This is a genomic window from Vibrio sp. 10N.247.311.49, from assembly GCF_041467655.1.
Lineage (GTDB): Bacteria > Pseudomonadota > Gammaproteobacteria > Enterobacterales > Vibrionaceae > Vibrio > Vibrio crassostreae_C.
In genome coordinates this window covers 57,672-115,342 of the sequence record NZ_JBFSVA010000015.1, presented here as the reverse complement: position 1 = coordinate 115,342, position 57,671 = coordinate 57,672, and the positions used below count along the sequence as shown (strand labels likewise).

Here is a 57,671-nt window from a genome sequence, read left to right as displayed (position 1 = left end):
CCTTCAGGGTCAGAAACAGATTGCTGGTACATGGCTAGGTAAGTGTCATTATCCGCGTGTGTGGTTGATTTAATATTTTCTTTTACCGGATAAACGTGGGCTTCACTCATTGCATCTCTCCTTGTGCCTACATTCCTAATGAACTGGCAACTTCCTTTGTGTTCAGTTTCTAGGTCTATTACAGAACCGTCTTTGTGTTATCACTCTCGGCTAGGACGGCGATTTCCACAATTAGACTTTAGGATGAGACGCTGCTTTTCACTTACAAAATAGCGAGTTAAGTTCAATTTTGAGATGTTGCTCTCTATGTGAAGCGCCAGTGGTTGAATTAAGAATAAGAAGAGTTGAAACGGGGAAGGTCACCATGTTTCAGGCGCACAAAGATCAGCGCAGCGGAGATAGCGTCTTGTAATGCATCATGTTTATTGACCGGGATAGGTAAATCGAGTTGGCGACAGATGGCGTCCATACTGAGATCAAAATAGGCATTGGGCAGCTGTCTTTCGAGTTTGTCTTGATAGAGTTGGCTCACTTCGACTAATCGGTTAGGCAGTGGAAATCCAAGCTGTTTTAAACAGGCGCGGTCGAGAATTTTTTTATCATAGCGGATGTGATAGCCGACTAAAGGACGATTTCCAATGAAGTTCAGTAGCTCGATTAAAGCCTGTTTTTCTTCGATGCCGTGCTTTAGATCTTGATGACGGATACGGTGGATTTTTATTGAATTGCAATCGAGCGATTGGGGGGCGCGCAACCGGACTTCAAAAGGTTGGCTGGTAATGATTCGGTTACCGATGATCTTGGTCGCGGCAATGGTAACTAATTCTGCCTGATTGGGATCTAGGCTGGTGGTTTCACAATCGAGCGATACATATTCATGATCAATAGGCGCAGTAAACAGAGGCTGATAGAGGGAGCCTTTGAGCTTGTGATGCCAGTAATAGCGAACCAACCTATTCATCGTTCAATGCCTAATCCCGTATCTGATAGTGGTAGCCGAGCCATTGCTTGAATTTCTTCACCACGTGCAGGCTATGACGAAGCAGATCCCTGTCTGCTCGTTCCATCAGTTTGACGTTAATCTTGTTGCTGCTGTGCTGCTGAGAAAGCCTTTGGGCTAAGCGCCACTTAAAGAATTGCTTGAGTGCTTCACTGAGATTATCGGCAGTACTTTGCTCTAATACTTTCTTGCTGACCAGCTGCTCAATGCGTTCGAAGGTGTTGTTGACCGTGACACCATGTTCTAGGCAAAGCGCTCTCACACCATGCACGATAGGGAAAATACCGCCTTGTTTGATATCGAGTCCGGACTTAGATTGCTTCACATTACCAAACAGGGTCAGGGGAACTGAGAAGTTCAGCGCCGGGCGGCAGAACTCCGTCAGAATCAATTCTTGTCCGAGCATTAAATCACTGAGGTGCTGCTTTACAGGTTTTAATAACTCTCTATTCCCCGCTACTGCGTGTGCATCTGCCATGATCGCGATATCCATCACGGTGTCTGGCGTGGCTTTTTTTACCCAATGGGTGAGGGTTTGTTTCCACTCTTGTTCTGAATGCACCCATTTCGGATTGTTGACCATTACGTTGCCCGGGCACAGTGGGTAACCCAATTGTTGAAGGGTATGGGTGAGGTCGTTCATGGCACTTTGGCATTGATGCCATTCCAAACCATCTTGAATAATCAGAGCGTTGTCTTGATCGGTTTTGAGAATTTGCTCTCCACGCCCCTCAGAACCCAACACGATTAGGCAGCAATGATTATGCAGTGCAGGTGGGATCACCAACTCAAAAGCCTTCTCTATGATCTGTTCGTTGACCGCAGAAATCAGCTCCATGATAAAGCGTGTGCGAATCCCATTACTGAGCAAGCTCTCGACCAGTTGACGTTGTTTGTTGGATGCCATTGCCAATTCTTCAACGCTGGTGGCGCGCGCAATACGCAAAGTAAGAACGTGGGAGTGTGTGGAGAATGCACTGAGAATCTGTGTCATATCCACCATGCCGACCGCATTTTTACCATCACAAACCATCAACCTTTTTACTCGATTTCTGGTCATGGTAATCATGGCGTTAAATAAGAAATCGCCTTGGTTCACGTGCATCACCGGAAACGTTGCGATCTCACCGACAGGCGCATCCAGTGTGAAATTATCGAGCATCACAGCATGCAATAAATTGGTTCGAGTGACGATTCCATACGGCAAGGAACATGATGATCCAAAAGCTTTTGGATCATTATGTTCCAAATGGACTAGGGCCGAGTCTAACCCTTGTTCTTTAAGGGTTTGAGTGACTTGGTTGATCGGTTGGTTTGGTTCAAGTATCAGTGGTGGGTGATAGATAGAGTCATCCACTTTGGTTAATATAAACTCGGCAAGATTCTGTTGCTGCTGGGCGGCTTCTATCAAAGCTTTTCGTGTTGATAGGTTGCTATCAAAGTAGGCAGCGAATTGGCCATTGGCGTGGTAAAGCTCAAGAAAAATATCGGTGGGCAGCAGATAACTTAATGTATCTTCGAGTGCGATATATTGGTGTTTGGTGTGGGGTTCAAACTGGCTGCGGACATCAAAAATATCGTCATTGGCATAGTGTGCGTAAATCTCACCATCACTGCTCGCGCGCTCTTCAACAGCTCCTTTGATCAAAATATGCAGGTGTCGGCTCGGCCTTTCAGCTTCCAGTATCACTTCTTGAGAGCGGTAATACACCACGTCTAATGAAGAGCGAAGCTTCAACTGTTCGGCGTCGGACAGGCTATCGAAGGGCGGGTGCTGCATATTAAATTTGTCAGGCATAAGCATCACAAGAAGAAATGGGAGTCTTTAATCAGTCTGACAAAATACCAGCGAAGCTCCAGACGACTTTAGTCTAAATGCGAGTATGAGTATTGATGAGCGTGAAATCTCTTGTTGAAATGCGATATCCAGACCCATTGAATATGGGAATACTATCCCAGTAATAATTCCCTTTTTCATCGTATGCGAGATAGGCATAATTGGTGCTGCCTTTTTCCGCACACTTTATAGGTCATTTATGTTTAGCCCTTCACCCTATGGCTGGATCTCTCAGTATTTTCTTGGTTTCTTTTTTGCGTATGGCGTGTATTTGCCATTTTGGGCGTTGTGGTTTGAAGACCAAGGCGTGTCTGCTGGTGATATTGGCGTATTGATTGGTATCGGCTTTGCGACTCGTTGTGTGGCCAACTTAGTGATTACGCCGCGTATCCATAAAGTGGAACACTTGATGCCAGCGCTACGCTGTTTGAGTTTCGCTGCGCTGCTGTTTGTCGGTTTCCACTTCTTCACCGGTGGCAGCTTTATACTGATGTTGTTGGCAACGGTACTGTTTAACCTCTGTTGTGGGCCGATCATTCCTCTTTCTGATGCGATGGCTAACCATTACAGTCGTTTGAAAATGCTCGACTACGGCCGAACTCGTCTTTGGGGATCAATTGCCTTTATCGCAGGTTCAACGGTTGTTGGCTATTTGGTGGCACAATTCGGCACTGACATGATTTTGTATACTGCGCTTGCCGGTGTGTTGCTGTCATTGATTCTTGCGATGAGAAACCCCAATGTGATGCCAGTAACACAATCTGAGCAACAAGCGGCGCGACCAAAACTAGGTGAACTGCTGCGTGAGTCGTCAGTGGTAAAGTTTTTAGCCTTGATGGCGCTGCTGCAAGGTAGTCATGCGGCTTACTACAGTTTTAGTGCGATTTATTGGAAAGAAGCGGGTCACTCAGAAGCTATCATCGGTTATTTGTGGAGTTTAGGTGTTGTTGCTGAAGTGGCCGTATTTGCTCTGAGTAAGCGATTATTCTCAGGCTGGTCACTGCGTACTTTGTTTGTCGTCGCGGCTATTGGGGTGATGGCGCGTTGGGGTATAACCGCATCAACCACGGCGATTTTTGCACTGGTGATGGTGCAGTTGCTGCACGGTGTGACATTTGCCATGGCACACATCGCCGCGATTCAATACATCCAATCTGAAGAACAAAACAAGATGGTTGCGCTACAAGCCCTGTATAACGCGATTCCATTAGGTGCCTTTATTGCACTGATGACCACCTTAAGTGGTTGGGGTTATGAGCTTTGGGGCGCAAATATCTTCTGGGGCATGGCTGCAATGGGTGCACTTGCTCTGTTCATTAAGTTGGATGAAAGAAGTTCAGTGGTTGAGATTAATCAATCAGATTCGGAACAGTCAGAATCTCACAGCAAATGCTGATAATTAGAGTCTAAAGCACAGAATTTAAGCGATGCGATTGAGTTAATCACCCATCCTTAGTTAAATGAAACCTCTCCCTTATGGAGAGGTTTTTTTATGGATGAAAAAGGGTTTTCAATGCAAGGATGGATAGTAATTCCAGTCTCTTTAGCCTACTTGGGCGTGTTATTTCTGATCGCTTGGTATGGAGACAGGCAGGTTCGTTGGCTATCGCGTTGGCGTCCGTGGATCTATAGCCTTTCGATTGCCGTGTATTGTACCTCTTGGACCTTCTATGGAACTGTCGGGCAGGCGAGCAATAACCCTTGGTCTTTTTTACCCATTTATCTCGCCCCGATTCTGGTCTTTACACTAGGCTGGCGGATCTTGGCGCGGCTGATCCTGATTGCGAAGCGGGAGCACATCACCTCCATTGCCGACTTTATCGCGGCTCGTTACGGGAAATCTCAGGGCTTAGCTGTGGCGGTGACGGTTATCGCCGTGGTCGGTATCCTTCCTTATATCGCTCTGCAACTGCGTGGTATTACCATGGGGTTGGATATTGTTGCGCCCAACCTAGCGGCTGACTTCGGTTATCAGGACTATCATGTGTCTTGGTTTGTGGTCGGTGCTTTGGCTATTTTTACCATGCTGTTTGGTACAAGACACATTGATAACACAGAGCATCACCGTGGCATGATGATGGCGGTGGCGTTTGAATCCATCGTTAAGCTCGCGGCATTCCTGATCGTTGGCCTATTCATCATGTATCTGGCGATGAGCAGCGACAAGATCGACTTGCTTGATGTGGCGGCTTCCACCTACGAATCACCCAATATTCCGACCTTAATTATTCATACCGTTTTAACCATGTTGGCGATTGTCTGTCTGCCACGCCAGTTCCATACCATGGTGGTAGAGAACGAACGTCCTCAAGACCTGCATACCGCTCGTTGGTTGTTTCCGCTTTACCTGATTTTGATGGGACTGTTCGTGCTGCCAATTGCTTGGGCAGGACAAGGACTACTTACTGGTATGCCAGCGGATACCTATGTGATCAGTGTGCCAATGTCAGAAGGCGCTAATCACATTGCCTTGCTGGCTTTCCTTGGTGGTACGTCTGCGGCAAGTGGCATGGTGATAGTGTCGACCATCGCCTTGGCGATCATGGTGTCGAATGATTTAGTGATGCCATTGTTACTGCGCCGTATGCGCCTAACTCAAAGAACCCATCGACACTTTTCTGGCCTGCTATTGGTGATTCGCCGCGGGCTAATTTTACTGCTGTTACTGGGTGCTTGGCTGTTTTATCAGGCGCTCGATACCATCCATTCACTGTCAGCGATTGGCTTTCTTTCCTTTGCTGCGATTGCTCAATTCGCGCCAGCACTTATTGGTGGTTTGTACTGGCGCCCGGGTAACCGCAAGGGCGTGTATGTCGGCTTAATGGTGGGCTCGTTGATTTGGCTGATTACCTTGATGAGCCAAACCAGCATGTTGGCTGGCGACAGTGAAAGTAACCTTTTACTGTGGATTATCACGCCGCCAGAACTGCTCAGTAGCTGGAATATCAGCAGTTCAAACTGGGGCATTGTGCTGAGTATTGTACTTAATACCTTGTGCTATGCCGTGGTTTCGATGACGACTCGCCCAAGCCTAAGTGAGCGCTTACAATCAGCAGCATTTGTTGGCACGCCGCTGCCTGAAAACGAGAATATCAGCCTTTACCAGAACCGAGTGACGGTCGCTGAATTAGAGATGCTGGCGTCGCGTTTTGTGGGCCGTAAGCGTGCGAAAAGTGCTTTACACAGCTATTGGCAACAACACGGGCAGCCGCTGCTTCCTAATCAACAAGCGCCTGCGAGTCTGATTCGACACGCAGAGCGCGTGCTCGCCGGTGTATTCGGTGCTTCATCTGCTAAGTTAGTACTTACTTCTGCTTTGCAGGGAAGAAACATGCAGCTTGAAGAAGTCGCGACCATCGTTGATGAAGCCTCGGAGCTGTACGACTTCAGTCGCGGTTTACTGCAAGGCGCGATTGAACATATTGGCCAAGGCATCGCAGTAATCGACAAACAAATGAGGCTGGTTGCATGGAATCAGCGTTACCTAGAATTGTTTGAATTCCCTGCGGGTTTGATTCAGGTTGGGCGACCCATTTCAGACGTGATTCGTCATAATGCCGAGCAAGGGTTGTGTGGCCCAGGTGACCCGGAAGATCACGTTCGCCGCCGTGTTTATCACCTTGAGCAAGGCACTCGACACACCTCTTCTCGTATTCGTCCTGATGGCCGAGTGATTGAGGTGCAAGGTAACCCAATGCCAAGTGGTGGTTTTGTGATGAGCTTTACCGACATCACGGTATTCCGACAAGCAGAGCAAGCGCTAAAAGATGCCAATGAAAGCTTGGAATCGAGAGTGCATGAGCGAACTCAAGAGCTCGAAAAACTGAATCATCGCTTGGTAAAAGCCACGCAGATTTCGGATCAAGAATCACAATCTAAGAGTCGTTTTCTAGCCGCGGTAAGCCACGATTTGATGCAGCCGCTCAATGCCGCACGTCTATTTGCTTCGTCACTGTCTGAGGTGGCAAAAGAGCAAGAGGTGAAGCAATTGTCATCTCACATCGAGAGTGCACTTGGCGCCGCAGAAGATTTGATTGGTGACTTGCTAGATATCTCTCGATTGGAGTCCGGAAAGTTAGAAACCAACATTCACGCGATTGCCGTGCATGACGTATTAACCAATTTGAACGCGGAATTTAGCGCTCTAGCGAGACAACAGAAAATTGAGTTTAAGATGATTCCGTCGTCATTGTTCATTCATTCAGACCCTAAGCTGTTGAGGCGTGTGATTCAGAACTTTTTGACCAATGCGTTCCGCTACAACCCGGAAGGGAAAGTGGTACTGGGTGCGAGAAGAGTCAATGGACAGGTTCGAATTGATGTGTGGGATAATGGAACCGGTATCGATGAAGACAAGCAACAAGAAATCTTTGAAGAGTTTACTCGTGGCAGCCAAGTACGAGCCGATCAAGGATTGGGGTTAGGGTTAGCAATCTCGAAAGGTATTGCTCATGTGCTTGGCCATCAAATTTCGATGCGCTCATGGCCGGGGCAAGGCAGTGTCTTTTCCATCACTTTAGCTAGAGCGGAAAAAGTGGCTCCAGTTGTGCAAGCTTCGACGCCAATGGCGACCAGCGACATCGAACATCTCAAGATATTGTGTGTCGATAATGAACGAGAAATCTTAGTCGGTATGGAAAACCTGATCGGACGTTGGGGCTGTGAGGTTAAGACGGCGGTTGATTTGGTCGAAAGCTTGCAGTGCCTAGATGAGGGTTGGCTACCTGATGTGATTTTCTCTGATTACCGTTTAGATAATGGCAGAACGGGTCTCGAAGTCCTGCAGCAGTGTCGCTTGCGCCTCGGAGACTCTTTTGAAGGGGTCATCATTAGTGCCGATAGAACCGATGACATGTTGGCAGCGATAAAGGCCAACAGCTTTCGCTTTATTGCCAAGCCAGTGAAGCCACTTAAGTTAAGAGCGGTCTTGAATCGAGTGAGCTAGTTTGGGTTAACAGGCTCGGATTAGTACGTTCGTGAGCGGATAGTGAAAAGGCCTCAGATGAGGCCTTTTTTGTCTCTGTTTTTTTTGCGAACGCCGATTCGCTTGTTAATTCAATAACTAACCAGCAATGCCACCTTGTGTCAGTGTGGTTGGATCAAGCAGTTTACTGAGCTCTTCTCGGCTAAGATCGGTTTCTCTTTCTGCGACATCCAGAATTGGTAAGCCTTCTTTGTAAGCTTTCTTGGCAATATCAGCCGCCTTCAAGTAGCCAATCACAGGGTTAAGTGCGGTCACTAGGATTGGGTTCTTTGACAGTGCCAAATCGAGATTGTCTTGGCGTACCGTGAAGGTCGCGATGGCTTTGTCCGCTAAAGCGACTGAGCTGTTTGCCAATAACTCAATACTTTCCAACACGTTATGAGCAATCACTGGCAGCATCACATTAAGTTGGAAGTTACCTGATTGTCCGGCTACGGTAATGGTGGTGTCGTTGCCAATGACTTGCGCCGCCGCCATAGCTGCAGCTTCTGGAATCACAGGATTTACCTTGCCAGGCATGATCGATGAGCCTGGTTGTAGAGCCTGTAATTCAATTTCCCCTAAGCCAGCCAACGGCCCAGAGTTCATCCAGCGAAGATCGTTTGAGATCTTCATGATCGCAACTGCTGCCGTTTTGAGCTGACCTGACAGCGCAACGATCGCGTCTTGACTGCTGAGGCTAAAAAAGAAGTTTTCACTCGAGCTAAAACTGATCTTTGTCGATTGAGACAGGTTACTCGCAAACTTATCGGCAAAGCGTGGGTCAGCATTGATCCCTGTTCCAACCGCAGTACCACCTTGTGCTAAAGCCTTGATAGCGGGCAGGGTGTTCTCTATTGCTTGCTTAGCGTGTTCTATCTGAAATTTCCAACCACCTAGCTCTTGAGCAAAGGTCATTGGCATCGCATCCATTAGATGAGTGCGGCCGGTCTTCACGACCTCCGCAAGTTCCTGTTGTTTGATGGTGAGTGCTTCAGAAAGGTGAGTTAATGCAGGTAATAGCTTATTTTCAGCCATCAAAGCAACGCTCACTTGAATTGCGGTTGGCACCACATCGTTACTGCTTTGGCCCATGTTGACGTGATCATTGGGGTTCACGTCGCCTTGCAAGCTTCTTGAGGCAAGCGTAGCAATCACTTCATTGGCATTCATGTTGGAACTGGTACCTGAACCGGTTTGGTAGACATCGATAGGGAATTGATCGAGGTGTTTACCCTCAATGATCTCTTGGCTGGCTTCGGCTATCGCGTTGGCAATATCACCTTCCAGTAGACCTAACTGAGCATTGGTATCTGCCGCTGCCTGTTTAATTAACGCCAGTGCTTGAATAAAACTGGTCGGCATCTTGTGAGAGCTAAACGCGAAGTTATCCGCTGCACGCTGAGTTTGTGCTTGGTATAGCGCATCGGCAGGGACTTTCACTTCGCCCATGCTGTCTTTTTCAATCCGAAATTGTAGGGTCATGTTCTATCCTTGTTAGCCAAGTGGGGCTTGGACTTGTTGTAGTGTTTGGCTGAGATTCAAAAAACGCGCTTGGCCTTGAGGTTGCTGGCAGTAGTGGCGCTTCAAATAAAATAGTGGTGAGTGAATAGAGTCTAGGCAGATATGACGAAAGGCGAAACTGCGCTGAGGAGACTCAATCGCTTCAATCAAATGAAAGAAAACTTGGCGTAGATACAGCTCGCACAACAAGATGTTTTCTTGAGCGGCATGCTTTTCATAGTAAGCCGAAAGCGTCAGTGCACACTCGATATACTCTCGAATTACAAACGGCTCATGGCCTTGAACTTGTTCTAATGAAGCAAAGCGATCCTGTGCTTTGTAAAATCTCGAATAGAGAACCTGCTGCTCTTTCATCATCATCTGCATCTCTTTATTGGATGTTAATGATAATTATTATCAAATAAAATTTTAAAAACAACCCTTTGTTTATCTTTTTATAAAGTGAGCAGAAAAAGAAAAAGCCGATACACGAAGTATCGGCTTTCTGGAGTCAGTACCTAATCCCTACAATGTAAGTACTGATTCATTTTTTGCTAAACATCTTTGTTTAATGGTCGTGCTTAGTGGTCGTGAGCTTCACCTGCACCTTTCGGGTAACGGATGTTCTCAACCATATCTTGTACATCTTGTGGTACTTCAGCAGTTACTTTGTTTACAGCAATCGATACTACGAAGTTTAGACACATACCTAGCGTACCGATGCCTTCTGGGCTGATACCAAACCACCAGTTTTCAGGTGTGCTTGCTGCTGGGTTAATGAACTTGAAGTAGATGATGTAGCTTGCTGTGAAGGCAATACCTGACAACATACCTGCAATTGCGCCTTCCTTGTTCATCTTCTTGTAGAAGATACCTAGGATAATCGCTGGGAAGAAGGATGCTGCGGCTAAGCCGAAGGCAAACGCTACTACCTGTGCTACAAAGCCTGGTGGGTTAATACCTAAGTAACCGGCACCGACAATCGCGACCATGGCTGCCAGACGAGCGGCTAACAGCTCCTGCTTGTCGGTCATGTTTGGTCTGAAGCCTTTCTTCAACAAGTCATGTGAAATCGACGTTGAGATGACCAATAGTAGACCCGCGGCTGTTGATAGTGCGGCTGCTAGGCCACCGGCTGCAAGCAGTGCTACAACCCAGTTTGGTAGTTTCGCTAGCTCTGGAGAAGCCAGTACGATGATGTCACGGTTAATCTTCATCTCGTTGCGCTCATCGCCCGAGTAGAACATTTTGCCATCGCCGTTCTTATCTTCCCAACCTACTAGGCCAGTGCTTTCCCAGTTTTTGTACCAGCTTGGTGCGTCCGCTGCAGCGACACCTTGCATGTCAGGGCCGTTGATTGTTTCGATCATGTTTACACGAGCGAATGCTGCAACGCCTGGTGCTGTTGTGTATAGCAATGAGATGAACAGTAGTGCCCAACCCGCTGAGATACGAGCATCACGTACTTTTGGTACCGTGAAGAAACGAATGATTACGTGTGGAAGACCCGCAGTACCGACCATTAGAGCCGCACAGATGAAGAATACATCTACCATGCTCTTGTTACCTTCGGTATAGGCGGTAAATCCGAGTTCTTCGGTCAGTCCATCCAGTTTATCAAGAAGGTAAACATCTGTGCCTGATAGCGTAGAGCCCATACCAACTTGTGGAAGTGGGTTACCTGTCATCATGATTGAGGTAAAGATTGCTGGAACAAGGAAGGCGAAAATGAGGACACAGAATTGAGCTACCTGCGTATAAGTGATGCCTTTCATGCCACCTAGTACTGCGTAGAAGAACACAATACCCATACCAATGATGATGCCTAGGTTAATATCAACTTCTAGGAAACGAGAGAATACAACGCCCACACCACGCATCTGGCCTGCAACGTACGTAAACGATACGAAGATTGCACAGAATACCGCTACCATACGTGCCGTTTTCGAGTAGTAACGCTCACCGATGAAATCAGGAACCGTAAACTGACCGAACTTACGTAGGTAAGGTGCTAAACATAGCGCAAGTAGTACATAACCACCTGTCCAACCCATTAGGTAAACCGCACCGTCGTAACCAACGAATGAGATGATACCTGCCATTGAGATGAATGATGCTGCCGACATCCAGTCAGCGGCGGTCGCCATGCCGTTTGCTACTGGGTGTACACCACCGCCAGCAACGTAGAACTCACTAGTAGACCCTGCACGAGCCCAGATTGCGATGCCGATATATACCGCGAAAGTAATACCGACGAGAATAAACGTCCAAGTTTGAATATCCATGTTCTAGCCTCTAGTCTTCCTGTACGTTGTATTTTTTGTCGAGCGCATTCATGCGGACAACGTAAATAAATATCAGCGCCACGAAGGTGTATATCGAACCTTGCTGAGCGAACCAAAATCCTAGCTTGAACCCGCCAAACTGAACGGTATTGAGGGCATCCACAAATAAGATGCCAGCGCCGTAAGACACCGCAAACCAGACCGCGAGCAGTGTTCCCATAATTCCCAAGTTTTCCTTCCAGTAGGCTTGAGCATGTTCCGTAGATTCGAACGCCATTGCCTTCTCCTTTATTCCGTTTTCGTAGAAACTGTTTTTGTGAAACCGTTTTGTAAAATAGCGTGTTAACGTAATGTTACGATTTAGAATGTAGCAAGGATAAGTCAAGGGATCTGTGCAACTTTAGTCGGGATGGTATTAGCGCTAATGTACTGAAATATGGGAGCTAGGAGACATAATCATAGAAAAATGTGATGTTAAAATGTTGTTAAATTAGCCAAAGGTCTAACAAAAAGGGATGAATTAGACTGCGAGTCATAAAATTTAACAACTAAATGACCGAGAAACGGTATTTAGCCCTGCTTATGACACGAAGCGAAACATAAGTTTGTTATAGTAACAACGGCACTTTCACCGACCGTGCCTTGCTAAACGGCAGAAGATCAACAAGCTAGTGGCAAAAGATCAACAGGCTTAAAGCTCGGATTTTATTCTTTGGGGGAACGAATTGGACGCAATAACCATTAACCACTTATTCTTGACTGGTGCCGTACTCATCGCCATCAGCGTGCTTTTCTCACAAGTGTCCTCTCGATTGGGCGTTCCGATTCTTTTGATCTTTTTATTCGTTGGTATGTTAGCGGGTGAAGATGGACCCGGTAATATTCATTTCGATGATTACTCACTGACCTACTTGGTGAGTAACCTTGCGCTTGCCGTGATTCTGTTGGATGGCGGTATGCGAACCAAGGTGGCGAGCTTCAAGGTCGCTTTCTGGCCTTCGCTCTCGCTGGCGACGATAGGTGTCGCATGTACAGCAACCTTAACCGGATTAATGGCGGCTTGGCTGTTTGACTTGTCATTAATGCAGGGCATCTTGGTCGGGGCGATTGTTGGTTCAACCGATGCGGCAGCGGTATTCTCTTTGCTGAAAGGACAGAGTCTCAATGAGCGTGTTGGCTCAACCCTAGAGATCGAATCGGGCACTAACGACCCAATGGCGGTCTTCCTGACGGTGACCTTAATTGCGCTGTTAGGTAACCCTGACGCTGAGATGGAAATGAACTTCCTACTGCAAAGTTTTGCGATGCAGTTTGGTATCGGTACTCTTGTTGGTATTGGCGGCGGCTGGGTTCTATGGAGCTTAATCAATCGAGTACAATTGGCTGATGGCCTTTATTCCATTCTGGTACTCAGTGGGGGCGTGGCTCTGTTTGCGTTCTCTAACATGCTTGGCGGCAGCGGCATCTTATCGATTTACCTAGTGGGCTTGTTCATTGGTAATCGTCCGACGCGCTCGCGACACTCGATTCTTAATGTTCTTGATGGCATGACGTGGCTAAGCCAGATCGTGATGTTCTTGGTATTGGGTTTATTGGTGACGCCATCAACGTTGATGGACATTGCTCTGCCTGCGCTGGCACTGGCCTTCGGTATGATTTTGTTTGCTCGTCCGCTGTCGGTTTGGTTGGGTTTGCTGCCGTTCAGAAGCTTTACCACCAAGGAACGTTGGTTTGTTTCTTGGGTCGGTCTACGCGGCGCGGTACCGATCATTCTGGCGGTGTTCCCGATGATGGCTGGCCTGCCTAATGCTCAGCTTTACTTCAACATCGCGTTCTTCGTGGTTATGGTGTCGCTGATTGTTCAAGGCGGCAGCTTGATGAAAGTCGCGAGATTGGCTCAAGTGACGCTACCTCCAACGCCGACACCGATTTCTCGTACTGGCATTGAAATTTACCCTGCTAGTGAGTGGGAGATGTTTGTCTACAAGCTGAAAGAAGAGAAGTGGTGTGTGGGCGAACCACTAAAGCGTTTGTCTATGCCGGAAGGAACGCGAATTACTGCACTGTTTAGAAAGGATGCCTTGCTTCACCCATCAGGCAGCACCGTGTTAGAGGCGAACGATATCTTATGTGTGCTTGGTCAAGATAAAGATCTAGATAGCCTAAGTGAGCTCTTCAGTGAGGCACCTTTGGCAGAAGAAGCCGCTCGATTCTTTGGTGACTTCTTCTTAGATGTTGGGTTGTCGGTCGCTGCGGTAAGCGATTGTTATGGTATTGAACTTGGCTCGGAAGAAGAGCGAGAAATGACCCTAAAACAATTGGTTGATCAGGAGCTTGGTGCACACCCGGTATTAGGCGACAGCTTCGAGTGGCATGACATCACTTGGGTGGTTGCAGATATAGATGATCATAAAGTCGTCAAGCTGGGTTTATGTTTGCCTAAGACGACTTTAGAAGAGGATGTAAACGAAGCTTAATTGTGGATTTCTTGTAGCAAGATAACTGCTTGAGTTCGGTTTTTCACATCCAGTTTACGGAAGATGGCTGTCATATGCGCCTTGATGGTCGCTTCCGAAACATTTAATTCATACGCGATTTGCTTGTTAAGCAAGCCGTCAGAAAGCATCCCTAATACCTTGTATTGCTGAGGCGTCAGTGTGGAAATCTTTTCTGCAAGGTCGCTACACGCTGCATTATTGGTGATAAGCCCTTCAGGGAAGAACGGGTCGCCATTCAGCACTTGATTCAGTGCACTCACCAACTCACGCATATCACTCGACTTAGGAATAAAGCCAAACGCACCGTGGCTCTTCACCTGAGTGACCACGCTGGCATCTTCACTGGCAGAAACCACCACAATCGGTAGATCTGGGTATTCAGCGCGCAGTTGAATTAAGCCTGACATGCCATTGGCGCCCGGCATTTTCAGGTCGAGCAGTAATAGATCCGGCTCGCCTTCTTTCTTTAGCAGAGTCAGTAAGGCATCGAGAGAATCGGCCTCAAGCAGGTTCGCACCACTGATCGCCATATGAACTGACTGAAACAGGGCGTTGCGAAAGAGAGGGTGGTCATCAGCAATGATGATGGTATAGGTCGAGTCCATGACGTTCATACTTTTAACAATTTAGTTAATATTTATTATCATCCTGATTGAGTATGTGGACAATATCTATGCATTAAAAGTCTGAACCATATCGACTTTTATCCCCGGAATAAGAAAGCGTTACTCTGAATAGCAAAAAAGCCGCACTGCCATCTCGTTACGGAGGGGCGGTGCGGCTTTCGATTCGGCTTATATTTTAGTGAATATTGCCGTTATAGCTGGTGGTTTTGCATGTGTTTTAAGAATACATCGGCAGGCATAAAACCGGTTACACGAGCATTTGGAACATGGTTACCCTCACCATCCCAGAACTCAATCGTAGGTAAGCCAAGTACCTGTAATTGTTTAAGCAGTTCAATGTCTTGAGGCATGTTTCTCGTTACATCGGCTTGTAGCAGTACGAAGTCAGAAAGCTTGTTTTCCACATCAGCTTGATGGAAGGTGTACTTCTCGAATTCTTTACATGCCACACACCAATCGGCGTAGAAGTCGAGCATCACAGGCTTACCGAGTTTCTTCGCTTCGATGAGCTGGATTTCTAGTTCTTCAACCGTGTTGATGCGTGCAAATTGGATGTGTTGTTCTACCGTCACGCTCTTTTCTGCAAACCAGTAATTGAGCGCAGGTTGAGCTGATGCGAACAGGCCAAGCATCGCAATGATGCCCACAGCGCTTTGCTTCCAGCCACCAAATGGCAGTGCATTCTTACTGTGGTAAAGCCAACCAAAGGCGATGAAGCCAAGGCCAGACCAAAGCACGGTTGCCCACAATTCAGGAATGATGCGCTCTAGCAGGAAGATAGGCGCGGCAAGCAAGATAAAGCCGAATACGATCTTCACCTTGTTCATCCAGCTGCCCGCTTTAGGCAATAGCTTATTACCAAACACTGCCACTAAAATCAGTGGGATACCCATACCCATAGCCAACGCGTACAGAGCAATTGCACCGGTAAATAGGTCACCACTCTGAGCCACATACAGCAGTGCGCCTGACAATGGCGCCGTGGTACAAGGTGAACACACCAAGCCAGAGATAGCGCCCATTGCGAATACGCCCAAGGTATTGCCACCTTGCTGCTTGTTGCTTTGGTTGTTGAGCCAAGTTTGGATGCTGCTTGGCAGTTGCAGGTTATAAACGCCAAACATCGACATTGCTAACGCCACGAACAGAACACTCAGCGCGATCAGCACGTAAGGGTGCTGCATAGCGGCTTGGAATTGCATGCCTGCTGAAGCAACCACTAAACCTAATAAGGTGTAGGTTAACGCCATGCCTTGCACGTAAATAAAGGACAGCATCAGCGCGCGACCTTGGCTGAGTTTGCCACCACCTAAAACGATACCCGTTAGAATCGGATACATAGGCAGCACACACGGCGTAAAGGCTAAACCAACACCGAGTGCTAAGAATAATAGAGGGGTCCACCAACTGTCACCGAGCTTATCGGCTAAGCCTGCTTCTTTTGAAACAGGGGCATTTGGCTGTTGAGTCGTGTTACTTACAACGTCTGCTTTCGGAGATGTTGGTTGCGTAGAAACATCGGTTTCGTTGCCAGCAGAAGATGAAGCTTGTGAGTCACTACCTTGCGAATTAGCAGAACCTGTTGCTGTGAAAGGTTCAATGTCGATGATACGAGTCTCTGGTGGGTAGCAGAACCCTGCGTCCGCACAGCCTTGATACTTAACGATCAGCTGTGAGCCATCTTGGTAACTCTGCAGAGGAACTTGCACGAATAACGGCTGAGTATAAATGCTCACCTCACCGAAGAATTCATCTTGGTGCGGCTTACCATCTTCTAATTCAACATTACCGATAGCGAGATTTTGCCCGGTGAACGAGAGGCTATGTTGATAGAGGTAGTAGCCCTCTTTTACTTGCCAGTCGAGAAGGACTTTGTCGTCTTGCTGGTAGTAATTGAAAGGGAAAGCTTGGTCTACAGGGACAAAACCATTGTTATTGCCTCCGAAGCTTGGCTCGGCGTTGTCGTTCCCAAATAGCGCCCACGCAGGCTGGGTGAATAGGGAAACACAAACAAAAAGTAATGTGGCAAGTCGTCGCATACTATTTAGTCATCAAAATGGAGTTGAAGGTATCTTAACTCAATCAGACCGTAATAGTTTGCTATTAGTTTCATCGGCAAACAAATATCCCCTAAGGCGGGATAGCGATTTTATTGGGTAATCGAGTGGGGAGCTGCAATTCAACTTGAGTGACTTGCCTTTGTAAAAGAGACATTTAAGCTACACCCAAGCGTGCTTTTACTACTTGTTCGCAAGCATCAATATTCATCGTATCTTTTGGAATAATAAGCACGGTATCATTACCGCCAACGGTGCCGATAATCTCAGTATGTGGGTCGATATCGACTAATCTTGCGACTAATTGAGCACAACCTGGATGAGTTTTTACGATGACCATCGCTTGGTTATGAGTGATGAATTCGATTTGCGATGAGATGGATGCATCGACACGAACCGGTGCACTTTCAACCGTGATGCAGTAAACCTTTTTACCGCAAGCATTCTGAATTTTGACAACACCAAGCTGTGACAAAATACGAGATACGGTCGATTGGCTGATACCGGTATAGCCAATATCGACGAGTTTCTCTCGCAGTTGATTTTGGGTCGAGAAGCTTTGTTGTTGTAGTAAGCGTTTGCACGCTGCAGTCAGTGTTTTATCTTCAGCTGAATACAAGCAACCGTGCTCAGTGATTGGGTTCATGAACAACTCCTTAAGGTCAACATGTGGTTATCGCTTGTCCATAGCGCCGAGCGTACTCCCAAAGCCGTAGAGTACGATTGTTAAATAGGGCTTACCGATGAATCCCGAAATAAAGAGGGAAGGTATGCGTGATGTATGATCGTCTACCCATTGAGTCTACCACTAAAGGATAGTTATCTTTTTGAAGGGGATCACCAAATAAAATTCTAGTTAATTGCTTTTATTTTGGAGTTTTATTCTTTTGTTAAATGGATATTTATTCCAAGTTTGGCATAAATATCCATCGGTATTAGGGTGCTTTGGAGACCGTGATAATGGCGCTAAGGGTTAGCGAATTTCACTCATGATCTCGCGAGAGAATACTTTTTCACAGTAGTGACATTTTAGCTGCACGTTTTCCTGTTTTAGCTGCACTTTAAAGCTGCTTTCGACAGGTTCACCGTGCGAAATACAGTTGCTATTCGGGCAAGAGTAGACACTGTGGATTTGCTCTGGCAGCACAAGGGTTAGCTTATTAACCACTTTATACTCTTCAATCTGATTGACCGTTGCCTGCGGAGCATAAAGAGCCAATTGGTTGGCTTGTTCCTTGGTCAGGAAGATGTTCTCAATCTTGATTAGATCTTTATGGCCAAGTGCCGATGATGGCAGGTTTAAGCCCATAGTGATGCGCTGTTCTGTCTTGTGTAGCTTAAACAGTTTAAGGATTTTGATACCAAGGTGAGCAGGGATGTGGTCAATCACGCTGCCGTTACGGATCGCTTCTACTTGTAGCTGAGTTTGTTTAACCATGACTGTTTCTCCTGCTTATAAAGTGTCGTTAAGAACTAGGGCCAATAGGGCTTCGCGAGCGTATACACCGTTTTCAGCTTGTTCGAAGTAGTAAGCGTGTGGCGTTTTATCAACGTCGGTGGTGATTTCGTCGACGCGTGGCAGCGGGTGAAGTACCTTCATGTTTTGACGAGCGTCTTTCAATGTATCGGCGGTGAGGATGTAAGCCGATTTCATGTGTGCGTATTCCGACGCATCAAAGCGCTCTTTCTGCACGCGAGTCATGTACAGAACATCCAGTTCCGGCACGACTTCTTCAATGCTGCTGTGAGTGCTGTATTGGATGCCCATCTCTTCCAATTCTTCACAGATGTAATCTGGCATCTCTAAGACTTCTGGCGCGATAAAGAAGAAACGCACGTTATTGAATTTCGATAGTGCTTGGGTCAATGAGTGCACGGTACGGCCATATTTTAGGTCGCCGACGAACGCCACATTGAGGTTATCGAGCGTGCCTTGTGTTTCGTAAATCGAGAACAGGTCCAGCAAGGTTTGCGTCGGGTGCTGGTTAGCACCGTCGCCGCCGTTTACTACCGGCACACCGTTAGAAAATTCAGACGCTAAACGTGCTGCCCCTTCTTGTGGGTGACGCATTACAAAGGCATCGACGTAGGATGAAATAACCTGCACTGAATCGGCAAGTGTTTCGCCTTTCTTCGCCAGTGAGGTGTTACCGCCATTATCAAAGCCAATGACCGTGCCACCAAGGCGCTGGACGGCGGTCTCAAATGAAAGGCGAGTTCGAGTTGAAGGCTCAAAGAAGCAGCTCGCAACGACTTTATTTTTCAGCAACTCTGGGTTTGGCTCGGCCTTGAGTCTTGCTGCTGTGTCGACGATAAGCTCCAGTTCATTACGAGTGAGCTCAGGTATGGAGATGATGTGCTTGTTAAATAACGAATGCGCCATAACGGGTCTTCCTTCTATGCATACAGTCAAATTGCGGACAAAAAAAAAGCCCCCTAAAAATAGGAGGCTTCGAAACGATCAATAGAGCAAAATAAAAATGACACCACCGCCACTCTTTGGCGTGTAGTTTGACAATCATGTGCGACAGAATTGCAGTTCATTTTTTGCTCTCTTAAGACAAATTGCGGAGGATTATACTCAGATAAAAACGGCATGCAATACTTTCTGTAAAGTATTCATTTAATGGATTTTTATGCGAAATAACCTCTACATTTTGCTTTGATTTAAGCCCTTGTTGAAACAGAAAATTTCAGGGTTTTTGGGGGCGATAATGCCCTCAAGTACATGAAAAAAAATGCGGGCTTTATCCAAGGGCTAAATCCCAAGTTCGCCGCCCGCATTTCCCTGTCATTACACTTAACTTGTCAATGTCTCGCGAACAAGTGAGTGCTTAACTTCTTAGTTGTTTCGATTCTTAGCTGTTTAGGTAATTAACTGCCTAGTGTTGCAACCATTACTGCTTTGATGGTGTGCATGCGGTTTTCAGCTTCATCGAACACGATAGAGTATTCAGACTCAACTACCTCATCAGTCACTTCCACACCGTCTTTTAGCTGTGGATATTCAGCCGCAAGTTGTTTGCCTACCGTGGTATCTTCGCCATGGAAAGCCGGTAGGCAGTGCATGAATTTCACATGTGGGTTGCCTGTTGCTTTGAGCATTTTCATGTTCACTTGGTAAGGCATCATTAGGTTAATACGCTCAGCCCATGCTTCTTTTGCTTCGCCCATTGATACCCAAACGTCGGTGTATAGGAAGTCACAACCTTGCACGCCTTCTTGAACATCTTCTGTTAGCGTGATTTTGCCGCCAGTGTGTTCTGCGATTTCACGACATTGAGCCAGTAGCTCTTCTTGTGGCCAGAATTGTTTTGGAGCAACAAGGCGAATGTCCATACCCATTTTCGCAGCGCCAACCATTAGAGAGTTACCCATGTTGTTGCGAGCATCACCTAGGTAAGCAAAGCTGATTTCATGCAGTTGTTTACCACGGCCGTATTCCGTCATGGTTAGGAAGTCAGCAAGAATTTGTGTAGGGTGGAATTCGTCAGTCAGACCATTCCATACTGGAACTCCAGCGTAAGCGCCTAGCTCTTCAACAATCTCTTGACCGAAGCCGCGGTATTCAATGCCATCGTACATACGGCCAAGAACGCGAGCGGTATCTTTCATTGATTCTTTGTGGCCAATTTGAGAGCCAGATGGGCCTAAGTAAGACACGCGAGCGCCTTGGTCGAATGCCGCTACTTCGAATGCACAGCGAGTACGAGTTGAGGTTTTCTCAAAGATAAGCGCAATGTTTTTGCCAGTTAGTGTTGGCTGTTCGTAACCGTTGTACTTCGCTTTTTTTAGCTCCATAGAAAGATCTAATAAGTGTTGAATTTCGCGTGGAGTGAAATCTAGTAGTTTTAGGAAGTTACGATTGCGTAGGTTAAAAGCCATGATGTATTCCTTCTTAGATTTAGGCGCTTTCTTGTTACAGGGAAAGAAAATTCAAGAAAGCGCGATTCAATTTTTGTGTATTAATTTCAGTTCAAACGGTGATTCAGTTTTCTCGCAAGGTTTGAAAAGCTCGCGAGTAGATTAATCTTTGGTGATGTTGGTGCCCGCCAAGCCTTGCAGGATTTGCAAACCATCTTCGAGTGCACCAATACCGACGACTTTGCCGCCTTGCTGAATGAATTCGCACGATGCTTCAATTTTTGGTCCCATAGAGCCTGCATCAAATTCGAATTTCGCCAGTTCACTTGGTGTGGTGCTGCGCAGTGCGTGTTGAGTCGGTTTGCCCCAATCAAGGTAAACAGCGTCCGCGTCGGTCAAAATAAGCAGTGCATCCGCATCCAGTTGTTTCGCTAAGAAAGCCGCTGACATGTCTTTGTCGATAACCGCTTCAACACCCACTAATTTGCCGTTCTCTTTTTTCACTGGGATGCCACCGCCGCCAGTACAAATCACTAGGTGGCCTGCATCGATAAGTTGGGTGATCGCTTCGTGCTCAACAATGCCAGTAGGGCGTGGGCTTGGCACAACGCGACGGAAGTGTTGGCCGTCTGGTTTGACGATCCAGTGGAATTTCTCCGCCAATTCACGCGCTTCCGCTTCTTCGTAGATCGGGCCAATCGGCTTCGTTGGATCGGCGAATGCAGGATCGTTTGGATCAACGGTCATTTGCGTCAACATGCACGAGATGTTGCGGTTAGGTAGATAGTTCTTGAACTCTTGCATCAGCATGTAGCCGATCATGCCTTGAGTCTCACTGCCCAATACATCTAGCGGATACGGGTTTACTTTTTTGTATTCCAAACCTTGCAGAGCCAGTAAACCAACTTGTGGGCCATTACCATGTACTAGAACCACGTTGTACACTTTCGCGATTTCAGAGATGGTTTTAACCGCTGTTTCAATATTACGGCGTTGAACATCGGCTTCTAACGGCTCACCGCGACGAAGTAAGGCATTACCGCCGAGTGCAACAACAACAGTTTGCTTAGTCATAATTGTGTTCTCTCATTTTGGCCAAGCTGAGATTATTTAAGATCATTCAACTTGGCCGTTTTCGTCTTAGTGATTAGATACCATCACGCTCAATTGGGCAGCTCATGCAGCGTGCGCCACCGCGACCGCGGCCAAGTTCATCTCCAGGGATAGGAAGAACTGTGATGCCTGCTTTATCGTATTTTTCATTGGTGTAGGTGTTGCCTTCGTAGCCAATCACAACGCCAGGTTTAACCGTTAGAACGTTGTTTGCATCGTTCCACTGCTCACGTTCTGCATGGAAGTTGTCACCACCGGTCGTGATTAGGTTTAGCTTGTCTACGCCAAGTGCTTTTTCGATAGCTGTTACGAAGTAGCCTTCTTCTTTCACTTTCACTGCGCCAGACTCATCACCAGTTAGGTTCCAGCACTGTACGTCTTTACTCACCACTTCAGGGTAAACAGAGAACGTATCTTCGTTCATGTGCGTCATAACGGTGTCTAAGTGCATGCAAGAGCGGTGTTTTGGTAGCTGCATTGCGATAACTTGTTTCGCTTGACCGTGTTTGAATAGGCTAGATGCTAAGTGCTCAACACCTTGTGCTGTTGTACGCTCAGACATACCGATAAGAACCGTACCGCGACCGATTACAAGAACGTCACCGCCTTCAATGGTTGAGTTGTCGTAGCTGATGTTTTCTTCATCGCCGAAGTACTTAATGAAGTCTTGGCCAGCAAATGTTGGGTGCCAGCGGTAAATAGCGCGAACGTGGTTGGTTTCACGTTGACGAGCAGGTTTCGCCATCGGGTTGATGGATACGCCACCGTATACCCAGCAAGATGTGTCACGAGTAAATAGGTGGTTTGGTAGCGGTTCGATAATGAAGTCGGTTGGTGCGTGCATGCCTTGCATCATTGAAGATGATTTCATTGGCATCTCAGCGTAAGACAGACCACCCGTTAGGATTTTTGCTAGTTCTAGGTTTGGTAAGTCGCCCAAGTAGCAGCGCACATCGTTAGCAAAGGTTTTGCCTAAGCGGTAATCAGAAACTTGATGATTCAAAAGCCAATCTTTCGCTTCTGGCACTGCTAGCGTGTCTGCTAGTAGGTCAGTAAGAAGAAGAACTTCAACACCTTGATCACGCAGCGTTTGAGTAAATGCGTCATGCTCTTTACCAGCACGTTCAACAGCCAGTACGTCATCAAATAGTAAATCGTGACAGTTAGAGGGTGTTAGGTGAGTCAGTGCGCGTCTTGGACGGTGAACTAGAACGCGGCGTAATTGACCTATTTCAGAACCTACATAGAACTTACTCATGATCGTCTCTCTCTTATATATTTGAATTACTTTTATCGCTAAGAGTAATTATTTATTTTCAGTTGAGAAGAATGAATTATTTATTCATATCTCTTGTCTGGAATTAATATTACGCCTGCTAGTCAGGTATTCTTAGAGATCTATCACAAATCGTTTTTTATCCCGCAGCCCTTTAAAATTAAGGGTTTTAACAAACTTTATGCACTTTCAGTTATGAATAATACATTCTAAATAGTTAGCAGTTAGGGAACTTTATGCACGCTTTTTTGACGAAACTTACTAGAATCTAATTTACGAGGGATTATATGCAGAATAGTTTTATTGATAAGAGTGTACTTAGCTTGGAAGTATGCAGTGTTTTTATTTAGATATTTAATTTTGGATGTGGAATTAATTGTTTATTAACAAAGTAAATGCGAATAAAGCTGTTGCGATCACATTTTAAAATCGGCTGTTTAAGTGTGTTTTTTGATAGAAAAGGGCATTAATCCTCGTCTGTTTATTAGGCTATTAATTACTTTAAATATAATTAACGCTAATAAGTGACTAACTATTTGTTTAAACATCATGGTTGAAAATAGAGTGTTATTTCATCAAGAAAATTAGATGTTTAAAAGTAGGATTGATTCTTCTATTGCGAGTGCTTTGAGTTTAGTTGAGCTTGGCTACGAACAGAAGAACCTTGAATATCGCGTGTATGGCTTTGAGGATCTGTTTCAGTGGCAGAGGGTTACATTGAGAGGGAACAATAAAAAAGCCGCTGTGAGAAGCGGCTTTGGATGAGAAAGGAGTGAAGTGCTGTTAGTTAGATCAGCGCACCAATACTCAGTACAACAATGCAGAACACCATCAATATACCGACTAGTGGCATCACCCATTTAACCCAGCGCACGTAAGGGACACGAGCAATCGCCAAACCACCCATCACCACCGCGGAGGTTGGGGTGATTAGGTTCACCAAGCCAGATGCAGATTGGTACGCAGTGATAACCAAGTCACGACCTACGCCAGCAAAGTCGGCCAGTGGTGCCATGATTGGCATGGTCAGTACCGCTAAGCCAGAGGTCGATGGCACTAAGAACGACAGTAGAATCTCTAAGAAGAACATCACGTTAATGAAGATAACCGAAGAAAGCCCCGTTACCATCTGTTCTGCTGAGAAGAGAATGGTATCGGTGATCATACCGCGGTCCATCACCACTACGATACCACGTGCAATACCTATGATGAGCGCAACGCCAAGTAGGTCGCGGGCACCATCAATGAAGCTGGTGGTAAACTCTTCTTCGCTCATGCGAGCCACAATACCAACGATGATGGTTGCTGCTAAGAACATCGCTGAGATCTCAGCCATCCACCATCCAGCAACGGATACACCATAAATCATTACAGCGAACGAGCCACCAAAAATGGTCAGAATCAGTTTGCGAGTCGCGGTGAATTCAAGTTTTTCGCCGCTCGCATTACCTAAGAAGTGCGCTTTGTTCTCTTCGTATTTGTCGTAGACAATTGATGTTGTTGGATCGGCTTGAACCATTCTTGCGTAACGCATTACGTAGGCAACACAAATACCCCAACCAATAATCAACATCGCAATGCGCAACACGATACCGTCTGTAAATGGAATACCAGAGGCGTTGGCAGCGATCACGGTTGCGAATGGGTTAATCGTTGAACCCAGCACCCCAATACCTGCACCAAGCAGTACGGTCGCAGCGGCAACAAGAGGGTCAAAGCGAGCTGCCATCATTACCGGCACTAGCAATGTATAGAAGGGCAGTGATTCTTCCGCCATGCCGTAGACGGTACCACCTGCGGCAAATAGCGCCATCAGTATTGGTATCATCAACTCTTCTCGCCCTTCTAAGCGGGCGGTGACGCGCTCGATACCGGCATCAATGGCACCCGTTTTGGTTACTAGCCCTAAGAAGCCACCAATGATTAAGATGAACAGCGAAACGTCGATAGCCGCCGCTTCATAGCTATTGTGGTCATAGAAGCCGTCAATAGGCGCGAGCAGTACATCAATCACGCCTTGAGGGTTACCTTCTACCGCTTGATAGGTTCCGGTTACGGGTACTTCTCGGCCTAGCTCTTCATTCATTGCACGGTCGTATTGGCCTGCTGGAACAATCCAGGTAAGCAGTGCGACGAACGCAATCAGAATAAATAGAATGGTGTAGGCAGAAGGGAATTTAAAGTTGGCAAAGAAGCCGCCCTTTTTTTTCTCGCTTGGTATCGTTTGAGTTGTCATGGCTATCTCCTTACATCATCTTAAATAGAAGTGATGTGAATTAGCGACTAATGATTTATAGATTGTAAATACACGGACACTTATAAAGCACTCAACGATATAAAGTTGCTGACTTTAAATATAAGTATCTTTATATTTATATATCCAAATGAATTTAGATTTAATTTAACTGCGGTTATTTTATTCCTTACGTTGGAATTTAAGTTTGGTATTGTTCACAAAAATAGTGACCAATGAATAGGCTGGAAAACGTTAGAAAAAGAGCAAGGTTTTTTGGTTGGTTAGCTTGGATTAATATTCGATGTTAATTAGAAAGAAACAAGGGGTGGTTGTGTTGGCAGGCATTGTTAATGAATGACGTGAATATTCCTGGAATTTTATTCAAATTTTATTTTTGGGCGGATTTTAAAGTTTATAATAGTTATTTGATGTGTATCAAATAACACATTGAGTAGAAAACAAAAAAGGAAGCCGAAGCTTCCTTTTAAAGTTTTAATCATCAGCGAATGTTAGATAAACAGACCGCCGAATGCGAAGCCGAGTGCTACCGCAGTACTGATTGTTGCCACACCAGGAATGAAGAATGGGTGGTTAAATACATACTTACCAATACGCGTTGAACCTGTGTCATCCATCTCAACCGCTGCTAGTAGCGTAGGGTAAGTTGGAAGTACGAACAGCGCACTTACCGCAGCAAAAGAAGCAACGGCTGTTAGTGGTGCTACGCCAATCGCTAGTGCTGCAGGCATCAGTGCAACTGTTGTTGCGCCTTGAGAGTAAAGCAGCATAGAAGCGAAGAACAGAACAAGAGCCAGCATCCATGGGTAGTCAGCCAGTAGAGCGCCTGCTACGTCTTTGATTTCAGCAACGTGTGCGTTTACAAACGTTGAACCTAACCAAGCCACACCAAGTACACATACACATGCCGTCATACCAGAACGGAACGTTGGTGCTGAAGAAATCTTCGCTGCATCAATCTTAGTGAACATCACGATAGCCGCTGCTGCTGCCAGCATTACAGACATGATCGCTTCGTTACGACCTAGCGCCGGGTTTTCAATTAGGCCAACAGAGCTAGAGATAGCCGCTGCGTAACAAACCACGAAACCAATTGCAGCTAGAAAGATGTAAGTCGCTCTCTTTGCCGTTGGTAGAATTTCGCGTTTCTCTTCAGTTGCTAGCTTGATTAGACCTTTCTCAAGACGCTCTTGGTAAACTGGATCGTCTTTCAGTTCGCTACCCATGTAGTTAGCAACAACCGCACCAACCATACAAGCGATGAAGGTTGTTGGGATACAAACCATGAGTAGCGTTAGGTAATCAACACCAAATGGTGCAAGCATCGCAGCGAAAGCCACAACTGCTGCCGAAATTGGCGAAGCTGTGATAGCAATTTGAGATGCCACAACTGCAATAGAAAGAGGACGAGAAGGACGAACACCTTGGCCCTTCGCTACTTCAGCGATAACAGGCAGTGTAGAGAATGCTGTGTGACCTGTACCTGCCATTAATGTCATTACAAAAGTAACGATAGGCGCATAGAAGGTAATGCGTTCAGGATGTTTACGTAAAAAGTTTTCTGCAATTTGTACTAACCAATCCATACCACCGGCAACTTGCATCGCAGCAATTGCAGTGATTACCGACATGATGATCAAGATGACATCGATCGGAATGAAAGATTGGCTTGTTGGAACACCAAGAATAAGTGAAAGGGCAATAACACCAGCACCACCGGCAAAACCGATACCGATACCGCCAATTCTAGCCCCCAAAAAGATAAAGAGTAGGACGACAAATAGTTCTACTGCAATCATAAGTAACACCTCATTTTAGATTTTATTATGTGAACATTCACCGATGGAATGTTCACATAATAGTTCTATTGTTTAGATTCTATTGAGCAAAAGTGCAACCAACATAAGCCCACAAAATAAACGTGGTTAACCGTATTGGAGCCTAAAAAAGGGCTCCGTTTGGAGCCCTATTTGCTAGATTTACTCGTAGCGTTTTGCTTTATACTGAGGATGCATCAAATTTTCAACAGAGAAAATGTCATCAAGTTCTTCTTCGGTTAATAAACCACGCTCTAGAACCACGTCACGAACGCTCTTACCTGTCTCAGCACAGATCTTACCAACGATGTCACCTTCGTGGTGGCCAATGTATGGGTTTAGGTAAGTCACGATACCGATAGAGTTAAATACGTGAGATTCACACACTTCTTTGTTGACCGTAATGCCGTCTACACACTTGTCGCGTAGGTTCACACATGCATTAGTTAGAATGTCTAGAGACTCAAACATGCTTTGTGCAATAACGGGTTCCATTACGTTCAGTTGAAGTTGACCGCCTTCTGCAGCGAAAGAAACCGTGTTGTCGTTACCTAGAACTTTAAAGCAAACTTGGTTCACTACTTCAGGTACAACTGGGTTTACTTTAGCAGGCATGATTGAAGAACCCGCTTGCAGTTCAGGTAGGTTTAGCTCGTTCAAACCAGTACGTGGGCCTGAAGAAAGCAGACGCAAGTCGTTACAGATCTTAGATAGCTTAACTGCTAGACGCTTAAGTGCGCCGTGCGTCATTACGTATGCGCCACAGTCAGACGTTGCTTCGATTAAGTCTTCTGCTGGAACACACTCTAGACCAGTTACTTCAGCTAGGTGTTTCACTGCTAGGCCTTGGTAACCAGGTGCTGCGTTCAGACCAGTACCGATAGCTGTTGCGCCTAGGTTAACTTCAAGCAGTAGCTTAGATGTGTATTCTAGGTTTTTGATTTCTTCATTGATGGTTACTGCCCAAGCGTGGAACTCTTGGCCAACCGTCATTGGAACTGCATCTTGAAGTTGAGTACGACCCATCTTCAAAATGTTGTTGAATTCTTGGCTCTTAAGCTCGAATGCACCTTTTAGGTATTCAATCGCATCGATCAGTTTTAGTACGCTGTTGTAAACAGAGATACGGAAGCCAGTTGGGTAAGCACAGTTAGTTGATTGGCTGCGGTTTACATGGTCGTTCGGGTTGATGAACTCATATTGGCCTTTTTCTTTGCCCATAAGCTCAAGTGCCACGTTCGCAACCACTTCATTCGCGTTCATGTTTACAGAAGTACCAGCACCACCTTGGAAAACGTCCGATGGGAACTGATCCATACACTTACCAGTGTCTAGAATGAGGTCACAAGCTTGGATGATGTATTTAGCCACTTCGCTAGGAATTACACCTAACTCTTTGTTTGCTAAAGCCGCTGCTTTCTTAGTCATCACCATACCGCGAACGAATTCAGGTACATCTGAGATCGTTACATTTGAGATGTTGAAGTTTTCAACTGCGCGTAGAGTGTGGATGCCGTAGTAAGCATCAGCCGGAACATGACGTTGACCTAATAGATCTTCTTCGAGACGAGTAGCTTGAGGAGCTTCAACTTGAGCTTCTGATTGAGTAGCCATAACAGGATCCTTAGAGAATTATTCTGATTATATAGTTAGTTATTAGCCTATTCTGTGTGCAAATACTCCGTTCGCTAGAATATTGGGCTGATAAATCCGTCCTGACTTATGTGGCACATGATACTGTACTTAGCGCATAAAAATATTAAGTGGATCACCTTTTTCGGTTTTGTTTCGTCAATATTTTGCAAAGTTATTCTTGGTCAATAAACACGCTTATTTACAGGATAAATTTGAGATTGTTAGGGCTTTCAGCGTAAACTGCAAGTAACAAAGGAGGGCGTGTGTTTCCTATCTTATTATTACTATTTATCTTCGTACCCATCATTGAGATTGGGCTATTTATTCAAGTTGGTGGCTTCTTAGGATTGTGGCCAACTATTGCGTTGGTTTTGATCACTGCATTTGTGGGTGCATCGCTGGTTCGTAGCCAAGGCATTCAGACACTTATGTCTGTGCAAGGTCGTTTGCAACAAGGCGAAATGCCAGCACAACAGATTCTTGAAGGCGTGATGCTTGCAGTTGCCGGTGTATTGCTGCTGACTCCGGGTTTTATGACGGACGCACTCGGTATGTTGGTATTATTGCCAGCACCAAGAGCGATGATTGCCAAGAAAATGATGGAAAAAATGGTGGTGACCAACATGTCTGGTGGTTTCCATGCCGGTGGACAAGCTGGTTTTGGCCAGAGCCCATTTGGACAAGACCCATTCAATCGCGATCCATCTGACCAATCAAAAGACGGCAACACCTTTGAAGGTGAGTTTGAGAAGAAAGACGACGACAACGATCGTAACCGCTTAAACTAATTAATTTTTTCTCTCTTTATATAGAGGGAAAACAGAAAAGGCTCTTACCTTTATCCTTCGCAAGAAAGTGATAATGGTAAGAGCCTTTTTTATTGTCTGTCGCTAGCTGTTACTTACTGTTTACTATCGATAACAGATAACAGATAACAGATAACAGATAACAGATAAAAGATAAGCTTGAGTGTTCGGTTATACCGCGCCTTCAAAGCCCATTTGTCGCCATGCTTCAAAAGCAATGATTGCCACTGCGTTAGACAGGTTGAGGCTGCGTGCGTCTGGCATCATTGGAATACGAATACGTTGCTCCATTGGCATGCTTTCAATGAACTCAGCAGGCAGGCCGCGAGTCTCAGGGCCAAACATCAGCACATCGCCTTGTTGGAATTTCGCATCAACGTGGTGGCCTGTCGTTTTTGTGGTGCAAGCAAAGATGCGGAAATCACCCTCACGTTCATTCTCTAGATACTCAAGGAAAGCTTCTAGGTTCTTGTGACGCTTAACTCGCGCAAGGTCGTGGTAATCCAATCCAGCACGACGAACCTTCTTCTCTTCAAAATCAAAGCCAAGCGGTTCAATCAGGTGCAGGTTTGCGCCGCAGTTAGCACATAGGCGGATGATGTTACCCGTATTGGGTGCAATTTCTGGTTCGTATAGAGCGATATCAAACATGTTGGTTCACAAGAGTAATCAAAGATAGCCCGAGTATACGGTGGCAAGCTGAGTGAGTACAGTTCGCCACCGTGACCATTCGCTTACGCTTGGTTCGTTAGTGCTTGCGCGTAGTTTTCAGATACGGCATTCCAATTCACCACGTTCCACCATGCATTGATGTAATCAGGACGACGGTTTTGGTAGCTGATGTAGTAGGCGTGTTCCCAAACATCGAGCGCGAGAATCGGTTCGCCATCACTCGCCACGGTATCCATCCACGGATTATCTTGGTTCGAGGTTGAGATGATCTTCAGTTGCCCTTGCTCTACCACTAGCCAAGCAAAGCCGGAGCCAAAGGTATTGATCGCCGCTTGAGCGAACTGATCTTGGAAGGTCTCGAAATCTCCGAAGGTACTCTTGATAGCCTCACCAAGCTCGCCCGTAGGTTCACCACCGCCGTCTCGCGACATGCAGTTCCAGTACAAGATGTGATTGTAGTAGCCACCGCCATTGTTACGAACAGCCGGGCTGTGCTGAGAGATGTTGGCGAAGATCTCGGTCAGAGATTGCTGTTCTAGCTCGCTGCCAGACACCGCCGCAACAAACTTATCGTAGTAGGTTCTATGGTGCTTGCTGTAATGCACTTCCATTGTCTTAGCGTCAATGTAAGGCTCTAGGGCATCGTAAGCGTAGGGTAAAGCAGGGAAAGTGTGCGACATGGTAAATCCTCCTTAATTAGAGGATTTACCATAATGGTAATGACAATCATTATCAACTGCGATCTTTGTGGGGGTATTACACCGGTAAGATAGGCAGGGTGATTTCGAGTTGTAATCCACCGAGCTGGCTGCGGGTCGCCGTGATGGTTCCGCTGTGTTGGCGAATCGCACTTTCAGTAATGGTTAATCCAAGCCCTGTGCCGCCAGAGTTTCTGTCACGCGCTGTTGAGACACGGTAAAAAGGTCTGAAGATAGAATCGAGTTCATCCTCTGGAACACCATCACCATTATCATTGACGCAAATTGTTAGCTGATCTTGAACCACATGGAACTGTACATCCACTTGGTCTTTACCGTAGTAGATGGCATTGCGTGTAATGTTGTCTAGCGCACTCATCAGCAGTTTAGGGTTCCCCGAAATAGAGCGTTCTGGGATCTCCGAGAACGTCAGTTGTTTGCCCATCTGTTCGGCTTCAAACTCTGCGTCTTTTAAGATCTCTTCCCACAGGCTAGAGATAGGCTGAACCTCACGAGTAATATGGCTGTCGACCTGCATACGAGATAGCGTTAGCAGCTCACTGATCATCTGTTCCAAACGCTGTGCTTCGGTATCAATGCGTTCTAACTCTTGGCTCTCGCCTTGTTTACGAATCGCCAGTGCATTGGCCATGCGAAGACGTGTCAGTGGCGAGCGCAGTTCGTGTGAGATATCAGAGAGCAGGCGTTGTTGCCCCGAAATCATCTGGTTTACCGCTTCTACCATCTGGTTAAAGCTTTCACCAGCTTGTCTGAACTCTGAAGTACCTTTTTCGAGTGTTGGATCGACCTCGAATTGACCTTTCGCCACGCGTTGTGCCGCGCGTTCTAGCCTGCGAGCGGGTTGACTCAGTGCCCAAGCTAGCCAAAGCAATAGCGGGGTACTCGCTAGCATAACCGCAAGCAGTAACTGCAGAGGTCTATCAAACAGGCGTAACAAGAACGGAGGTGGTTGAGTCCACTTTATTCCGGCGTACATCAACAACTCTTCACCCGCGAGTTTGATGGGTACTGGACCTGCCACCATGTAGTGTCCGTACAGTTTTTGTTTCGGCACTTCAGGGTTATCTATCGAGGTAACAAAGTTACGAATCGCCTTTAGCTTATAGTCTGAATGCCTTTTCGAGGTAAGGACTGCGCCCTCAAGATCGGTCAGGTAGATGCGAGCTCTAGAATCCTTGCGGCTGCGTGGTGCCTCCAGTTGGAAGACAATCTTGCCCAGATTAGGTTCTTTGGCGTAGCGTTTCTCTGTGATTTTAGCGATACGCTCGAGTTTATCGAGGTGATCTGCGGGCACATCTCGCGCGACTCGAGGGTCTAAATGGGGAAGTGACAGCACCGATAAAAGCACCAGTAACATGGTGAACCAAAAGATAGCAAAGATACGTCCATATAAGCTGGTGATTTTAGGTATACGCATTAATCTTCCTCTACCAATAAGTAGCCACGGCCTCGTAAGGTTTTGATGCGTGATTTGCCGTCAGTGCGCTCAGGAATCTTCTTACGTAGATTAGAGATGTGCATGTCTATCGCGCGGTCAAACGCTGCGAGCCTTTTACCCAGCACATCCAAACTCAATGCTTCTTTGGTGATCACTTGCCCTGGGTTTTGGATAAGGTGACTCAGTAGGGCGAACTCGGTTGTGGTGAGGTCGATGAGCTCCCCATTGCAGTAGGCTTCTTGTTTGCCAGGGAAGACTTCGATGTCTTGATATTGAACTCTATCACTGGCCGCCTTAGGTGCGGTGTTGGTTTGAGTACGACGCAAGATAGCTCGAATACGCGCTAACAACTCTCGGTCACTGAAAGGTTTAGGCAGGTAATCATCCGCGCCAAGTTCAAGACCAATCACACGGTCGATCTCTTCGCCTTTTGCGGTCAGCATCAGCACTGGTGTTTCCCAATTTTCTCTCAGTTTCTTTAGTGTTTCCATGCCATTAAGACGCGGCATCATCACATCCAAAAGAATCAGGTCAATCTCATCATTGATCGCTTCAAGCCCGGCATAGCCATCATTGGCTTCGGAAACAGTGAAGCCCTCAAAGCTCAGAATGTCTTTGAGTAAGCTGGTTAACTCGGTGTCGTCATCAATAAGAAGAATGTTCGCCATTGGGAAGCCTTAATCATTTAGTTAGGTTAATAATACTGCTAATTATTCGTCAACTTTCACTCTTTACGATTCTTTACGCTTTCTAAACGTCACTTTACGAGGGAAAGACTAATCTATATTCAAGCGCTGAGAAACAGACGCAACACATGACTTATTATACCGAATTGAGGCAACAATTATGAAAATGACTAAGAAACTTGTACTAGCAGCTGCGGCACTTCCACTTATTTTTGGTACAGCAAGCGCGTATGCTTACGGTGGTGGTGATAAAGGTGACCACAAAGGTATGCACGACAAGTGTGGCGGTTTCGATAAAAAAGTAATGCGCCAACTAGACCTAACCGACGCTCAAAAAGAACAGTTAAAAGAGATGCGTGAAGCAGACCGTGCTGAGATGAAAGCAAAGCGCGGTGCAAACAAAACGGCAAAAATGGCGCAAATGAAAGCGCATCACGAAAAGGTTCAAGCATTGGTACTTGCTGACAACTTTGACGAAGCAGCAGCAAACGACCTAGCAAGCCAAATGGTTGAGAAGCAAACTGAGCGTCGCGTAGCAATGCTTAAGAAGCAACATCAAATGATGAGCGTACTAACACCTGAACAGAAGACTCAACTGAAAGAAATCCAGCAAGATCGCATGGCTAAATGTGCGGACAAAATGGAAAAACGCATGAACAAAGACAAGTAATTCATGGTTTGAAAAAGCTGGATTGATTGAAAGTGTTTAGAAAGAAGCGGCCTAGTGCCGCTTTTTTTGATCTTTAAAATGAATGTATTAGATCCTAGCTGTCATATTCAATCGGTGTTTTGCGGGTTATACTTTGTGCTATCAGTCACTTTATAGCCAATTTATGAAACAAGAATACGCACGTTTAGTTACGCTCGCCGCTTGGGCTGCCACCATCATTGCCTCCATATTATTGGTTGTGAAGGTTGCAGCGTGGTGGGTGACAGGCTCAGTCAGTTTATTAGCTTCTGTCGTTGACTCACTGTTGGATATCGCCGCTTCTGTCGTTAACCTTGTGGTGGTTCGTTACTCTCTGCAGCCAGCTGATAAAGAACATACCTTTGGTCATGGCAAGGCCGAATCTCTTGCTGCATTAGCACAAGCGATGTTTATTTCTGGTTCAGCTTGTTTCCTTATTCTTAACGGTATTGAACGTTTCTTCCGACCGCATGAGCTGAACTCTCCTGAAATTGGTATTTATGTCAGCTTGTTCGCAATGGTCATGACCTTCGGTTTGGTTCGATTCCAAAAGCATGTTGTGAGCAAAACGGGTAGCCAAGCAATTGCGGCTGACTCACTGCATTATCAATCTGACCTCTATATGAATGCTGCGATTATGCTGGCGCTAGCACTGAGCTGGTTTGGTATCGGTCAAGCAGACTCGGTATTCGCGATTGGTATCGGCATCTACATTCTTTACAGTGCTTACCAAATGGCGATGGAAGCGGTGCAATCTCTACTTGATCACAAGCTACCCGATGAAGAGCTCAAGCAAATTAAAGAGGCATCGTTGAGTGTGGAAGGGGTACTGGGTGTACATCAACTAAGAACGCGCCGTTCTGGGCCTGTTCGTTTCATTCAATTGCATTTAGAACTCGAAGATAATATCCCACTGATTGAAGCACACCGCATTTCTGACGAAGTAGAGGACAAGCTTATTTCAGTGTTCCCTGATGCTGATGTATTAATTCATCAAGATCCATATTCGGTCGTATTTGGCCCAGAGAAGCAGCAGAAATTTCACTCATGGTAATGCGTCTAAAAATTAGGCAGCAAATGGCAAGTGAATGGCTTTTGAACTAAAGTGAGTAAAAATTGCTAACTCAAAGGTGATTCAAAAATCACCTTAGTAACAATTAATGTTGATTCTGATGTGAATCAACAAAGTTATTGAGTAAAACTGTAATACTCTTACAGAAGTAGAAATGTTACATAATTTTACGTGATTTAAGTGCTATTCCTGTTGAGGAAATGTAACATAACGTACAAATATAGATTTAAAATCTTGTTGATATACAATCAGCAAGAACAAGAATTGAATAATAGATTCCCAAAAATCGAGGGTGAGCATGATTAAGAAGATCGGTGTTTTGACCAGTGGTGGTGACGCTCCAGGCATGAACGCAGCAGTTCGCGGTGTAGTTCGTACTGCGCTATCAGTTGGCATTGAAGTTTACGGCATTTACGACGGCTACCAAGGCCTTGTGGAAGACCGTATCGAAAAGCTTGACCGTTCAAGCGTATCTGACGTGATCAACCGTGGTGGTACTTTCTTAGGTTCTGCACGTTTCCCTGAGTTCAAAGACGTTGCTGTTCGTGAGAAAGGCATCGAGAACCTTAAGAAGCACGGTATCGAAGCACTTGTTGTTATCGGTGGTGACGGTTCTTACATGGGTGCTAAGAAACTGACTGAGATGGGTTACCCATGTATCGGTCTTCCTGGCACAATCGACAATGATATCGCGGGTACTGATTACACTATCGGTTACCTAACTGCGCTTAACACTGTTATCGATTCAATCGACCGTCTACGTGATACGTCTTCTTCTCACCAACGTATTTCTATTGTTGAAATCATGGGCCGTCACTGTGGTGACCTTACGCTTATGTCAGCAATCGCGGGTGGTTGTGAGTACATCATTACACCTGAGACTGGCCTAGATAAAGATCAGCTAATCAGCAATATTCAAGATGGTATTGCGAAAGGCAAGAAGCACGCAATTATCGCTCTAACTGAGCTAATGATGGACGCGAACGAATTGGCTAAAGAGATTGAAACGGCAACAGGTCGTGAGACTCGCGCAACCGTTCTTGGTCACATTCAACGTGGTGGTCGTCCTACTGCATTTGACCGTGTTTTAGCTTCTCGTATGGGCAACTACGCCGTTCACCTTCTTCAAGAAGGTCACGGTGGTCGTTGTGTGGGTATCGAGAAAGAAGAACTTGTTCACCACGACATCATCGATTGTATCGAGAACATGCAGAATCCAGACCGTTCTGAGCTGTTCCGCGTTGCAGAAGAGTTGTTCTAAGCCACGCTTAGCGTTCGCTTAAAGAATTTAAAAACCGCTGATTATTCAGCGGTTTTTTTGTGCCCGCCGTTCTTTAGATTCATTGTAAAATCCCCTCCTAGCCTCCCCTTATGTCAGGTTTCTAGATCCCTTTAGCTTTCATTGGAAAGGGGAGGAACCGTTCCGTAGTTGTTGGAGCATATACCGACTACAACAAATTTTAGCGATTAACGTAAGCTTTCCTATTAGCGATTTATTGAACATTTTATGGTTTCAGTAAGCCTAGGAACCTAAGTGAACAAAGAAAGTTCTCCCCCTTTACCTTAGATCGGCAGGGTAATCGAAAATGTTGAAATAAGGGGGAGTTAGAGGGGGATGTGTACACAGAAGTTTATTTGGGGATTGAATTCATGATTTTCACCAAAACTTCTTCAAGATTCTGATTAACTTCATTATTGGTAAAGCGAAGCACCTTGATTCCAATCTTGTTTAAGTCTCGTGTACGCTGATGATCGTAAGCCTGTGCTTGTTCTGAAAAGTGGCTATTACCATCTATCTCAATGGCCAGTTTTAGTTCACAGCTGAAGAAATCCACGACGTACTTTCCGATGCTATGTTGTCTGCGAAACTTAATACCAAGCTGCTTGTTCCGTATATAAAACCATAGCTTGCGTTCTGGTTGAGGCATGTTGTTTCGGAGCTGTTTTCGAAATGTGTTTAGATGAGCTTGTGTATAAATCTTCATAACGCAGTCTAATAAACCGGAATGTTATTAAGTTACAAAGAGCTCAGTGCAAAAAAGAGGTTGGGAGTGGCGGTTTTCGAGCGAGATCAAAAAAGGCCAACCTAAGTTGACCTTTCATTTAATTTAAACGGTGAAGTTTAAATTAAGCTTTTGCTTCAGCTGCTGCTTTAGCGATAGCTGCGAAGCTTTTCGCGTCTAGAGCTGCGCCGCCAACTAGAGCACCGTCGATGTCTGGTTGTGCGAAGTAAGCTGCTGCGTTTTCTGGCTTAACAGAACCGCCGTATTGGATAACAACTTTCTTAGCAACTTCTTCAGATTTCTCTGCGATGTGTGCACGGATTTGAGCGTGGATGCGTTGTGCATCTTCAGCTGTAGCTGCTTTACCAGTACCGATAGCCCAGATTGGTTCGTAAGCGATGATAGCGCCTTCAAGAGCTTCAACACCTTGAGTGTTGATAACAGCGTCAAGTTGACGAGCACATACTGCAACAGTTTCGCCTGCTTCGTTTTGTGCTTCAGATTCACCGATACAAAGAACTGGAGTTAGGCCGTTCTCTTTTAGGAATGCGAATTTCTTAGCTACGAACTCATCTGATTCGTTGTGGTATTCACGACGCTCAGAGTGACCGATGATGATGTGAGATGCGCCGAACTCTTTAAGCATTGCTGGAGACATGTCGCCAGTGAATGCACCGCTGTTGTTTAGGTCAGAGTTTTGAGCACCTAGGATGATCGCGCTGCCCGCTTCAGTAAGCGTACGCTCAGCAAGATCAACGAAAAGTGCTGGTGGAGCAACTGCTACGTCTACGCCTGTTACGCCTTCAAGTTCAGCGTTAAGACCGTTTAGTAGATCAACAACCATTTCTTTGCTGCCGTTTAGTTTCCAGTTACCCATAACTACAGGATGACGCATAGGAATATCTCCAAAGTATTTAAATAAATCGAATGTAAAAAAGTAAACTTTATTACGAAATAATATAACAGATTAATATCAACAGATCATGACTGTGGTCATGACTTTCTTGGATCTTACTCAATGGTCAGAGTAGATTTTGAGCATATATCAGTGATCCGGCAGACAGAATAATAGCTAACTTCTCGGATTTTTCATCGTTAGTTGTTATTAAGGGACAAACGATTGCGTTAACAACAGGAAGTAACAATGCCGAATCTAGTTCTAGAGTACTCCAATTCAGTGGATGAGCGAGTAAATATCCAAGGCTTACTGGAAGATCTCCACCAAGTCGCTCTCACATGTGGCTTGTTTGATGTGCCATCAGTGAAATCTCGTTCATTGCGTTGCCATAATTGGTTGGTCGGTGATGAGGAAGATAGTGTAGACTTTATTCATATCAGCTTTGAGTTACTTTCGGGACGAACGGAAGAGCAAAAGCGAGAATTGTCACGATCGTTAATGCAGATCCTGCAAGAACAAGCGAGTCATGTAAGAAGCTTAACGGTGAATATTCGTGATATGGATAAAAGTTGCTTTCAAAAAGTAATAAACTAACCATTGCTGCTGACTTTTAGCGGCGTATAAATTTGAGTATTTAAGATGTCGATGAAAGAATTACTGCTCTCTTTCAAGGGGAGAATTGGTCGTAAGACTTACTGGATTTGGAATGTTTTCTACTACATAGCGATTACCGGTTTTGCTTCAGGTATCTCTGTGTTGTTCCCTGCTTACTCTTATATCCTGCTACCAATCATCCTATTGATGCTTGTGATCCCAGACCTTGCGGTAACCGCTAAGCGCTGGCACGACCGCAATAAGTCTAATTACTGGCTACTATTGAATGTGCCATTAGTATTGGGTCGTTTAGCTTCGCCAATGGTTGCAACGACGACAGAGCCGGTATCGCCAATTCATATGGCGGCAACCGTCGCGGCATTAGTGTGTGGTTTCTGGATTCTGATTGAGTGTGGTTTGTTGAAAGGTACAGAAGGCCGTAATGACTACGGCGAAGACCCATGTGAATATTGAACAGCGAACCAATAAGAAGGGGGCATTACGCTCCCTTTTTCTTTTTAGTGCTTTGCTAATTTCAGTACATTTTAGGTTCGGTATTCGGCTTAAAAGGCACGACATTTTCAGGCAGAGATTCTTCAAAGCCGCAGCGCCCTTCGAGTGCATCTTGGAACTTACAGACCTGACAGCGCAGCTCTTGCATGAGTACGACATTGGCGTGGTGTGGGTTTTTACAACGGCTAACCACTAAGTCGATGTGACTTTGCTGCGCACGAAGTCGGTCTTGCATCACGTCTGAAGCCGAACAAATCATCTGTTCGCACATCTCGTGTTTGAATTGATTGAATGCTTTCGGGTCGCTTTTCGCGAGTTGGACAAGTTCATCAAAGGGTGGCAGTTTTTGAGCGGGTTGTGGATGCGCCATCATTCCTTCCTTAGCATTAAGCGTGTTTCATATGCTCTAAGCTTAAGAAAGAAATCTGTACAAATTTTAATCTATTTGTATTTTCTCAATATTGAGACGGTATTAGCCGATTACCTTTGCAATCAAAGGGCGGGTGTTAAGGTGTAAGTGCAGCGTCGTTCGCCAGCAATGATGTGCTCTGTACGGCTCACGTGACACTCATCTTTTAGTAACTCAGTAAACACGTTGAGCTCAGATTGGCACAGGCTAGGGCAGCGAGTTGCAGCCTTACAGATAGGGCAGTGGTTCTCAATTAAGATGTAGTGATCATCATGCTCTTGAAGCTCAGCCATGTAGCCTTCGTCTTCACGAAGCTGGGTGAGTTTTTTAAGCTTGCTGATGAGTGAATCACAGCCAGACAGCGCAGTTTGATACTGCTTAAGAGTGTGTTGTTCACGCTCGGCAGCAACCTTAGCCAGCCCTTCTTTACCAAATAGATTCTCGACAGCATCAATCACTTGAATGGTGAGTTCACCATGTCGGTCTGAAAATTGGTTATGACCTTGTTGAGTCAGGGACCAGTGGCGAGTCGGGCGACCCACTTTCACTTTCACATCATGAAACGCAAGAATACCGTCATCTTCCAGGCTTTGCAGATGTTGCCTTGCCCCCATTGTCGTCATGCCAAATTCTTCTGACAGTTGTTTCGCGGTTACCGCGCCTTGACGCTTAATGGTCTGTAAGATTCTGTCGCTTGTTTTCATACTATCCCTACCTAATGAACCTTACTATTATGAGGCAAGGTGTTTATAAAGCAAACCATTTACTATATTGATGATAATTTACTATATTGATGATAATTTACTCTATAGATAGCGTTTTACTCTATTGGCTGCCATGGTCAGATTCTGGTGCGCTAATAAAACAAAAGGCTGATACTAGGTATCAGCCTTGGAATATTCTGTTTCACCGAATTTAGGCTTACAGGATATGACCTACTACTTCTGGATCTTTACGCTCTAGGTAGTGGATAGATTTGATGCGGCGAATTGTACGGCAGCGGCCACGGATAAGCAGGGTTTCTGTGGTTGCGATATTACCTTGACGAGAAATACCTTCTAGCAAGTCACCCTTAGTGATGCCTGTTGCTGAGAATACAACGTTGTCGCTGCGTGCCATGTCTTCCATCTTCAATACGATACCCGCCGTTACGCCCATTTCTGCGCAGCGCTCAAGTTCAAGTTCACCGTGCTTGCGGTTCTCTTCTGTGTCGCCTTTCACTTCGTGGCGAGGTAGAAGACGACCGTGCATGTCGCCGTCGAGTGCGCGAATTACCGCCGCCGAGACCACACCTTCAGGTGCGCCGCCGATGCAGTACATGACGTCTACTTCACTGTCTGGCATACAGGTTAAGATAGAAGCCGCAACATCACCGTCTGGCACAGCAAATACACGAACGCCCATTGCTTGCATGTCGGCGATGACTTGATCATGACGAGGCTTAGCAAGCGTGGTTACGACTAGAGTATCAAGTGTTTTACCTAGTGCTTTAGCGATGTTTTCTAGGTTTTCTGTTAGTGGCAGTTCTAGGTCAATCACGCCTTTAGCGCCAGGGCCAACAACCAACTTTTCCATGTACATATCAGGCGCTTTAAGGAAGCTGCCTTTTTCGCCCGCAGCCAATACAGCCAATGCATTTGATTGGCCCATTGCTGTCATGCGTGTCCCTTCAATTGGGTCAACTGCGATGTCGACAGCGTCGCCGCCCACACCTACGTTTTCGCCGATGTATAGCATAGGTGCATCATCGATTTCACCTTCGCCGATAACAATCTCACCGCTAATTTCGGTTTTGTTTAATAGGCTACGCATTACTTCTACAGCAGCGCCATCTGCAGCGTTTTTATCGCCACGGCCAAGCCACTTGTAACCAGCTAGTGCTGCACCTTCTGTGACACGAGAGAATGACATTGCTAAATCGCGTTTCATGCGGACTCCAAAATTTTCAAAGGGGGAATAGAAATTTCGCGGAGAATTTTACCATATCCAAAAGGAAACGTTTGCCTTTTTGTTTTTTGGAGATTGCTCTCGATCAATTCGCAGTGGAAAACAGTTATTATTCATCAAAATAATCGGTTTGCCGTTGTGGCGGTAATCGTTCACGTCAATATTCGGTAAAAAGCGCTGTTTTTTTCATCGAATGGCGCAAAATATCGAATATATTGAGTGTTTATCCTTGCTCTGCTGAGTAGAATGGGGAAATAAGTGGAGTGAACCTTCACCATCAAACGGATAACTTAAAGGTAGGCCAGAATGTCTTTTGAAGTACTAGAGCAGCTAGAAGCAAAAATTCAAACAGCAGTAGATACAATTGCACTTCTTCAAATGGAAGTGGAAGAGCTTAAAGAAGAGAAACAAGCACTAGCAACAGAAGCTGGTGAGCTTAAAGCAAGCCGTCACGAGCTAGAGCAAAAAACTCAGCAAATGCAGGAAGAGCATTCAGCATGGCAAGATCGCATCCGTAACCTTCTTGGTAAAATGGATGAAGTAGAGTAATCGACTCTTCAGATTTAAAAAAACGCCCGCTACTCAGTAGCGGGCGTTTTTGTTTGTGTTCTTATGATTTGTTTTATTATTTGAAGCTGAGTGAGAGTTACTCGACGTCTTCTTCCTCGACATCCAAATCGAGTTCTACATCTAGAGGTTCGGCAGAAAGAATGATGCCAGTGTTGTCTGCGTAGAGGTAATCTTCAGGTAAGAAGGTCACGCTGCCAAAGTTCACTGGAACGTCTAATTCACCGACACCTTCTTGGCTCGCACCAACAGGGATAGAAGCCAAGGCTTGGATACCTAGGTTCATGTCTTCAAGCTCATCGACTTCACGAACGCACCCGTAAACCACAATACCTTCCCACTCATTGTCTTCGGCAAGTAGGGCTATCTCCGCATCGATCAGCGCTTTACGTAGTGAGCCGCCACCATCGATTAACAACACTCGTCCCAAGCCATCTTGCTCTAATACGGAGCGAATCAAAGCGTTGTCTTCAAAACACTTTAATGTCGTGATCTGTCCGGCGAAGGATGCTCGTCCACCGAAGTTGCTGAACATTGGCTCCACGACATCCACTTGATCCAGATATATGTCGCACAGTGCTGAAGTGTTGTATTCCATTTGCGTACCTTTTGAACAATGAGCTTAGTTTGAGTATATCGGTGCTTGATCCCTTTGCAATGATTAGTCTCAATTAACTCAGTAGAGTTTGAGCTACGACAACCCCTGCAAACAATAGGTTAGTGACCAGTGAGCATTTCACAATGACAGGCATCATCGGCGCTATTTGTGCTGGCTTCTCTGTTTCCCACACGGCCTTGCCATGCTTATAGACAATAATAATGCTGAGTAAAAACGGTAGACTGATCCAGACTGGTTTTTCTTGAATGAGTAGGTACAGAGCGAAAGACGCGAGAGCCAATCCAAGAAGTGCAAAGTGGTATTGCTTAGCTTTGCGTTGTCCTAGACGAACGGCCATGGTGCGTTTCCCGCATTCACTGTCGTTTTCGATATCACGCATGTTATTGATATTGAGTACCGCAACCGCCATCAGTCCGCAGCCTAACGCTGGAAGAAATAGACTTGGTTCAACATGACCAGTGTGTAAGAAGTAAGTACCAGAAACACCTAACAAACCAAAGAAGATAAAGACAGATAAGTCCCCTAGGCCAATATATCCATAGGGTTTGTTGCCTACGGTATATGCGATAGCCGCGACAATCGCTAATACGCCGAGTGCGATGAAAGACAGAATGCTTTCAATTGATGTCAGCGCATGGAAAATCAGAATGAGCCCTGCGATAACGGTAAACACGATATTGAGGATGATCGCTTGCTTCATGGTTGTTGCCGTCACCGCGCCAGATTGCATTGCGCGTGTTGGTCCTAGACGATTTTCGTTGTCGGTGCCTTTAGCCGCATCGCCATAGTCATTCGCTAGGTTCGATAAAATTTGTAAGAGTGTGGCGGTTAAAAAAGCCAGTAGTGCTATCGATAAAGAAAAGTGATCGCTGGAGAACGCTAAACTACTTCCTGTAAGAATAGAGACGAGTGCGAGAGGCAGAGTTTTCGGTCGTGCGGCATCAAGCCAAATCAGTAGAGATTGTTTCATCGTAGGTCTATTTCTTTGTAAGTCTTCGTTTCAAACTGTGATTTGAGTATACGCCCATTCTTCAAGTAATAAAAAGCCCACTCGAAAGTGGGCCTTGAATTCGCTTATTAGCTGCTATTTCTTTGAGATAGAGCAATAAGTTGGAATTTCGTGTGCTACAGGATGAAGCGGCTTAGGTCTTCGTCTTCAACGAATTCACCGAGCTTCGACGTTACGTAAGCTTCATCAATGACGAGTTTGCTGCCGGCTTTTTCTGTTGCGTCGAATGAAATCTCATCCATTAGGCGTTCCATAACAGTATGTAGGCGACGCGCACCGATATTCTCCGTGGTTTCGTTAACACGCCATGCCGCGTCAGCAATCTGATTAATGCCATCTTCAGTGAACTCAATGCTCACATCTTCTGTTTTCATCAGGGCAATGTATTGCTCTGTTAAAGATGCTTTTGGCTCAGTAAGAATTCGTTTGAAGTCATGTGCAGAAAGCGCTTCAAGTTCTACACGGATTGGTAGACGACCTTGCAGCTCAGGGATCAGGTCAGATGGCTTAGCCACTTGGAATGCGCCTGATGTGATAAACAAGATGTGATCAGTTTTAACCATGCCGTGTTTCGTTGATACTGTGCTGCCTTCGATAAGAGGCAGTAGGTCACGTTGAACACCTTCGCGAGATACGTCTGGGCCTGAGCTGTCACCACGTTTACAGATTTTGTCGATCTCATCGATGAACACGATACCGTTGTTTTCAGCGTTGAAGATCGCGTTCTCTTTCAGCTCTTCTTGGTTCACAAGCTTCGCAGCTTCTTCTTCCGTCAGTGCTTTGAATGCGTCTTTGATTTTCATCTTACGCTTTTTCTTGGTGTCGCCCGCTAGGTTTTGGAACATGCCTTGCAGCTGGTTTGTCATCTCTTCCATGCCTGGAGGTGACATGATTTCAACGCCCATTTGCGGTGCGGCTACATCAACTTCAATCTCTTTGTCATCTAGCTTACCTTCACGCAGTTTCTTGCGGAAAATCTGACGAGTGTTTGAAGAGGTTGTGTCTTCAGTTGATTGCTCGTTCTGACCCCAAGCATCACGCGCTGGTGGTAGAAGGGCATCAAGAATGCGTTCTTCAGCTTGTTCTTCAGCGCGGTATTGTACTTTTTCCATCGCTTGTTGGTGCGTCATCTTGATCGCAACGTCCGTTAGATCACGGATGATGGTTTCAACTTCTTTACCAACGTAACCCACTTCGGTGAACTTAGTCGCTTCTACCTTGATGAAAGGCGCGTTTGCTAATTTCGCTAGGCGGCGAGCGATTTCAGTTTTACCTACACCCGTTGGGCCAATCATCAGGATGTTTTTTGGCGATACTTCAACACGTAGGCTTTCTTCAAGCTGCATACGGCGCCAGCGGTTACGAAGAGCGATAGCCACTGAGCGCTTAGCGTTGTCTTGGCCGATAATGTGGCGATTGAGTTCGTGAACAATTTCGCGAGGAGTCATCTCAGACATGGTTTTTCCTTAATTCTTTAATCACTGTTGAATACAACGTTATTGATGGAAGCGGTCGTTACTCTGGCTTTGGCAGCTCAACGGTGCTTTCTAGTTCTTCAATAGTGTGGTGATGGTTGGTGAAGACACAGATGTCGCCTGCAATGTTCAGCGACTTTTCTGCGATTTCACGCGCATCTAAATCAGTATTTTCTAATAGTGCAGTAGCGGCTGCTTGAGCGAAGTTTCCGCCCGAACCGATCGCAATCAGGTCGTTCTCAGGTTGAACTACGTCACCGTTACCTGTGATGATCAGTGAAGCGGTCTCATCCGCTACTGCTAACAGTGCTTCTAACTTACGTAGAGCACGGTCGCTACGCCAATCCTTCGCTAGCTCAACTGCCGCTTTGGTGAGATGGCCTTGGTGCATTTGCAGCTTGCTTTCAAATTTTTCGAATAGCGTGAAAGCATCAGCCGTACCGCCAGCAAAACCGGCCAGTACTTTGTTGTTGTATAGGCGACGTACTTTACGGGCGTTGCCCTTCATTACTGTATTGCCCAGAGATACTTGTCCATCACCCGCGATGACGACTTTATTATTACGACGTACAGATACAATGGTAGTCACGAGTCGACCTCTTTTGATTATTATTTATGGTTACTACTTATATGTGGCTCCACTATCATGAATTCAAGTGCCACATTTAATGGTATGTCATATCAAAAAAACTAAATGTTACCAGTTGTTTCAAACATCCATTACCTGTTGAGCCTATGTGTGGCAAGGGTTGGTGGGTTAATAGTTTGTGATAAATATAAAAAAAGATAAAACAAATTTCTAACGTGAAATGGTTAACACTTTTTGTTTGATTTATAAGGAATGATGTTCACTAATCAGTGGTATTCACTGCATAAGGAGTAGTGTGATGAATAGTGACAATATCAGTTTTTTTAATAGAGATATGGATCTGGATGAGCTGTCTATACTGCATCATCTGATGTATCAGGAGGCGGGCGAGTGTTCAACAGAACATCTAAAAAACTCGGTCAACGTTTTTCTTAAACGTCCATTTCCTAACGTTTTAGCGCACTTGGATTTTTTTGGTTACATCGAGATAAATAAGGAGCAGGTCTACCTGACTGACTTTGGGCTTGAGTACTACGAACAAGTACCTCAGTTTCGTTAAAACGCACTCTTTTGATTAACATACTGGTATTGCTTGTGCGATGAACTATTGAACGCTTTCAAACAGCAATAGGGGGAATCCTCTTCCCCCTATTATATATTGAGTTGATTAAGACCCGTCTTTCCAAATAGCGCAAGGTTCAATTTTCGCTCGTTGCAGCTTATGGCGATCGCGTTCTGCGTCACGCTTCAACTTGTATGGCCCTAGAACCACACGGTACCAGCTACTGCCGTCTTTTTTACGGATTTCACTCGAGATACCTTGGAACGCAATATCTAACTTGCGCGTTTCTGCCTGTGCTGACGTTTTGTAAGCGCCACACTGCATCACGTAAGGGATCTTAGAGATCTCTTGTTCTTTGGCTTTAACTTCAATCTCGCGGCTTGGCAGCGTTTCAACGTAGTCCCACTTCTCTTCTGGAGGCGGTGGAATCACTTTCGCTGGTTTTGGCTTAGGTTTTGGTTTGGTAGCCACAGGTGTTGGTGCTGGCGGCTCAGGATCATTACTCAATAAGTAAAGTCCATAACCAAAACCACCGGCAAGGAGGATCGCCAAAAGACCACTGCGCCAAGGTTTACGGCGAGGGGCTTGTTTCTTGGTCGGTTTTTTCGTGCCACGACCGCGTTTTACATAATCTCTATTAGCCACAAGACAATTCAATAGTTGCTGATTCTGTCCTCATGGTAATCCAGATTGCGCGAGGATAATAGTGCAGAAATGGAAGCGGCACATCAAAATGTGCCGCAGATTTATAAGGGTATTTCTGAGGGTTACATTCGAGGTGGTGCGGTGCTGCCTCTAACGACTAATTTAGCTTCAAGCAGACGCGAACCTGCTTGCACATCGTTGCCCTTCAATAGATCAAGCATCATCAACATCGCTTGGCGTCCAATCTCATAACGAGGCTGAGAAATAGTGGTTAGCGGTGGATCGCAGTATTGAGCGAATTGGATGTCATCGAAGCCAACAATCGATAGGTCTTGAGGAACGCGCAAGCCCAGCTTCTTCGTTTCTTGAATCGCACCAATCGCCATCGCATCGTTGTGACAGAAGATAGCTGTAGGTTGTTCAGGAAGTGCCAGTAATTGACGAACCGCTTGAGCGCCCGCTTCAAAGGTGAAGTCACCGACCGTGCTATAGGCTGGATTCATTGAGACTCCGGCGCGACGCAGCGCTTGCTGGTAGCCTTGTTGGCGGAACTTACACAGTGTTGCCGATACTGGTCCTGAAATTTGAGCAATACGCTTATGACCTAACTGAGCTAGGTAGTTCACCGCTTCAAAGGCAGAGGTCAGGTTATCGATGTGTACCGTAGGCAGTTCAAGCTCAGGGGCAAACTCACACGCCATTACCATCGGCGGTAAATTCTTTTGTTCAGGTTTGCTGACATCAAACGGATGGTCAGTACCCAGCAGCAACATGCCGTCGGCTTGTTTGGTGAAAACTAAGTTAACAAACGAAGACTCGCGCTTCTTTTGCTGGCCGCTATCTCCCAGTAGAACAAGGTAATCATTTTCTACTGCGGCATCTTCGATACCACGAATGATCTCGGCGAAATAAGGGTCACAGATATCAGGAACAATAGTGATGATGGTTTTTGATTCGTTGCGACGTAAGTTTCTAGCTAATGTATTGGGTGAGTATCCAGCTTCAAGTACTGCTGTTTCCACTCGTTTGCGAGTCGAAACTGAGACTTTCTCAGGGTTCATCAATGCACGTGATACCGTGGCTGTTGAGACGCCTGCTAGCTGGGCAACATCCTTCATTGTCGCCATAAATTAAACCCTCTTTTAAGTTCCTTTGCCGCCTAAGCATCTAAGGCGTGAATAATAAATGTAATCGAATAGATATTATGAAAGTGTTGCTAACACTTTTTTTATTGCAATATTTTATTCGTTTAATCCGTGTAAAGTTACGGCTAGATTAACAAAAATCACATGACTAGTGTGAAGTTGCTCACGAGAAATATGAAATATTTGTGAACAAACTTATCATTAGTTTTAACCCAAGTGGGTTTAACTCAAATCTTGCGGCTCAATATCGAGTGACCAGCGAACTTTTTTCGCAGCAGGTAACATATTGATGGCCGGCTTGGCACTCATCAATAGCTTCTGCATTAACGAGCGCGTCTGAGTTTGTAAGATTAACTGCCAGCGCGATTTGCCCGCTCGTTTTGCTAACGGAGCCGGGGTTGGCCCTAACACCATGCAATATTGGTCAAACAAGGGGTGCGATTCTAATGTATGACGAACCTGACGCAAGAACTCTTCCACCAAGCGAGTGTCATTGGCTTCTGCTCTAAACAGCGTCATAAAGGTATAGGGCGGTAACATTGCTTGCTTACGCTCTGCCAGTGCCGTCTGAGCAAAGTGGTTATAGTCTTTGTGTAGCAAGGCTTGCAACAACCCATGTTCTGGGTGGTGAGTCTGTAAGATCACTTCACCGGGTTTGCTTGCTCGTCCTGCGCGTCCCGCTACTTGGATGAATAGCTGGGCAAGACGTTCAGACGCTCGGAAGTCACTGCTATATAAAGAGCCATCCACATCCAATAACGCCACAAGTGTCACGTCAGGGAAATGGTGACCCTTAGCAAGCATCTGCGTGCCGATAAGAATTTGGAATTCACCCTTACGAATCGACTCCAGTGCGCTTTCTAAACTGCCTTTACGGCGGGTGCTGTCGCGGTCAATACGAATGGTTTTGTATTCCGGGAATAGCTGACCAAGCTGAGCTTCTAACTGCTCGGTCCCGACACCCACTGTCACTAAGTTTGCAGATCCACAGCCTTGGCAATTGTGCACGATATGCTGCTGAGAACCACAGTGGTGGCAGCGCATCTCATTGCTGTATTGGTGATAGGTGTAGTAAGCATCGCAACGTTTACACTCGGCTGTCCAACCACAATCGTGACACATTAATGCCGGAGAAAACCCTCGACGATTGAGGAACAGCATCACTTGGTTGCCAGCTTTGAGGTGTCTTTGCATCTCTGCAATTAACGACGCAGACAAACCACTTTCTAGATATTCACCTTTAACGTCCAACACCTTATTGGTGGTCGGCAGTGCGACACCCGCACGTGAAGTCAGGGTGAGATAACTGTATTTGCCGATCTGAGCGTTGTGCAGCGTCTCAAAGGCCGGAGTCGCCGAGCCTAACACAACTGGAATCTGCGCTTTGTGCGCACGCATGATCGCCACATCACGAGCGTGGTAGCGCAGGCTATCTTGCTGTTTATAAGACGCATCGTGTTCTTCATCGACAATGATAATACCTAGGTCAGCAAACGGCGTGAACAGAGCCGAACGGGTACCAATCACGATGCCCGCTATTTTATCGCGCGCCGATAACCAAGCATTCAGTCGCTCAGAATCGTTTAAACCTGAGTGGATAACCTCAACAGGTACATTAAAGCGTCGCTTAAAGCGGTTAATCGTTTGAGGGGTGAGGCCAATCTCGGGCACGAGCACTAACGCTTGTTTACCTTGGTCGAGAATCGGCTTAATCATATTAAGGTAAACCTCGGTCTTACCTGAGCCAGTAACGCCCTCTAACAGGAAGCAACCAAAGTCGGTTTGGCTATTTACGGTCGCAATCGCGATGGCTTGTTCGGCATTGAGCTTAGGCTTGTCTTGGTCGTTTTCAAGATCAACTGGCCACGGCTGACGCGTTGGCTTTTTCTCTACCGATTCAATCCAGCCTTTCTCTTCTAGCGTTTTGAGTACGGCGCTGCCAACTTCTTCATCAATGAACTCTTGATGAGGAACCGGGCCGTGTTCAAGCATGTGCATCACTTTGGCTTGCTTGACCGCGCGACCAAAACCTTGCATCAGTTGGTCTTTGCCTGATGGCGTTAACTGCCACTCAACCAGCGTCGCGAAGTCGGCGGCTTTGCCTTTTCTTAGAGCGCTCGGAAGGGCGTTAGCAAAGGTTTCGCCAAGAGGGTACTGATAAAACTGACTGCACCACATTAATAGTGAATAGACAGATTCCGGCCAAACAGGCTGATTATCTAACAAGGCTTTAATCGGTTTGAGCTTGTCTAGCTCGAATTCAGATTCGTTAACCAGAGCCGTGACAATGCCGGTTAAGGTTTGTCGTCCAAAAGGCACAGAGACTCGTCCACCAATAATCGGAAATAGGTGGTTTGGAATCTTGTAATCGAACTGCTTGTCGAGTGGAACAGGCAGTGCCACGCGGGCAATCATTGGACGCATAAAGGGACGGCTTTATCTGAGTTGACGAGAGCGAACAGTCTAAAGGATAAGGCGGTTAAATTCGAGAAGCAGTTTGGATGAAGGTGGCGAGTTAGCGTATACCGACAACGACAGCCCGAAATCTCAGGCCGATAAAGGAAATAAAGAGAGAATTGGTGAAAAATGTATCAAATCGGTTGATCCTGCTTTATAGATTCATTACTATACTGCGCCTTAAAGGTATGGCTTCATCACTCTTTTGTGTCGATGCGGTGTCTTTATTTCTTTTTTTAAACTACGTGTGGTGTGCGGCTTAGAATCGTATAGCGACACGGCCTACTTGAGGTTATCCCATGAAAGCTGGAATCCACCCAGAATACAAAGCAGTTACTGCAACTTGTTCTTGCGGCAACACATTTGAGTTCAACTCAACGCTAGCAAAAGAATCAATCCACCTAGACGTATGTGACAAATGTCACCCGTTCTACACTGGTAAGCAACGTATCGTAGATACTGGCGGCCGTGTTGATCGCTTCAACAAGCGTTTCGGTGCTCTTTCTAGCAAGAAGTAATTCTCGCTATTTAGACATGAAAAAGGACACTTCGGTGTCCTTTTTTGTTGCCTGTAATTTGAGAAAGCACTGACTTCTATTCAAGCATCAATCCCGCCCAACGATAAGTTGCCTCTCTATTCTATTTCAGGGCAATTCCTTGCGTATCTCTCTTCACCAAAATTCAGCACGAAACTTCAACAAGCGATAGTAATTTCAACTGCTCACTGGTCTTATTAGTAGTGAAATCTCGTTTTTTAATGAGACAGAGGCTTCAACCACCTAGGAACTTTGAAGTACATCCATTAACATGAACAAGATCCCCCAAATAATAATATCCTAGGAACCTACACCTATGTCTGAAGACAGCAGCCAAGCTCAATCCTCTCAAGCGTTATCATCTGAAAAATCGTTATCGCCTCAAGAACAATTCCGTCAGCAAGCTCTTGATTACCATGAGTTCCCAATTCCAGGCAAAATTGCCGTAGAACTGACGAAGCCTGCAAACTCTGCAGAAGACCTAGCACTTGCATACAGCCCAGGCGTGGCTGAGCCTGTTCGCGAGATCGCACAGAACGTTGATAACGTTTATAAGTACACAGGTAAAGGCAACATGGTTGCAGTTATCTCTAACGGTACAGCGATTCTTGGCCTAGGTAACCTTGGCCCTATTGCTTCTAAACCTGTTATGGAAGGCAAAGCGCTCCTGTTTAAGCGTTTTGCTGGTTTAGATTCTATCGATATTGAAGTAAAACACCGCACAATCGATGAGTTCGTTGATACAGTTGCGAATATCGCAGATACATTCGGCGGTATTAACCTGGAAGACATCAAAGCACCAGACTGTTTTGAGATTGAACGTCGCCTGATTGAACGTTGTGATGTTCCGGTATTCCACGATGACCAACATGGTACAGCGATTGTAACGGCAGCGGGTATGCTGAATGCGATCGAGCTTCAAGGTAAGAAACTTGAAGAGTGTAAGATCGTTTGTTTAGGTGCTGGCGCAGCAGCGGTTGCTTGTATGGAGCTACTGATTAAGTGTGGCGCTCAGCGTGAAAAAATCTACATGCTTGACCGTAAAGGTGTGATCCACACTCGTCGTGATGACCTCAACGAATACAAAGAGCTGTTCGCAAATAACACTGATAAGCGTACGCTTGAAGATGTTATCGAAGGCGCTGACCTGTTCTTGGGTGTATCGGGGCCGAATCTACTGCCTGCTGAAGCACTAACGCTGATGGCTGATAAGCCTGTTGTGTTTGCATGTTCAAACCCAGATCCAGAGATCAAGCCTGAGCTTGCACACGAAGTTCGTTCTGACCTAATCATGGGTACAGGCCGCAGTGATTACCCTAACCAAGTAAACAACGTACTTTGTTTCCCATTCATTTTCCGTGGTGCACTAGACGTGCGTGCGAGCGAAATTAATGACGAAATGAAGCTAGCGGCGGTTAAAGCGATTCGTGAACTGGCGAAAGAAGAAGTTCCAGCTGAAGTACTAGCAGCTGCGGGCGAGACTGCACTGGAGTTCGGTAAGGGTTACATCATTCCTAAGCCAATGGACCCACGTCTACTTCCTCGCGTAGCACGAGCAGTTGCGGAAGCGGCTGTTGAATCTGGCGTAGCTCGTATCGAGATGCCTGCTAACTATATGGCTTAATAGCTGTTGCTCTATTGAGCCAAAAAGAATAATAAAAAACCGACTCATCTGGAGTCGGTTTTTTTATGTCTATCATTCACAGCGCAATCATAAAAAGCTATGCGCGATGTGATAAATAAGGTTCAGCTAGAGCGAATCAATAATGAAGGCAGTGACTGAGTTGTTTTTATTCTTCGTCAAACGCTTCGAACTCGATACCCATCTCTGTCATCAGCTTTTTCACTTCAGCAGGAATATCGTCTGGGCGGTCTTTACGAAGGTCTTCATCCGTTGGTAGTGGTTGGCCTGTGTACGCATGTAGAAAGGCTTCGCACAGTAGCTCACTGTTTGTTGCATGGCGTAGGTTATTAATCTGGCGGCGAGTACGCTCGTCAGTAAGAACCTTTAACACTTTTAGAGGGATAGAAACTGTAATTTTCTTTACTTGTTCGCTTTTCTTTCCATGCTCAGCATATGGGCTTATGTATTCACCATTCCAGTCGGCCATTGCGTACCTTCATCACTTTAGTTGTTAGAATAAATTAATAGTGGTGATTTTAGCGGGATTTACTGCCATAAGCAAAGACATATAGACGTCTAGAAGTGTTGACGTCTCACGTTTATGACAGTAAAGTGAATAACATATATCTAACACAGCCGCAAAATGCCGACAAGCCGCTGTGATTCTCAGACGCAAAACTTGTAAGGAAGCACCTATGAGCAGCCGGAAGCCAGCAACAATCGCAGTACGTACTGGTATCGAGTCAGACACGCAACACCATGCCGTTGTCCCACCCATTTATCTTTCGACTAACTATGGGTTTCCCGCTTTTGGTGAAGTGCCAAAGTACGATTACACCCGTTCTGGTAACCCAAACCGCGGTTTATTAGAGACGGCACTGTTTGAGCTTGAATCAGGCAAAGGCGCGGTTGTGACTAACTGTGGTACTTCGGCGCTTAACTTATGGGTTTCGGCTTTCTTAGGCGGCGATGATCTTATTATTGCACCGCACGATTGCTACGGCGGTACTTACCGTCTGTTTAACACTCGCTCGCTAAAAGGTGACTTCAAAGTTCTGTTCGTTGATCAATCGGATCAAGCAGCGCTGGATGCGGCGATCGCGCTTAAGCCAAAGTTGATCTTAATTGAAACCCCATCGAATCCACTGGTTCGCGTGGTTGATATTGCAGAAACTTGCCGTAAAGCGAAAGAGGTTGGTGCTCTGGTTGCTGTCGACAACACGTTTTTGACACCTGTGTTCCAAAAGCCTTTAGAGCTGGGTGCTGATTTTGTTATCCACTCAACCACTAAGTACATCAATGGACACTCAGATGTTATTGGTGGCGTTGTGGTCACTAAGACAGAAGAACACGCTGAAGAGTTAGCATGGTGGGGCAACTGTATTGGTGCGACCGGCACACCATTTGATAGCTACATGACTTTACGTGGTATTCGTACGCTAGGTGCGCGTATGCGAGTTCACGAAGAAAGCTCACGTGAAATTCTAGCGTCTCTGCAGCAACAAGATCTTGTTGGCACTATTTACCACCCAAGCCTTCCTGAACATCCGGGTCATGATATCGCGAAGAAACAGCAATCGGGCTTTGGTTCCATGCTCAGTTTTGAGTTTGCGGGCTCATTCGAGGCGCTTAAATACTTTGTTGATAAGTTAGAGCTGTTTTCTTTGGCAGAATCATTGGGCGGTGTTGAAAGCCTGATTTGTCACCCTGCGTCGATGACTCACCGCGCGATGGGTGAAGAAGCCTTAGCAGAAGCGGGTGTTTCTCAGCAACTACTGCGTCTATCTGTTGGCCTTGAAGATGCAGAAGACCTAATCGATGACCTCAAGCAAGCGTTTGAAAGAACACAGCGCTTTATCGCTGAAGGGGAGGGTTAATAATGGCAACCTTTCGCCAGCTACATAAATTTGGTGGCAGCAGTTTAGCGAATCCTGAATGTTACCAACGCGTGGTCAACATTCTTAGAGAATACTCATCAGCATCTGATTTGGTGGTGGTATCGGCAGCAGGCAAAACAACCAACCGTTTGATTGAATTTGTTGAAGCGCTCGACAAAGATGGTCGTATTGCCCATGAATGCCTACAAGCACTTCGTCAGTTCCAACTCGATCTGATTGAAGCACTGCTTGAGGGTGAATCAGCCGCACAACTTACTTCAACCATTCAACAAGAATTTACCGCTTTGGGTGAGCTAACGGCTCCCTTGAGCGAAGCACAAAAAGCAAAAGTGCTTGGACACGGTGAGGTTTGGTCTTCACGTCTACTCGCGGCTTTGTTGTGCCAGCATGATTTACAAGCCGTTGCTCAAGATGCGCGTGCTTTTTTACGTGCAGAAGTGGGCGCTCAGCCTGAAGTCGACCGCGCACGTTCTTACCCTCTGATCAAAGAAGCCTTGGCGCAGCATGCACATTGCCGCGTGGTGATTACGGGCTTTATGGCTCAGAACTGCCAGGGTGAAACGGTATTGCTTGGCCGTAACGGTTCGGATTACTCAGCAACCGTGATTGGTGCTTTGGCTGAAGTTGAACGCGTGACGATTTGGAGTGATGTGGCAGGCGTTTACAGCGCTGACCCTCGTCTGGTTTCAGATGCGTGTCTATTGCCTCTACTTCGCCTTGATGAAGCCAGCGAATTGGCTCGTCTTGCCGCTCCAGTGCTTCACAGCCGAACGCTACAGCCTGTGGCTCAAAGTGCTATGGATCTCAGCTTACGCTGCAGCTATCAGCCGGAGGCGGGCTCTACACAGATCGAGCGTGTACTGGCATCGGGTCGTGGCGCAAAAATCATTACCTCTTTGGATGAAGTGCTTATCGTGCAACTGACCTTTGGTCACGGCCATGATTTCGACCGTCTAGAGAGTGAAGTGCTTGAAGGGCTTAAGCGTGCTCAACTTGAGCCGCTTGCTTATGAGCTTGAACCGGATCAACACTGTTTGCGTCTTGCCTACACAGAAGAGATCGCTGGTGGTGCATTAGAATATCTCCAAGACCATGCGATTGAAGCTGAGATTAAGCTAAAAGAAGGTTTCTCTCTGATTGCTGCAGTGGGTGCGGGTGTGACTAAGAACCCTAACCATTGCTACGGTTTCTACCAGCAGCTTAAGAGCTCGCCGGTTGAGTTCATCTCAGAAGCGAACTCAGGCTTAAGCTTGGTGGCTGTGATTCGTAAGAGTGAAACATCAAGTCTAGTGAAAGGCATTCATTCTCAACTGTTCCAAGCGCAGAAGCGTGTTGCGATTGCCTTGTGTGGTAAGGGCAATATTGGTTCAAGCTGGTTAAGCCTGTTTGCTGAGCAAAAAGCGGAACTTGAAAAGCGCCGTGGAATGAACTTTGAATTGGTTGCCGTGGTTGATAGCCAAACCTATTGGTTCGACGATCAAGGCATTGATGCGACTTCGGTAGGTAAGCGCTTTGACGACGAAGCTATTGCTAACAATGGTAACGACTGGTTAGAGCGTTTGGGCTCTATTCAAGGTTATGACGAAGCAGTGGTTCTGGATGTGACTGCGAGCCCAGTGCTTGCAGCAAAGTATCTGCAAATCGCACAACAAGGTATTCACCTAATCTCGGCGAACAAGGTGGCAGGTTCTGCATCGAGCGAGTATTACCATCAAGTACAAGATGCTTTCGCTAAGATTAGCCGTCATTGGTTGTACAACGCGACAGTGGGTGCTGGATTGCCGATTAACCACACGGTACGTGACCTACGTGAAAGTGGCGATGACATCATTGCGTTGTCTGGCATTTTCTCGGGCACGTTGTCTTGGTTGTTCCAACAGTTTGATGGCACCGTGCCGTTCAGCGAGTTGGTTGACTTAGCATGGCAACAAGGCCTTACGGAACCTGACCCTCGTGCTGACCTAGATGGCTCAGACGTGATGCGTAAGCTGGTGATTCTGGCGCGTGAATCTGGTTTGGATATCGAACCTGAAAACGTAAAAGTGGAATCGCTCGTACCTGCAGAGCTGCAAGATCTATCTGTGGATGACTTCTTCGACAAAGCTTCTGTACTGAGCGAAGAGCTGGCTGAGCGTTTAGAGAAAGCGCACTCTCAACAGAAAGTTCTGCGTTACGTAGCGCGTTTGGAGAAGAACGGTAAGGCAACCGTAGGTGTTGAAGCCCTATCTAAAGAACACGCTCTAGCGAACTTGCTGCCTTGCGATAACATCTTTGCGATTGAGAGCAAATGGTACAAAGATAATCCGTTGGTTATTCGTGGCCCAGGTGCCGGTCGTGAAGTAACGGCAGGTGCAATTCAATCTGATCTAAACAGAATGTCTAGTCTGTTCTGATACTCATATCGGTTGGTTTGAAACTCAGATCAATTGTTTTAGTACGTAAATGGCATACTATTCACTAAGATAAATAAGGCTGAAAGCACGATGTGTTTTTCAGCCTTTTTTCTACATTATTTCTGCTTTGCGACCCATCTAACGACTTGAGTTTTACTCACGATCTACTTGAGAAAAATTCATAATGGATCTGTTGACATTAAATCGTATTCAATACATTCTACAGACATATAGACGTCTAAACGTCGTTTAAGGATTTGAGTTTTTAGTGGTTGCTTTTGCCACAGGGAGAGTAAGATGGGATACACACACGCAGGCCATATCGACGCTTTAAATCAGAATATCGCTGAGCTTTCTGACAACATCAATGTGTCATTTGAGTTTTTTCCACCAAGCAGTGAGAAGATGGAAGAGACCTTGTGGAATTCTGTTCACCGTCTTAAAACACTCCAACCAAAATTTGTATCAGTAACCTACGGTGCAAACTCGGGTGAGCGTGATCGTACCCACTCAATTATTAAAGAAATTAAGAACCAAACAGGCCTAATTGCTGCACCACACTTAACGTGTATTGATGCTAGCCGTGAAGAGCTGATTCAAATTGCTGATGATTACTGGGCAAATGGCATTGAGAGCATTGTTGCGTTGCGTGGTGATATCCCAGCAGGCGGTGGCGCTCCAGATATGTATGCATCTGACTTGGTTGAGCTGCTTAAATCTCGCCACGACTTTGATATCTCTGTTGCAGCTTTCCCTGAGGTTCACCCTGAAGCAAAAAGTGCTCAATCAGACCTTATTAACTTGAAGCGTAAAGTGGATGCTGGCGCTAACCGTGCCATCACGCAATTCTTTTTTGATGTAGAAAGTTACTTACGTTTCCGTGATCGCTGTGTGGCGGCAGGTATCGATGTTGAAATCGTACCGGGCATCTTACCTGTTTCTAACTTCAAGCAGGCGTCTCGCTTTGCTGCGATGAATA

At 46.0% G+C, this 57,671-nt stretch carries 51 protein-coding genes (2 of these 51 cut by a window edge); 16 read left to right on the top strand and 35 right to left on the bottom strand.

Annotated elements, in window-relative coordinates; genetic code table 11:
• From acs to AB6E54_RS15445, 3 genes are all read right to left on the bottom strand, one after another.
• Positions 1-110 carry the 5' portion of an acetate--CoA ligase gene (acs, locus tag AB6E54_RS15455; RefSeq protein ID WP_009844693.1) on the bottom strand. It extends 1,840 nt beyond the left edge of the window, so 110 of the gene's 1,950 nt are visible here — the first part of the coding sequence; the start codon lies at positions 108-110; its stop codon lies off the left edge, out of view.
• 218 nt (positions 111-328) lie between these two features.
• Positions 329-961, bottom strand: a complete 633-nt coding sequence (locus AB6E54_RS15450) for a 3'-5' exonuclease (RefSeq protein WP_017062708.1) — start codon at positions 959-961, stop codon at positions 329-331.
• A 10-nt stretch (positions 962-971) separates the two neighbouring features.
• Positions 972-2,804 (bottom strand): DUF294 nucleotidyltransferase-like domain-containing protein, encoded by a 1,833-nt coding sequence (locus AB6E54_RS15445; protein WP_017071170.1) that lies wholly within the window; start codon positions 2,802-2,804, stop codon positions 972-974.
• 232 nt (positions 2,805-3,036) lie between these two features.
• Between AB6E54_RS15445 and AB6E54_RS15440 the strand changes: the two genes are divergently transcribed.
• Complete coding sequence (locus AB6E54_RS15440) at positions 3,037-4,233, top strand: 3-phenylpropionate MFS transporter (protein WP_017062710.1); 1,197 nt, start codon at positions 3,037-3,039, stop codon at positions 4,231-4,233.
• 117 nt (positions 4,234-4,350) lie between these two features.
• Positions 4,351-7,782 carry a PAS domain-containing hybrid sensor histidine kinase/response regulator gene (locus AB6E54_RS15435; RefSeq protein ID WP_136974344.1) on the top strand — a complete coding sequence of 1,144 codons (3,432 nt, stop codon included), beginning with the start codon at positions 4,351-4,353 and terminating at the stop codon, positions 7,780-7,782.
• 117 nt (positions 7,783-7,899) lie between these two features.
• Here AB6E54_RS15435 and AB6E54_RS15430 read toward each other — a convergent pair whose 3' ends face one another.
• The 4 genes from AB6E54_RS15430 to AB6E54_RS15415 all read right to left on the bottom strand — a co-directional run bounded on the left by AB6E54_RS15430 (position 7,900) and on the right by AB6E54_RS15415 (position 11,865).
• Positions 7,900-9,285, bottom strand: coding sequence for a lyase family protein (locus AB6E54_RS15430; protein ID WP_017062713.1), 1,386 nt, complete (start codon positions 9,283-9,285; stop codon positions 7,900-7,902).
• A gap of 12 nt (positions 9,286-9,297) precedes the next feature.
• Positions 9,298-9,684, bottom strand: a complete 387-nt coding sequence (locus tag AB6E54_RS15425) for a hypothetical protein (RefSeq protein ID WP_017062714.1) — start codon at positions 9,682-9,684, stop codon at positions 9,298-9,300.
• Positions 9,685-9,884: 200 nt separating this feature from the next.
• Complete coding sequence (locus AB6E54_RS15420; RefSeq protein ID WP_017062715.1) at positions 9,885-11,588, bottom strand: sodium:solute symporter family protein; 1,704 nt, start codon at positions 11,586-11,588, stop codon at positions 9,885-9,887.
• Between the two features lie 10 nt (positions 11,589-11,598).
• Positions 11,599-11,865, bottom strand: a complete 267-nt coding sequence (locus AB6E54_RS15415) for a DUF4212 domain-containing protein (protein ID WP_010435433.1) — start codon at positions 11,863-11,865, stop codon at positions 11,599-11,601.
• 448 nt (positions 11,866-12,313) lie between these two features.
• Between AB6E54_RS15415 and AB6E54_RS15410 the strand changes: the two genes are divergently transcribed.
• Positions 12,314-14,065 (top strand): potassium/proton antiporter, encoded by a 1,752-nt coding sequence (locus AB6E54_RS15410; protein WP_102333894.1) that lies wholly within the window; start codon positions 12,314-12,316, stop codon positions 14,063-14,065.
• On the opposite strand, the gene AB6E54_RS15405 is transcribed toward AB6E54_RS15410, so the two are convergent.
• The 11 genes from AB6E54_RS15405 to aspA all read right to left on the bottom strand — a co-directional run bounded on the left by AB6E54_RS15405 (position 14,062) and on the right by aspA (position 28,707).
• Positions 14,062-14,691, bottom strand: coding sequence for a response regulator transcription factor (locus tag AB6E54_RS15405; protein ID WP_102333893.1), 630 nt, complete (start codon positions 14,689-14,691; stop codon positions 14,062-14,064). The two genes, AB6E54_RS15410 and AB6E54_RS15405, sit on opposite strands and share 4 nt — an antisense overlap.
• 212 nt (positions 14,692-14,903) lie before the next feature.
• Positions 14,904-16,751 carry a protein-disulfide reductase DsbD gene (locus AB6E54_RS15400; protein WP_102333892.1) on the bottom strand — a complete coding sequence of 616 codons (1,848 nt, stop codon included), beginning with the start codon at positions 16,749-16,751 and terminating at the stop codon, positions 14,904-14,906.
• A gap of 175 nt (positions 16,752-16,926) precedes the next feature.
• The gene (locus tag AB6E54_RS15395) at positions 16,927-17,415 is read right to left on the bottom strand and encodes an arginine repressor (protein ID WP_017063664.1); all 489 of its coding nucleotides are present in this window, start codon (positions 17,413-17,415) and stop codon (positions 16,927-16,929) included.
• Between the two features lie 327 nt (positions 17,416-17,742).
• Positions 17,743-18,207 (bottom strand): aspartate carbamoyltransferase regulatory subunit, encoded by a 465-nt coding sequence (gene pyrI / locus AB6E54_RS15390; RefSeq protein ID WP_017062720.1) that lies wholly within the window; start codon positions 18,205-18,207, stop codon positions 17,743-17,745.
• Between the two features lie 15 nt (positions 18,208-18,222).
• A complete protein-coding gene (pyrB, locus tag AB6E54_RS15385; RefSeq protein WP_017062721.1) occupies positions 18,223-19,152 on the bottom strand; it encodes an aspartate carbamoyltransferase in 930 nt (309 codons plus the stop codon).
• Between the two features lie 491 nt (positions 19,153-19,643).
• Entirely contained in the window at positions 19,644-20,654 is a 1,011-nt protein-coding gene (locus AB6E54_RS15380; protein ID WP_102333891.1) for an ornithine carbamoyltransferase, read from the bottom strand.
• Between the two features lie 141 nt (positions 20,655-20,795).
• Positions 20,796-21,707, bottom strand: a complete 912-nt coding sequence (arcC, locus tag AB6E54_RS15375) for a carbamate kinase (protein WP_017062723.1) — start codon at positions 21,705-21,707, stop codon at positions 20,796-20,798.
• A gap of 73 nt (positions 21,708-21,780) precedes the next feature.
• Positions 21,781-23,004 (bottom strand): arginine deiminase, encoded by a 1,224-nt coding sequence (gene arcA / locus AB6E54_RS15370; RefSeq protein ID WP_017062724.1) that lies wholly within the window; start codon positions 23,002-23,004, stop codon positions 21,781-21,783.
• Between the two features lie 805 nt (positions 23,005-23,809).
• Positions 23,810-25,258 (bottom strand): YfcC family protein, encoded by a 1,449-nt coding sequence (locus tag AB6E54_RS15365; protein ID WP_017062726.1) that lies wholly within the window; start codon positions 25,256-25,258, stop codon positions 23,810-23,812.
• A 509-nt stretch (positions 25,259-25,767) separates the two neighbouring features.
• On the bottom strand, positions 25,768-27,075 hold the full coding sequence (locus AB6E54_RS15360; protein ID WP_016767972.1) for an anaerobic C4-dicarboxylate transporter: 1,308 nt from the start codon (positions 27,073-27,075) through the stop codon (positions 25,768-25,770).
• Between the two features lie 180 nt (positions 27,076-27,255).
• Positions 27,256-28,707 (bottom strand): aspartate ammonia-lyase, encoded by a 1,452-nt coding sequence (gene aspA, locus AB6E54_RS15355; RefSeq protein WP_372107236.1) that lies wholly within the window; start codon positions 28,705-28,707, stop codon positions 27,256-27,258.
• Positions 28,708-28,991: 284 nt separating this feature from the next.
• Here aspA and AB6E54_RS15350 point away from each other — a divergent pair, with 284 nt between their 5' ends.
• Positions 28,992-29,516: an FxsA family protein gene (locus AB6E54_RS15350; protein ID WP_012604974.1), complete on the top strand. Its 525-nt coding sequence runs from the start codon at positions 28,992-28,994 to the stop codon at positions 29,514-29,516.
• A gap of 189 nt (positions 29,517-29,705) precedes the next feature.
• On the opposite strand, the gene trmL is transcribed toward AB6E54_RS15350, so the two are convergent.
• The 4 genes from trmL to AB6E54_RS15330 form a co-directional block, all read right to left on the bottom strand.
• Positions 29,706-30,185: a tRNA (uridine(34)/cytosine(34)/5-carboxymethylaminomethyluridine(34)-2'-O)-methyltransferase TrmL gene (trmL, locus tag AB6E54_RS15345; protein WP_009844716.1), complete on the bottom strand. Its 480-nt coding sequence runs from the start codon at positions 30,183-30,185 to the stop codon at positions 29,706-29,708.
• An 83-nt stretch (positions 30,186-30,268) separates the two neighbouring features.
• Positions 30,269-30,886 (bottom strand): superoxide dismutase, encoded by a 618-nt coding sequence (locus AB6E54_RS15340; protein ID WP_372107234.1) that lies wholly within the window; start codon positions 30,884-30,886, stop codon positions 30,269-30,271.
• 76 nt (positions 30,887-30,962) lie between these two features.
• Entirely contained in the window at positions 30,963-32,342 is a 1,380-nt protein-coding gene (gene cpxA, locus AB6E54_RS15335) for an envelope stress sensor histidine kinase CpxA (RefSeq protein ID WP_017061164.1), read from the bottom strand.
• The gene (locus tag AB6E54_RS15330) at positions 32,342-33,031 is read right to left on the bottom strand and encodes a response regulator (RefSeq protein ID WP_017061163.1); all 690 of its coding nucleotides are present in this window, start codon (positions 33,029-33,031) and stop codon (positions 32,342-32,344) included. Before AB6E54_RS15330 ends, cpxA begins: the two co-directional genes overlap by 1 nt.
• A 178-nt stretch (positions 33,032-33,209) precedes the next feature.
• Here AB6E54_RS15330 and AB6E54_RS15325 point away from each other — a divergent pair, with 178 nt between their 5' ends.
• From AB6E54_RS15325 to pfkA, 3 genes are all read left to right on the top strand, one after another.
• Positions 33,210-33,719, top strand: a complete 510-nt coding sequence (locus tag AB6E54_RS15325) for a CpxP family protein (protein WP_372107232.1) — start codon at positions 33,210-33,212, stop codon at positions 33,717-33,719.
• A 163-nt stretch (positions 33,720-33,882) separates the two neighbouring features.
• Entirely contained in the window at positions 33,883-34,791 is a 909-nt protein-coding gene (fieF, locus tag AB6E54_RS15320; RefSeq protein ID WP_009848870.1) for a CDF family cation-efflux transporter FieF, read from the top strand.
• 316 nt (positions 34,792-35,107) lie between these two features.
• Positions 35,108-36,070 carry a 6-phosphofructokinase gene (gene pfkA / locus AB6E54_RS15315; RefSeq protein WP_372107230.1) on the top strand — a complete coding sequence of 321 codons (963 nt, stop codon included), beginning with the start codon at positions 35,108-35,110 and terminating at the stop codon, positions 36,068-36,070.
• Positions 36,071-36,440: 370 nt separating this feature from the next.
• On the opposite strand, the gene AB6E54_RS15310 is transcribed toward pfkA, so the two are convergent.
• Together AB6E54_RS15310 and tpiA are read right to left on the bottom strand one after the other, a co-directional pair.
• Positions 36,441-36,794, bottom strand: a complete 354-nt coding sequence (locus AB6E54_RS15310; RefSeq protein WP_017061159.1) for an endonuclease domain-containing protein — start codon at positions 36,792-36,794, stop codon at positions 36,441-36,443.
• 142 nt (positions 36,795-36,936) lie between these two features.
• Positions 36,937-37,707 carry a triose-phosphate isomerase gene (gene tpiA, locus AB6E54_RS15305; protein ID WP_017061158.1) on the bottom strand — a complete coding sequence of 257 codons (771 nt, stop codon included), beginning with the start codon at positions 37,705-37,707 and terminating at the stop codon, positions 36,937-36,939.
• Positions 37,708-37,956: 249 nt separating this feature from the next.
• On the opposite strand from tpiA, the gene AB6E54_RS15300 reads away from it, so the two are divergent.
• Entirely contained in the window at positions 37,957-38,304 is a 348-nt protein-coding gene (locus tag AB6E54_RS15300; RefSeq protein ID WP_017061157.1) for a 5-carboxymethyl-2-hydroxymuconate Delta-isomerase, read from the top strand.
• 45 nt (positions 38,305-38,349) lie between these two features.
• Complete coding sequence (locus AB6E54_RS15295; RefSeq protein WP_017061156.1) at positions 38,350-38,778, top strand: DUF805 domain-containing protein; 429 nt, start codon at positions 38,350-38,352, stop codon at positions 38,776-38,778.
• Between the two features lie 61 nt (positions 38,779-38,839).
• Here the strand turns inward: AB6E54_RS15295 and AB6E54_RS15290 are convergent, their stop codons facing one another.
• The 3 genes from AB6E54_RS15290 to glpX all read right to left on the bottom strand — a co-directional run bounded on the left by AB6E54_RS15290 (position 38,840) and on the right by glpX (position 41,155).
• Positions 38,840-39,187, bottom strand: a complete 348-nt coding sequence (locus AB6E54_RS15290) for a DUF3135 domain-containing protein (protein WP_017061155.1) — start codon at positions 39,185-39,187, stop codon at positions 38,840-38,842.
• Positions 39,188-39,309: 122 nt separating this feature from the next.
• Positions 39,310-39,930 carry a metalloregulator ArsR/SmtB family transcription factor gene (locus AB6E54_RS15285; protein WP_017063674.1) on the bottom strand — a complete coding sequence of 207 codons (621 nt, stop codon included), beginning with the start codon at positions 39,928-39,930 and terminating at the stop codon, positions 39,310-39,312.
• A 217-nt stretch (positions 39,931-40,147) separates the two neighbouring features.
• Positions 40,148-41,155 carry a class II fructose-bisphosphatase gene (glpX, locus tag AB6E54_RS15280; protein WP_017061153.1) on the bottom strand — a complete coding sequence of 336 codons (1,008 nt, stop codon included), beginning with the start codon at positions 41,153-41,155 and terminating at the stop codon, positions 40,148-40,150.
• Positions 41,156-41,479: 324 nt separating this feature from the next.
• Here glpX and zapB point away from each other — a divergent pair, with 324 nt between their 5' ends.
• On the top strand, positions 41,480-41,722 hold the full coding sequence (gene zapB, locus AB6E54_RS15275; RefSeq protein WP_008219652.1) for a cell division protein ZapB: 243 nt from the start codon (positions 41,480-41,482) through the stop codon (positions 41,720-41,722).
• A gap of 97 nt (positions 41,723-41,819) precedes the next feature.
• On the opposite strand, the gene rraA is transcribed toward zapB, so the two are convergent.
• The 4 genes from rraA to hslV all read right to left on the bottom strand — a co-directional run bounded on the left by rraA (position 41,820) and on the right by hslV (position 45,432).
• On the bottom strand, positions 41,820-42,338 hold the full coding sequence (gene rraA / locus AB6E54_RS15270) for a ribonuclease E activity regulator RraA (protein WP_017061152.1): 519 nt from the start codon (positions 42,336-42,338) through the stop codon (positions 41,820-41,822).
• A 73-nt stretch (positions 42,339-42,411) separates the two neighbouring features.
• Entirely contained in the window at positions 42,412-43,329 is a 918-nt protein-coding gene (locus tag AB6E54_RS15265; protein ID WP_010435357.1) for a 1,4-dihydroxy-2-naphthoate polyprenyltransferase, read from the bottom strand.
• 155 nt (positions 43,330-43,484) lie between these two features.
• A complete protein-coding gene (gene hslU, locus AB6E54_RS15260) occupies positions 43,485-44,825 on the bottom strand; it encodes an HslU--HslV peptidase ATPase subunit (RefSeq protein WP_016767976.1) in 1,341 nt (446 codons plus the stop codon).
• A 58-nt stretch (positions 44,826-44,883) separates the two neighbouring features.
• Positions 44,884-45,432: an ATP-dependent protease subunit HslV gene (gene hslV / locus AB6E54_RS15255; protein ID WP_004729692.1), complete on the bottom strand. Its 549-nt coding sequence runs from the start codon at positions 45,430-45,432 to the stop codon at positions 44,884-44,886.
• 298 nt (positions 45,433-45,730) lie between these two features.
• Here hslV and AB6E54_RS15250 point away from each other — a divergent pair, with 298 nt between their 5' ends.
• Positions 45,731-45,991, top strand: coding sequence for a hypothetical protein (locus AB6E54_RS15250; protein WP_017061149.1), 261 nt, complete (start codon positions 45,731-45,733; stop codon positions 45,989-45,991).
• A 108-nt stretch (positions 45,992-46,099) separates the two neighbouring features.
• Here AB6E54_RS15250 and ftsN read toward each other — a convergent pair whose 3' ends face one another.
• The 3 genes from ftsN to priA form a co-directional block, all read right to left on the bottom strand.
• A complete protein-coding gene (ftsN, locus tag AB6E54_RS15245) occupies positions 46,100-46,639 on the bottom strand; it encodes a cell division protein FtsN (protein ID WP_372107228.1) in 540 nt (179 codons plus the stop codon).
• Positions 46,640-46,761: 122 nt separating this feature from the next.
• A complete protein-coding gene (gene cytR, locus AB6E54_RS15240; RefSeq protein WP_048605405.1) occupies positions 46,762-47,766 on the bottom strand; it encodes a DNA-binding transcriptional regulator CytR in 1,005 nt (334 codons plus the stop codon).
• Positions 47,767-48,006: 240 nt separating this feature from the next.
• Positions 48,007-50,208, bottom strand: coding sequence for a primosomal protein N' (priA, locus tag AB6E54_RS15235; RefSeq protein ID WP_372107226.1), 2,202 nt, complete (start codon positions 50,206-50,208; stop codon positions 48,007-48,009).
• Positions 50,209-50,540: 332 nt separating this feature from the next.
• On the opposite strand from priA, the gene rpmE reads away from it, so the two are divergent.
• Together rpmE and AB6E54_RS15225 are read left to right on the top strand one after the other, a co-directional pair.
• Positions 50,541-50,759, top strand: coding sequence for a 50S ribosomal protein L31 (gene rpmE, locus AB6E54_RS15230; protein ID WP_004737142.1), 219 nt, complete (start codon positions 50,541-50,543; stop codon positions 50,757-50,759).
• 334 nt (positions 50,760-51,093) lie between these two features.
• Positions 51,094-52,401 (top strand): malic enzyme-like NAD(P)-binding protein, encoded by a 1,308-nt coding sequence (locus tag AB6E54_RS15225; protein ID WP_017063680.1) that lies wholly within the window; start codon positions 51,094-51,096, stop codon positions 52,399-52,401.
• 166 nt (positions 52,402-52,567) lie between these two features.
• Here AB6E54_RS15225 and metJ read toward each other — a convergent pair whose 3' ends face one another.
• The gene (gene metJ, locus AB6E54_RS15220) at positions 52,568-52,888 is read right to left on the bottom strand and encodes a met regulon transcriptional regulator MetJ (RefSeq protein WP_004415993.1); all 321 of its coding nucleotides are present in this window, start codon (positions 52,886-52,888) and stop codon (positions 52,568-52,570) included.
• A gap of 208 nt (positions 52,889-53,096) precedes the next feature.
• Here metJ and AB6E54_RS15215 point away from each other — a divergent pair, with 208 nt between their 5' ends.
• The 3 genes from AB6E54_RS15215 to metF all read left to right on the top strand — a co-directional run.
• Positions 53,097-54,278, top strand: a complete 1,182-nt coding sequence (locus tag AB6E54_RS15215) for an O-succinylhomoserine (thiol)-lyase (protein WP_017061143.1) — start codon at positions 53,097-53,099, stop codon at positions 54,276-54,278.
• Positions 54,279-54,280: 2 nt separating this feature from the next.
• Positions 54,281-56,692 (top strand): bifunctional aspartate kinase/homoserine dehydrogenase II, encoded by a 2,412-nt coding sequence (locus AB6E54_RS15210; RefSeq protein ID WP_372107224.1) that lies wholly within the window; start codon positions 54,281-54,283, stop codon positions 56,690-56,692.
• A gap of 297 nt (positions 56,693-56,989) precedes the next feature.
• Positions 56,990-57,671, top strand: partial view of a methylenetetrahydrofolate reductase gene (gene metF / locus AB6E54_RS15205; protein WP_010435323.1) — the 5' portion only. The gene runs 203 nt beyond the window's last position; the window shows 682 of its 885 coding nt (coding positions 1-682); the start codon lies at positions 56,990-56,992; its stop codon lies beyond the right edge, outside the window.

What these genes read in the sequence shown, in the direction of transcription:
- AB6E54_RS15450 (WP_017062708.1), bottom strand. Translation starts at nt 961, where the DNA reads ATGAATAGGTTGGTTCGCTATTACTGGCATCACAAGCTCAAAGGCTCC.
- AB6E54_RS15445 (WP_017071170.1), bottom strand. Translation starts at nt 2,804, where the DNA reads ATGCTTATGCCTGACAAATTTAATATGCAGCACCCGCCCTTCGATAGC.
- AB6E54_RS15440 (WP_017062710.1), top strand. Translation starts at nt 3,037, where the DNA reads ATGTTTAGCCCTTCACCCTATGGCTGGATCTCTCAGTATTTTCTTGGT.
- AB6E54_RS15435 (WP_136974344.1), top strand. Translation starts at nt 4,351, where the DNA reads ATGCAAGGATGGATAGTAATTCCAGTCTCTTTAGCCTACTTGGGCGTG.
- AB6E54_RS15430 (WP_017062713.1), bottom strand. Translation starts at nt 9,285, where the DNA reads ATGACCCTACAATTTCGGATTGAAAAAGACAGCATGGGCGAAGTGAAA.
- AB6E54_RS15425 (WP_017062714.1), bottom strand. Translation starts at nt 9,684, where the DNA reads ATGATGATGAAAGAGCAGCAGGTTCTCTATTCGAGATTTTACAAAGCA.
- AB6E54_RS15420 (WP_017062715.1), bottom strand. Translation starts at nt 11,588, where the DNA reads ATGGATATTCAAACTTGGACGTTTATTCTCGTCGGTATTACTTTCGCG.
- AB6E54_RS15415 (WP_010435433.1), bottom strand. Translation starts at nt 11,865, where the DNA reads ATGGCGTTCGAATCTACGGAACATGCTCAAGCCTACTGGAAGGAAAAC.
- AB6E54_RS15405 (WP_102333893.1), bottom strand. Translation starts at nt 14,691, where the DNA reads ATGGACTCGACCTATACCATCATCATTGCTGATGACCACCCTCTCTTT.
- AB6E54_RS15400 (WP_102333892.1), bottom strand. Translation starts at nt 16,751, where the DNA reads ATGCGACGACTTGCCACATTACTTTTTGTTTGTGTTTCCCTATTCACC.
- AB6E54_RS15395 (WP_017063664.1), bottom strand. Translation starts at nt 17,415, where the DNA reads ATGAACCCAATCACTGAGCACGGTTGCTTGTATTCAGCTGAAGATAAA.
- pyrI (WP_017062720.1), bottom strand. Translation starts at nt 18,207, where the DNA reads ATGGTTAAACAAACTCAGCTACAAGTAGAAGCGATCCGTAACGGCAGC.
- pyrB (WP_017062721.1), bottom strand. Translation starts at nt 19,152, where the DNA reads ATGGCGCATTCGTTATTTAACAAGCACATCATCTCCATACCTGAGCTC.
- AB6E54_RS15380 (WP_102333891.1), bottom strand. Translation starts at nt 20,654, where the DNA reads ATGGCTTTTAACCTACGCAATCGTAACTTCCTAAAACTACTAGATTTC.
- arcC (WP_017062723.1), bottom strand. Translation starts at nt 21,707, where the DNA reads ATGACTAAGCAAACTGTTGTTGTTGCACTCGGCGGTAATGCCTTACTT.
- arcA (WP_017062724.1), bottom strand. Translation starts at nt 23,004, where the DNA reads ATGAGTAAGTTCTATGTAGGTTCTGAAATAGGTCAATTACGCCGCGTT.
- AB6E54_RS15365 (WP_017062726.1), bottom strand. Translation starts at nt 25,258, where the DNA reads ATGACAACTCAAACGATACCAAGCGAGAAAAAAAAGGGCGGCTTCTTT.
- AB6E54_RS15360 (WP_016767972.1), bottom strand. Translation starts at nt 27,075, where the DNA reads ATGATTGCAGTAGAACTATTTGTCGTCCTACTCTTTATCTTTTTGGGG.
- aspA (WP_372107236.1), bottom strand. Translation starts at nt 28,707, where the DNA reads ATGGCTACTCAATCAGAAGCTCAAGTTGAAGCTCCTCAAGCTACTCGT.
- trmL (WP_009844716.1), bottom strand. Translation starts at nt 30,185, where the DNA reads ATGTTTGATATCGCTCTATACGAACCAGAAATTGCACCCAATACGGGT.
- AB6E54_RS15340 (WP_372107234.1), bottom strand. Translation starts at nt 30,886, where the DNA reads ATGTCGCACACTTTCCCTGCTTTACCCTACGCTTACGATGCCCTAGAG.
- cpxA (WP_017061164.1), bottom strand. Translation starts at nt 32,342, where the DNA reads ATGCGTATACCTAAAATCACCAGCTTATATGGACGTATCTTTGCTATC.
- AB6E54_RS15330 (WP_017061163.1), bottom strand. Translation starts at nt 33,031, where the DNA reads ATGGCGAACATTCTTCTTATTGATGACGACACCGAGTTAACCAGCTTA.
- AB6E54_RS15325 (WP_372107232.1), top strand. Translation starts at nt 33,210, where the DNA reads ATGAAAATGACTAAGAAACTTGTACTAGCAGCTGCGGCACTTCCACTT.
- fieF (WP_009848870.1), top strand. Translation starts at nt 33,883, where the DNA reads ATGAAACAAGAATACGCACGTTTAGTTACGCTCGCCGCTTGGGCTGCC.
- pfkA (WP_372107230.1), top strand. Translation starts at nt 35,108, where the DNA reads ATGATTAAGAAGATCGGTGTTTTGACCAGTGGTGGTGACGCTCCAGGC.
- AB6E54_RS15310 (WP_017061159.1), bottom strand. Translation starts at nt 36,794, where the DNA reads ATGAAGATTTATACACAAGCTCATCTAAACACATTTCGAAAACAGCTC.
- tpiA (WP_017061158.1), bottom strand. Translation starts at nt 37,707, where the DNA reads ATGCGTCATCCTGTAGTTATGGGTAACTGGAAACTAAACGGCAGCAAA.
- AB6E54_RS15300 (WP_017061157.1), top strand. Translation starts at nt 37,957, where the DNA reads ATGCCGAATCTAGTTCTAGAGTACTCCAATTCAGTGGATGAGCGAGTA.
- AB6E54_RS15295 (WP_017061156.1), top strand. Translation starts at nt 38,350, where the DNA reads ATGTCGATGAAAGAATTACTGCTCTCTTTCAAGGGGAGAATTGGTCGT.
- AB6E54_RS15290 (WP_017061155.1), bottom strand. Translation starts at nt 39,187, where the DNA reads ATGGCGCATCCACAACCCGCTCAAAAACTGCCACCCTTTGATGAACTT.
- AB6E54_RS15285 (WP_017063674.1), bottom strand. Translation starts at nt 39,930, where the DNA reads ATGAAAACAAGCGACAGAATCTTACAGACCATTAAGCGTCAAGGCGCG.
- glpX (WP_017061153.1), bottom strand. Translation starts at nt 41,155, where the DNA reads ATGAAACGCGATTTAGCAATGTCATTCTCTCGTGTCACAGAAGGTGCA.
- zapB (WP_008219652.1), top strand. Translation starts at nt 41,480, where the DNA reads ATGTCTTTTGAAGTACTAGAGCAGCTAGAAGCAAAAATTCAAACAGCA.
- rraA (WP_017061152.1), bottom strand. Translation starts at nt 42,338, where the DNA reads ATGGAATACAACACTTCAGCACTGTGCGACATATATCTGGATCAAGTG.
- AB6E54_RS15265 (WP_010435357.1), bottom strand. Translation starts at nt 43,329, where the DNA reads ATGAAACAATCTCTACTGATTTGGCTTGATGCCGCACGACCGAAAACT.
- hslU (WP_016767976.1), bottom strand. Translation starts at nt 44,825, where the DNA reads ATGTCTGAGATGACTCCTCGCGAAATTGTTCACGAACTCAATCGCCAC.
- AB6E54_RS15250 (WP_017061149.1), top strand. Translation starts at nt 45,731, where the DNA reads ATGAATAGTGACAATATCAGTTTTTTTAATAGAGATATGGATCTGGAT.
- cytR (WP_048605405.1), bottom strand. Translation starts at nt 47,766, where the DNA reads ATGGCGACAATGAAGGATGTTGCCCAGCTAGCAGGCGTCTCAACAGCC.
- priA (WP_372107226.1), bottom strand. Translation starts at nt 50,208, where the DNA reads ATGCGTCCAATGATTGCCCGCGTGGCACTGCCTGTTCCACTCGACAAG.
- rpmE (WP_004737142.1), top strand. Translation starts at nt 50,541, where the DNA reads ATGAAAGCTGGAATCCACCCAGAATACAAAGCAGTTACTGCAACTTGT.
- AB6E54_RS15225 (WP_017063680.1), top strand. Translation starts at nt 51,094, where the DNA reads ATGTCTGAAGACAGCAGCCAAGCTCAATCCTCTCAAGCGTTATCATCT.
- metJ (WP_004415993.1), bottom strand. Translation starts at nt 52,888, where the DNA reads ATGGCCGACTGGAATGGTGAATACATAAGCCCATATGCTGAGCATGGA.
- AB6E54_RS15215 (WP_017061143.1), top strand. Translation starts at nt 53,097, where the DNA reads ATGAGCAGCCGGAAGCCAGCAACAATCGCAGTACGTACTGGTATCGAG.
- AB6E54_RS15210 (WP_372107224.1), top strand. Translation starts at nt 54,281, where the DNA reads ATGGCAACCTTTCGCCAGCTACATAAATTTGGTGGCAGCAGTTTAGCG.